The 57671-nt window shown below is 56.1% G+C and carries 54 protein-coding genes (2 of these 54 cut by a window edge); 29 read left to right on the top strand and 25 right to left on the bottom strand.

All coding sequences use genetic code 11. The annotated features are described in order from the left end of the window. Together IM303_RS19095 and IM303_RS19090 are read right to left on the bottom strand one after the other, a co-directional pair. Nucleotides 1-98, bottom strand: partial view of an ATP-binding protein gene (locus IM303_RS19095; RefSeq protein ID WP_193360170.1) — the 5' portion only. It extends 3235 nt beyond the left edge of the window; 98 of the gene's 3333 nt are visible here — the first part of the coding sequence; it begins with the start codon at nucleotides 96-98; its stop codon lies off the left edge, out of view. Nucleotides 99-100: 2 nt separating this feature from the next. Next, entirely contained in the window at nucleotides 101-697 is a 597-nt protein-coding gene (locus IM303_RS19090; RefSeq protein ID WP_048998758.1) for a response regulator transcription factor, read from the bottom strand. A gap of 536 nt (nucleotides 698-1233) precedes the next feature. On the opposite strand from IM303_RS19090, the gene IM303_RS19085 reads away from it, so the two are divergent. From IM303_RS19085 to IM303_RS19070, 4 genes are all read left to right on the top strand, one after another. Further along, nucleotides 1234-1974 carry a helix-turn-helix domain-containing protein gene (locus tag IM303_RS19085; RefSeq protein ID WP_028015618.1) on the top strand — a complete coding sequence of 247 codons (741 nt, stop codon included), beginning with the start codon at nucleotides 1234-1236 and terminating at the stop codon, nucleotides 1972-1974. Next, nucleotides 1944-2423 (top strand): hypothetical protein, encoded by a 480-nt coding sequence (locus IM303_RS19080; RefSeq protein ID WP_126296587.1) that lies wholly within the window; start codon nucleotides 1944-1946, stop codon nucleotides 2421-2423. Before IM303_RS19085 ends, IM303_RS19080 begins: the two co-directional genes overlap by 31 nt. Before the next feature lie 149 nt (nucleotides 2424-2572). After that, on the top strand, nucleotides 2573-4174 hold the full coding sequence (locus IM303_RS22345) for a glycosyl hydrolase family 18 protein (protein WP_053087956.1): 1602 nt from the start codon (nucleotides 2573-2575) through the stop codon (nucleotides 4172-4174). 63 nt (nucleotides 4175-4237) lie between these two features. Beyond that, nucleotides 4238-4765: a cytochrome b gene (locus IM303_RS19070; protein ID WP_028015621.1), complete on the top strand. Its 528-nt coding sequence runs from the start codon at nucleotides 4238-4240 to the stop codon at nucleotides 4763-4765. Here IM303_RS19070 and IM303_RS19065 read toward each other — a convergent pair. Then, complete coding sequence (locus IM303_RS19065) at nucleotides 4728-5924, bottom strand: hypothetical protein (protein WP_193360169.1); 1197 nt, start codon at nucleotides 5922-5924, stop codon at nucleotides 4728-4730. The genes IM303_RS19070 and IM303_RS19065 overlap by 38 nt on opposite strands. 167 nt (nucleotides 5925-6091) lie before the next feature. Here IM303_RS19065 and IM303_RS19060 point away from each other — a divergent pair, with 167 nt between their 5' ends. Together IM303_RS19060 and IM303_RS19055 are read left to right on the top strand one after the other, a co-directional pair. Next, entirely contained in the window at nucleotides 6092-6310 is a 219-nt protein-coding gene (locus IM303_RS19060; RefSeq protein WP_120279556.1) for an ANR family transcriptional regulator, read from the top strand. 45 nt (nucleotides 6311-6355) lie between these two features. Beyond that, a complete protein-coding gene (locus IM303_RS19055) occupies nucleotides 6356-7105 on the top strand; it encodes an A24 family peptidase (RefSeq protein WP_045261192.1) in 750 nt (249 codons plus the stop codon). A 117-nt stretch (nucleotides 7106-7222) separates the two neighbouring features. Here the strand turns inward: IM303_RS19055 and IM303_RS19050 are convergent, their stop codons facing one another. From IM303_RS19050 to IM303_RS19040, 3 genes are all read right to left on the bottom strand, one after another. After that, nucleotides 7223-8989, bottom strand: a complete 1767-nt coding sequence (locus IM303_RS19050; RefSeq protein ID WP_193360168.1) for a lytic polysaccharide monooxygenase — start codon at nucleotides 8987-8989, stop codon at nucleotides 7223-7225. Nucleotides 8990-9005: 16 nt separating this feature from the next. Next, complete coding sequence (locus tag IM303_RS19045) at nucleotides 9006-9443, bottom strand: hypothetical protein (RefSeq protein WP_041911163.1); 438 nt, start codon at nucleotides 9441-9443, stop codon at nucleotides 9006-9008. A 378-nt stretch (nucleotides 9444-9821) separates the two neighbouring features. Then, nucleotides 9822-11567: a S8 family serine peptidase gene (locus IM303_RS19040; RefSeq protein ID WP_226840262.1), complete on the bottom strand. Its 1746-nt coding sequence runs from the start codon at nucleotides 11565-11567 to the stop codon at nucleotides 9822-9824. A gap of 715 nt (nucleotides 11568-12282) precedes the next feature. Between IM303_RS19040 and IM303_RS19035 the strand changes: the two genes are divergently transcribed. Beyond that, nucleotides 12283-19005, top strand: coding sequence for an inverse autotransporter beta domain-containing protein (locus IM303_RS19035; RefSeq protein WP_193360167.1), 6723 nt, complete (start codon nucleotides 12283-12285; stop codon nucleotides 19003-19005). Nucleotides 19006-19103: 98 nt separating this feature from the next. Further along, a complete protein-coding gene (locus IM303_RS19030) occupies nucleotides 19104-19355 on the top strand; it encodes a hypothetical protein (protein ID WP_193360166.1) in 252 nt (83 codons plus the stop codon). A 29-nt stretch (nucleotides 19356-19384) separates the two neighbouring features. Here IM303_RS19030 and IM303_RS19025 read toward each other — a convergent pair whose 3' ends face one another. Further along, on the bottom strand, nucleotides 19385-19570 hold the full coding sequence (locus IM303_RS19025; RefSeq protein ID WP_045630703.1) for a hypothetical protein: 186 nt from the start codon (nucleotides 19568-19570) through the stop codon (nucleotides 19385-19387). A gap of 69 nt (nucleotides 19571-19639) precedes the next feature. After that, nucleotides 19640-20011: a hypothetical protein gene (locus tag IM303_RS19020; RefSeq protein WP_041911158.1), complete on the bottom strand. Its 372-nt coding sequence runs from the start codon at nucleotides 20009-20011 to the stop codon at nucleotides 19640-19642. 225 nt (nucleotides 20012-20236) lie between these two features. On the opposite strand from IM303_RS19020, the gene IM303_RS19015 reads away from it, so the two are divergent. Then, a complete protein-coding gene (locus IM303_RS19015; RefSeq protein ID WP_127334650.1) occupies nucleotides 20237-21196 on the top strand; it encodes a hypothetical protein in 960 nt (319 codons plus the stop codon). A 127-nt stretch (nucleotides 21197-21323) separates the two neighbouring features. On the opposite strand, the gene IM303_RS19010 is transcribed toward IM303_RS19015, so the two are convergent. From IM303_RS19010 to gspG, 12 genes are all read right to left on the bottom strand, one after another. Then, a complete protein-coding gene (locus IM303_RS19010; protein WP_045259774.1) occupies nucleotides 21324-21812 on the bottom strand; it encodes a type II secretion system protein in 489 nt (162 codons plus the stop codon). Then, nucleotides 21799-22161 (bottom strand): type II secretion system protein, encoded by a 363-nt coding sequence (locus IM303_RS19005; protein WP_080339181.1) that lies wholly within the window; start codon nucleotides 22159-22161, stop codon nucleotides 21799-21801. Before IM303_RS19005 ends, IM303_RS19010 begins: the two co-directional genes overlap by 14 nt. Continuing rightward, on the bottom strand, nucleotides 22148-22624 hold the full coding sequence (locus IM303_RS19000; protein ID WP_028012053.1) for a type II secretion system protein: 477 nt from the start codon (nucleotides 22622-22624) through the stop codon (nucleotides 22148-22150). Before IM303_RS19000 ends, IM303_RS19005 begins: the two co-directional genes overlap by 14 nt. Next, nucleotides 22624-24417 (bottom strand): secretin N-terminal domain-containing protein, encoded by a 1794-nt coding sequence (locus tag IM303_RS18995; protein WP_239663683.1) that lies wholly within the window; start codon nucleotides 24415-24417, stop codon nucleotides 22624-22626. Before IM303_RS18995 ends, IM303_RS19000 begins: the two co-directional genes overlap by 1 nt. A 92-nt stretch (nucleotides 24418-24509) precedes the next feature. Beyond that, the gene (locus tag IM303_RS18990) at nucleotides 24510-25022 is read right to left on the bottom strand and encodes a hypothetical protein (protein WP_028012055.1); all 513 of its coding nucleotides are present in this window, start codon (nucleotides 25020-25022) and stop codon (nucleotides 24510-24512) included. After that, on the bottom strand, nucleotides 25019-25537 hold the full coding sequence (locus IM303_RS18985) for a hypothetical protein (protein ID WP_182034038.1): 519 nt from the start codon (nucleotides 25535-25537) through the stop codon (nucleotides 25019-25021). Before IM303_RS18985 ends, IM303_RS18990 begins: the two co-directional genes overlap by 4 nt. Beyond that, the gene (locus tag IM303_RS18980; RefSeq protein WP_192986353.1) at nucleotides 25521-26036 is read right to left on the bottom strand and encodes a hypothetical protein; all 516 of its coding nucleotides are present in this window, start codon (nucleotides 26034-26036) and stop codon (nucleotides 25521-25523) included. Before IM303_RS18980 ends, IM303_RS18985 begins: the two co-directional genes overlap by 17 nt. Beyond that, complete coding sequence (locus tag IM303_RS18975; RefSeq protein ID WP_048999708.1) at nucleotides 26014-26730, bottom strand: hypothetical protein; 717 nt, start codon at nucleotides 26728-26730, stop codon at nucleotides 26014-26016. The genes IM303_RS18980 and IM303_RS18975 overlap by 23 nt, the downstream gene beginning before the upstream one ends. Then, entirely contained in the window at nucleotides 26714-28333 is a 1620-nt protein-coding gene (locus tag IM303_RS18970; RefSeq protein WP_116341751.1) for a GspE/PulE family protein, read from the bottom strand. Before IM303_RS18970 ends, IM303_RS18975 begins: the two co-directional genes overlap by 17 nt. Beyond that, entirely contained in the window at nucleotides 28333-29502 is a 1170-nt protein-coding gene (locus tag IM303_RS18965) for a type II secretion system F family protein (RefSeq protein WP_048999711.1), read from the bottom strand. The genes IM303_RS18970 and IM303_RS18965 overlap by 1 nt, the downstream gene beginning before the upstream one ends. Beyond that, the gene (locus IM303_RS18960; RefSeq protein ID WP_032644836.1) at nucleotides 29499-29963 is read right to left on the bottom strand and encodes a lytic transglycosylase domain-containing protein; all 465 of its coding nucleotides are present in this window, start codon (nucleotides 29961-29963) and stop codon (nucleotides 29499-29501) included. The genes IM303_RS18965 and IM303_RS18960 overlap by 4 nt, the downstream gene beginning before the upstream one ends. A 2-nt stretch (nucleotides 29964-29965) precedes the next feature. Next, on the bottom strand, nucleotides 29966-30385 hold the full coding sequence (gene gspG / locus IM303_RS18955) for a type II secretion system major pseudopilin GspG (RefSeq protein ID WP_045630682.1): 420 nt from the start codon (nucleotides 30383-30385) through the stop codon (nucleotides 29966-29968). A 316-nt stretch (nucleotides 30386-30701) separates the two neighbouring features. On the opposite strand from gspG, the gene IM303_RS18950 reads away from it, so the two are divergent. From IM303_RS18950 to IM303_RS18915, 8 genes are all read left to right on the top strand, one after another. Then, nucleotides 30702-32531, top strand: coding sequence for a glycosyl hydrolase family 18 protein (locus IM303_RS18950; protein WP_048999712.1), 1830 nt, complete (start codon nucleotides 30702-30704; stop codon nucleotides 32529-32531). Nucleotides 32532-32897: 366 nt separating this feature from the next. Further along, nucleotides 32898-33617, top strand: a complete 720-nt coding sequence (locus IM303_RS18945; RefSeq protein WP_028012064.1) for a FadR/GntR family transcriptional regulator — start codon at nucleotides 32898-32900, stop codon at nucleotides 33615-33617. After that, the gene (locus tag IM303_RS18940) at nucleotides 33614-34627 is read left to right on the top strand and encodes an ABC transporter ATP-binding protein (RefSeq protein WP_045630680.1); all 1014 of its coding nucleotides are present in this window, start codon (nucleotides 33614-33616) and stop codon (nucleotides 34625-34627) included. The genes IM303_RS18945 and IM303_RS18940 overlap by 4 nt, the downstream gene beginning before the upstream one ends. Continuing rightward, nucleotides 34624-35706 (top strand): ABC transporter ATP-binding protein, encoded by a 1083-nt coding sequence (locus tag IM303_RS18935; RefSeq protein WP_045259782.1) that lies wholly within the window; start codon nucleotides 34624-34626, stop codon nucleotides 35704-35706. The genes IM303_RS18940 and IM303_RS18935 overlap by 4 nt, the downstream gene beginning before the upstream one ends. A 2-nt stretch (nucleotides 35707-35708) precedes the next feature. Next, nucleotides 35709-37223: an ABC transporter substrate-binding protein gene (locus IM303_RS18930; RefSeq protein ID WP_075206585.1), complete on the top strand. Its 1515-nt coding sequence runs from the start codon at nucleotides 35709-35711 to the stop codon at nucleotides 37221-37223. 18 nt (nucleotides 37224-37241) lie between these two features. After that, the gene (locus IM303_RS18925) at nucleotides 37242-38183 is read left to right on the top strand and encodes an ABC transporter permease (RefSeq protein WP_028012068.1); all 942 of its coding nucleotides are present in this window, start codon (nucleotides 37242-37244) and stop codon (nucleotides 38181-38183) included. 2 nt (nucleotides 38184-38185) lie between these two features. Next, nucleotides 38186-39061 (top strand): ABC transporter permease, encoded by an 876-nt coding sequence (locus IM303_RS18920; protein WP_028012069.1) that lies wholly within the window; start codon nucleotides 38186-38188, stop codon nucleotides 39059-39061. Between the two features lie 9 nt (nucleotides 39062-39070). Continuing rightward, nucleotides 39071-40672, top strand: a complete 1602-nt coding sequence (locus tag IM303_RS18915; protein WP_048999719.1) for a gamma-glutamyltransferase family protein — start codon at nucleotides 39071-39073, stop codon at nucleotides 40670-40672. Nucleotides 40673-40728: 56 nt separating this feature from the next. Here IM303_RS18915 and IM303_RS18910 read toward each other — a convergent pair whose 3' ends face one another. Together IM303_RS18910 and fadE are read right to left on the bottom strand one after the other, a co-directional pair. Beyond that, complete coding sequence (locus IM303_RS18910; RefSeq protein WP_041911141.1) at nucleotides 40729-41499, bottom strand: amidohydrolase; 771 nt, start codon at nucleotides 41497-41499, stop codon at nucleotides 40729-40731. 108 nt (nucleotides 41500-41607) lie between these two features. Next, on the bottom strand, nucleotides 41608-44052 hold the full coding sequence (gene fadE, locus IM303_RS18905; protein ID WP_048999721.1) for an acyl-CoA dehydrogenase FadE: 2445 nt from the start codon (nucleotides 44050-44052) through the stop codon (nucleotides 41608-41610). 239 nt (nucleotides 44053-44291) lie between these two features. Between fadE and lpcA the strand changes: the two genes are divergently transcribed. Then, a complete protein-coding gene (lpcA, locus tag IM303_RS18900; RefSeq protein ID WP_003863232.1) occupies nucleotides 44292-44870 on the top strand; it encodes a D-sedoheptulose 7-phosphate isomerase in 579 nt (192 codons plus the stop codon). A 48-nt stretch (nucleotides 44871-44918) separates the two neighbouring features. Continuing rightward, nucleotides 44919-45686, top strand: a complete 768-nt coding sequence (locus tag IM303_RS18895; RefSeq protein ID WP_028012073.1) for a class II glutamine amidotransferase — start codon at nucleotides 44919-44921, stop codon at nucleotides 45684-45686. On the opposite strand, the gene dpaA is transcribed toward IM303_RS18895, so the two are convergent. Then, nucleotides 45657-46397 carry a peptidoglycan meso-diaminopimelic acid protein amidase gene (gene dpaA, locus IM303_RS18890; protein WP_041911140.1) on the bottom strand — a complete coding sequence of 247 codons (741 nt, stop codon included), beginning with the start codon at nucleotides 46395-46397 and terminating at the stop codon, nucleotides 45657-45659. The genes IM303_RS18895 and dpaA overlap by 30 nt on opposite strands. A 298-nt stretch (nucleotides 46398-46695) precedes the next feature. Here dpaA and IM303_RS18885 point away from each other — a divergent pair, with 298 nt between their 5' ends. The 7 genes from IM303_RS18885 to nqrM are packed head-to-tail and all read left to right on the top strand — an operon-like array spanning nucleotide 46696 to nucleotide 52735. Beyond that, nucleotides 46696-48039, top strand: coding sequence for a Na(+)-translocating NADH-quinone reductase subunit A (locus IM303_RS18885; RefSeq protein ID WP_193360165.1), 1344 nt, complete (start codon nucleotides 46696-46698; stop codon nucleotides 48037-48039). A gap of 2 nt (nucleotides 48040-48041) precedes the next feature. Continuing rightward, nucleotides 48042-49277, top strand: a complete 1236-nt coding sequence (locus IM303_RS18880; protein ID WP_028012076.1) for an NADH:ubiquinone reductase (Na(+)-transporting) subunit B — start codon at nucleotides 48042-48044, stop codon at nucleotides 49275-49277. Continuing rightward, nucleotides 49270-50064: a Na(+)-translocating NADH-quinone reductase subunit C gene (locus tag IM303_RS18875; RefSeq protein ID WP_041911137.1), complete on the top strand. Its 795-nt coding sequence runs from the start codon at nucleotides 49270-49272 to the stop codon at nucleotides 50062-50064. The genes IM303_RS18880 and IM303_RS18875 overlap by 8 nt, the downstream gene beginning before the upstream one ends. After that, nucleotides 50057-50695, top strand: a complete 639-nt coding sequence (locus IM303_RS18870) for an NADH:ubiquinone reductase (Na(+)-transporting) subunit D (protein WP_028012078.1) — start codon at nucleotides 50057-50059, stop codon at nucleotides 50693-50695. Before IM303_RS18875 ends, IM303_RS18870 begins: the two co-directional genes overlap by 8 nt. Nucleotides 50696-50701: 6 nt before the next feature. Next, nucleotides 50702-51298: an NADH:ubiquinone reductase (Na(+)-transporting) subunit E gene (nqrE, locus tag IM303_RS18865; RefSeq protein ID WP_003863217.1), complete on the top strand. Its 597-nt coding sequence runs from the start codon at nucleotides 50702-50704 to the stop codon at nucleotides 51296-51298. A gap of 10 nt (nucleotides 51299-51308) precedes the next feature. Continuing rightward, nucleotides 51309-52532 (top strand): NADH:ubiquinone reductase (Na(+)-transporting) subunit F, encoded by a 1224-nt coding sequence (gene nqrF, locus IM303_RS18860; RefSeq protein ID WP_048999727.1) that lies wholly within the window; start codon nucleotides 51309-51311, stop codon nucleotides 52530-52532. Nucleotides 52533-52534: 2 nt separating this feature from the next. Further along, on the top strand, nucleotides 52535-52735 hold the full coding sequence (gene nqrM / locus IM303_RS18855) for a (Na+)-NQR maturation NqrM (RefSeq protein ID WP_048999729.1): 201 nt from the start codon (nucleotides 52535-52537) through the stop codon (nucleotides 52733-52735). A 30-nt stretch (nucleotides 52736-52765) separates the two neighbouring features. Here the strand turns inward: nqrM and IM303_RS18850 are convergent, their stop codons facing one another. Continuing rightward, complete coding sequence (locus IM303_RS18850; protein WP_048999730.1) at nucleotides 52766-53629, bottom strand: glycerophosphodiester phosphodiesterase family protein; 864 nt, start codon at nucleotides 53627-53629, stop codon at nucleotides 52766-52768. Between the two features lie 158 nt (nucleotides 53630-53787). Between IM303_RS18850 and dinB the strand changes: the two genes are divergently transcribed. Next, nucleotides 53788-54846 carry a DNA polymerase IV gene (gene dinB / locus IM303_RS18845; protein WP_041911133.1) on the top strand — a complete coding sequence of 353 codons (1059 nt, stop codon included), beginning with the start codon at nucleotides 53788-53790 and terminating at the stop codon, nucleotides 54844-54846. A 55-nt stretch (nucleotides 54847-54901) separates the two neighbouring features. On the opposite strand, the gene pepD is transcribed toward dinB, so the two are convergent. Beyond that, nucleotides 54902-56359, bottom strand: a complete 1458-nt coding sequence (gene pepD, locus IM303_RS18840; protein ID WP_048999731.1) for a cytosol nonspecific dipeptidase — start codon at nucleotides 56357-56359, stop codon at nucleotides 54902-54904. Between the two features lie 260 nt (nucleotides 56360-56619). Between pepD and gpt the strand changes: the two genes are divergently transcribed. Both gpt and frsA read left to right on the top strand, forming a co-directional pair. Further along, the gene (gene gpt / locus IM303_RS18835) at nucleotides 56620-57078 is read left to right on the top strand and encodes a xanthine phosphoribosyltransferase (protein ID WP_003863205.1); all 459 of its coding nucleotides are present in this window, start codon (nucleotides 56620-56622) and stop codon (nucleotides 57076-57078) included. A 104-nt stretch (nucleotides 57079-57182) separates the two neighbouring features. Beyond that, on the top strand, nucleotides 57183-57671 hold the 5' end (the start) of the coding sequence (gene frsA / locus IM303_RS18830) for an esterase FrsA (protein WP_028012084.1). The gene runs 756 nt beyond the window's last position; the window shows 489 of its 1245 coding nt (coding positions 1-489); its start codon is at nucleotides 57183-57185; its stop codon lies off the right edge, out of view.

The following is a 57671-nucleotide window of genomic DNA, read 5'->3' as shown; positions in this document are numbered from 1 at the left end:
GGCGCGGCGCTCAGCAGGCCCACGCGCAGCGTGCCCGCCGCCGCGTGCCCGCTTATCAGCATGAGGATAAATAATGTCGCCAGCCAGCCTCTGCGCATGCTCAGCTAACCAGCCCCAGACTTTGCGCGCACTGGAGCAGCTCGAAATCATTCCTGGCGTTGAGTTTGCTCATGGCACTCTTTTTTTGCGTACTGATGGTCTGCTTCGTCCGGTTAAGCTGGGCGCTGATCTCGTTCACGGTGAAACCGCGCACCAGCAGGCGCAGCACTTCTGTTTCCCGTTCGGTCAACTGTGCGTGAGGCTTCACCGGTTCGATTTGCCCCCGCAGGGTGCTGCGCAGCGTCTGCAGCAGATTGCTGGACAAACTGGCTTTGTTGAGAACGGCATGCACCCCGCTGCGCCGCAGCGAGTCCAGAAGCTCAGGATTGGTGATCATGGTGACCACCACAATCATGCTCTGCGGATAATGGCGAATCAGCGAGCGGATCATGGTTAATCCGTCCGGGCTGCGCGTGCCGGGCATACTCAGGTCGGTGATGATGATATCGACAGGCTCGCTCGCCAGTTTATTCATGAGTTCATCAGCACTGAGCGCTTCGTGAACGACCCGATAAAGGTCCGGGCGCGTCTGCAGCAATGTGCGCAAGCCTAATAAATAGACAGGGTGGTCGTCGGCAATCAGAACTGTTTTTAGCATGACATCCGATCCGGCAAGGAAAAGACAGGTGTTCACCGCACATCTTAGCGAATGGCGCTTTAGCATCACTCTTACAGTGTAGAGCAGAGTGAGGTGAAAAAGAGTAGCTAAAAAGTGGTGGGCTGTATAGTTGCTGGGGGGCATCAGCCGATCCTGATGGAAAACCGAAAGGTAAAGTAACGATGTTTTCACATTCTATGATAGAGATTTTTTCCGGAGCAGCTGAATGGTTTGTTATTTATCGCGAAATAGCGGCATGGCGGACGATATTTCTCAGGTACGGAAAGGAATTCCTTATTGTTCAGGTTGAATATCAGGTATTACTCAGGCGTTACTCAGAATAAACTTTCTGAAATCATGAATTGGTTGTGGAAAAATCAGGACGGGAAATAGCGCAAAGAGCGAAGGTACTATCATTTATAAGGATATGTTGTTAATTTGTGCCTGAATTAGATAACAGACATGTAACTGTTAATCCCTGCGCTTTTTCGTCATAACAATGTAAACGCTGTAATTTTATTATCCAGGACCTACCCGTGAATAACGAAGAAATCTCTCTTTCAGCGTCAGTAACGTTCGTACCGGAAAAATCATCTCTGGCAACCGTGGATCATGGTGATATACATCTGACGCCCAACGAGCGTCGTTTGCTGGAGTTGATCCTCAGCGGCAAATGTAAAAAAGAGACCATATTTGAAGAGATCTGGCTTAACCAGGGCATGATTGTTAGTGAATCCAGCTATCACCAGCTTATAAAAATGCTCCGCCGCAAGCTGCAAAATGCCGGCCTGCCGGGCTCGATCATTAAAACCATTCCCCGTTATGGTGTAGTACTGGCACCCTGCGAAACGCAGGACAGTGAGGTCGCTTGCCCGCCGCCAGAAGAGCCTGATAACGCGTCTTGTCCCACTCCCGTCGATTGCCCGTCGTTGCCTGCTATCACGGCGGAGCCAATGAAAACTCCCCCACGTCAATACGGGGCTCTGCTGGCGGCGCTGTGCAGCTTGTTGATTATCCTTCCAACGCTGGTGGTGGTCTGCACGGCGGACACGCCGCAGGCGTTTCAGGAAAATATCTACGTAGATGGCGTCATGTTTCATCTCTCTTCGCTGCGCAGTGTCGATCGGCAGGCGCTGGCGAGAAAGCGGCATGCCCTGCCGGCGGGCATCAATAACGTGTACATCGCGTCGAACGGTCCAAAAGTGTTCGTTGCGCAATGTGAAGGCGAACTATCTCAGGAGGGAAAATGCGGTTACGAATACTATTCGTCATATTGATGGTTTGCATCAGCGTTTCGCTGGGTGGCGCGCTGGCTTACCTGACCAGCAACTACCTGGAGAGCAGAAAAGTGCCCGCCGAGCCCTGCAGCAGCGTCATACGTAATGGTAAATTTATTGATGAAAGCCTGCAGCATTACCAGTTTAATGGTGTGATCACCTGGTGGCCTAAACTCCACAGGCTAACGCTATTTGGTGTAAAAACCGATGAGGCCGGTAACCGGGTATTCAACCGAACCCTGCAGTTAAAATCGGTGACACAGAAGGGAAATGTCATCAATGGCCGGGTGGCAGAATTAAAAATTGCCGTTGGCGATCAGCTGCCGGAGAAGACCTTTCTGATAAGTGAAGATGGTCAGTATATTAACCTGTTATTCAAGCCGATTAATAAAGATAGCTGGCTGATGAAAATTAATGATAACTGGGTAGCAATGTGTGAGTATAAATAATCCCACGATAATTTTATTATAAGACATATCCAGGCTGACGAGTTTTTAAATCTGCTGCTGCAGTGAGCTGTTCTCCTGTTTTCAGGAAGATGAATATCCTATCTTGCGGGACAGGATTTCATTATTAAACCTGGAGCAGGATATCTCCCATGTTAAAGAAAAATAAAATATCTCTGAGCGCTATCGCCGCAGGCCTGGCGTTAAGCGGAATGCTGGTCAGCACGTTTAGCCATGCGGCCGCAACCGACGCCGCCTCACAGATGCCGGATATCAGTCAGAAAAAAATTCTCGTAGGTTATTGGCACAACTGGGGAATTAACCCGGAAGAGATAGACAAAGCGCGCGGCTATCAGGGAGGTTTACCTTCTGATATGTCGCTGCGTGAAGTGCCGAGAGGCTACAACGTCGTCAACGTCTCCTTCATGAAAGTTATGGACGGCCAGAGCGGGAATATTCCCACCTTCAAACCCTACAACGCGAGCGATGAGGAGTTCCGCGCTCAGGTTGCAGAGCTGAACGAGCAGGGGCGCGCGGTGTTGATTTCACTGGGCGGCGCTGACGCGCACATTGCACTGAACAAAGACCAGACTGAGGCGTTCGCGGCGGAGATTATTCGCCTGACCGATCGCTATGGTTTTGATGGTCTTGATATCGATCTGGAGCAGACGGCCATTACCGCTGCTGAAAACAGTACGGTGATCCCGGCGGCACTGAAAATGGTGCGCGACCATTATCAGCAGCAGGGCAAACACTTCATCATCAGCATGGCGCCAGAGTTCCCCTATCTCCAGGCCGATCGCGGGGTCAACTACAAAGCCTACCTGCAAAATCTTGAGGGCGTGTATGACTTTATCGCTCCACAGTATTACAACCAGGCGGGCGACGGCGTGAATATGATGACGCAGGAGGAGAAGGACGAAGTCGGTGAATGGTGGCTGCCGCAGGAATGGGGGAAGGGCTATAGCGACCGTCAAAAAGAGCTTTTCCTTTACTATCTCACCGACAGCCTGGCAAACGGGACGCGCGGTTATGTGAAGATCCCGGCGAACAAGCTGGTGATTGGTCTCCCGGCCAATGCGGATGCGGCAGGAACCGGCTATGTGCGAGACGCGCAGAGTGTCTTTAACGCACTTTCGCGACTGGAAGCAAAAAATGAAGCGGTAAAAGGGCTCATGACCTGGTCAGTGAACTGGGACAATGGCAACACTAAAAATGGTCAACATTACGGCTATGAATTTCTGAACCGCTACCAGAGCATCCTTGACGGCAGTCTGCCGGATGGGGGCGACGAAACGGATACTCAGGCGCCAACACAGGTGCAGGGCGTGCAGGCCACGCTGAAGGGGCAGGATGTTTCGCTCAGCTGGCTGCCAGCTAAGGATAATACGGGCGTGGCGGGGTATGCCATCTGGCGCGGTCTGGAAAAGATCGGTGATACCCATGAACTCAACTTTACCGACACCCAAACCCAGCCTGGCATGAGCTATCGCTATACGGTCATCGCCTATGATGCAGCCAACAACTTCGCTACGCCGAGCCAGCCGGTCAACGTTACCGTGCCCGATAATGACGATGGCGGAGGCGAAGAGGGCGGCCAGGGCGGCGACGTTACCCCATTCACGCCGGGCAAACTCTATGCCGTAGGGGATAAAGTGCTCTATGAGGGCAATGTTTACCGCTGTCAGATTGGCCATACAGGTGCCAGCCATTGGTCGCCGGATCGGGCCCGCAACTTGTGGGTAGCTGAATAACCTCTTTTTTAAACAGCATGGCTTCGCAGGGAGCCGTGCTTTTTGTTTTACAGGACAACGACTATGCAAACTTCTCTGGTTATTGCCAAACGTTACGATCGGTTTTCTCGCCTTCTGCACTGGGTGGTCGCAGCCGTCATTATCTACGCGATGTGCATGGGCTATATTCTGCACGCGCTGGAAGGAACCCGCTGGTTTACCTTTTTCTCCGTGCTGAATATGTCGCTGGGTACCATCGCCACGCCTATCATGATGGTGCGCTTCGTCTGGCGTTTCTTCCGCCCTTCGGTGCCCTATCCGGCAACGGTAGCCGGACGTAAAAAACAGCTGGTGGTATTTATTCATGAGCTGTTTTATCTGACCATTATGGTGGTGCTGGTTAGCGGTTTTCTGATGCTGCAAAAAGACTACAACCTGTTTGGTCTGGTGCCGGTTTCCCGCCCGATTGCCATCGCCGAAGTGAATGCGTTTTTCTTCCAGGTGCATCGCTATAGCTGCATTCTGCTGGGTGTGATTCTGCTTGGGCATGTCGCGGCGGTGTTGAAATACACCTTTAGCGGGCAGCGGGAGATTCTGCAGCGGATGCTGTGAGAAAGAGGCTCACTCCCCCCATCAGATGCGCGGTGTTGCCAATCCTGTGAAACAGCACCATCCCGCGCATCTGCCTTCCGTGCAGCGTTTGCAGAACAACTTCCCGGGCAAAGCTGCTTTCACGTTGCTGTGAGTACCAGGCGCGAAAACCGGGCAGGAACGGCGTATCGCAGTGTGCGTCCAGTAACGTCAGGGTGCTCAGCGTCTTTTCCTCATCAGGGAACAGCGCTTCCGTACTGCCTTGCCAGTGGATCTCCTCCTCTGGCATCGAGAGGCGAAACACGACGCAAGAACCCGTCTGCGACAGGCGAATAATGATGGCACTGGTGCTGGCCGCGAGCGCCTGCTGCTGTTGGATCCAGCGGCGGTACTGATATAAACAGTTGGCAAAAATCGCCGAAAATACCAGGTACCACTGCGCCTGCCAGATTGCGGGGATGAGATCGGGCGTTAGCGTGTAAAAAATCCCTTCCCGCTGCTGGGTCGCCAGCACCACAATCAGGTATTGAATGAGCAGCAGAGCGCCAACGCCGCGCCCGGAGAGCGCAAACACGCTCAGTAAAACCACCGTCGTTTGCACCAGCAGCAGGTTTAGCCCCTGCCAGAGCGGTGGCAGGAAAAAGTACCCCGTCATCAGCACAAGGGTATTCGCGGCAAGGAGCAGAGCTTCCCGCCCGTTAAACCGCGGGTGCGACGGCATTTTGCTCTCACGCAGCAGCGGCAGAATGGCGAGAATGCCGGTTAATGCCGCCAGCACCCATGAAAAAAAATGCAGAGGCGCAATCGGATACCCTGAGAGTAACAGCGCCAGATTAAGCAGCAGGCTGCCGCAAAAAATGCTGAAGATTAACTGCAGGGGGTAGATCAGTTCACCAATAATCGGCCTGCGCGCAAAACGCAGCGCAGGCAGTTGCGCATTCAGACGAAAGACGGCGACGCACAGTGGAAATATCGCGACGTCGAAGAGGGCGAACAGGCACGCCAGCGCGAGCGGGCGGCCTATCCAGACGCCAGCAAACACATGCAGCAAGCCCGCGGTAGCCAGCCACAGCGGCCACTCTCGCGGGGCCGTCAGCCATAACGCGGCGAAAAGCAGCGGCGCCGGGAGCCAGAGCGTGGTGGAGAGGCTCCAGCTATCCCGCGTATGAAAGCTCAGCAATGCCAGCAGGATATAGAGACCCGAAAAGGCCAGCCAGCGGATAATATTGGTAATCAGCGTTGTTCTCCCACTGAGGCATTCAGCGTTATTCAGGTATTTATCATTTTAAGCTCAATTATTTTATCGTCGCTATTGATACGCTGGGATTTTTTCTAAAGGGCTTAACGATGGACTGGCAAAGCGACAAACGCGACCCTGCTACCCTGTGGTTTTCACTTTCTTCACGAGCGGCAGAACATGAACAGGGAAAGGAGTGGCATATCGCGGCATTATTGTGGAAAGAAGCGGCACAGTATGCAAAAACGCATCTGAATATTGAATGGGCGAACTTGCGCGGAGACTTTTGTACTTTACGTGCAAACAGGCTGCCTAAATATAACGAGTAGTCTCTGCTATTATCGGAGATTGCATGTCCCTTAGAGTGTGGAACCATGGTTGAGAGTGTAATACTCGTTTTTAGCGTTTTTCTGGGTGCCATTATCGGCAGTTTTTGCAATGTCATCATTTATCGGCTCCCCTTGATTCTCCACGGTGAAGCACTCTCTTTATCGTGGCCTGCTTCCCACTGCCCACGCTGTAAACACCCCATTAAATTTCGCCACAATGTTCCTCTGATGGGCTGGCTGCTGCTGCGCGGGCGCTGCGCCAGCTGTGGTCAGGCGATATCGTGGCGCTATCCGCTGGTTGAAGGGCTTATGGCGCTGCTGTACGGGGTGATTATCTGGCAGCAGGGCGTCACGCCGCAGAGCCTGTTCGACCTGCTGGCGGTGACGTTTTTGCTGCCGCTGCTGTTTATTGACCTGCGCACCATGCTCCTGCCCGACCGTCTGACGCTCCCGCTGCTGGCGATGTCGCTGGCGTTTGCCGTCAGCGGCTATAGCCGGGTGGAGCCAACGCAGGCATTAATCGCCGCTCTGCTGGGATTTGGCGTGCCCTGGACGCTCTCTTTGCTGTTCCGTTTATTGCGCGGCCATGAAGGGATGGGGATGGGGGATATGAAACTGCTGGCGGCGATCGGGGCGTGGCTTGGCCCGCTGGCGCTGCTGGATGTTTTTGTTGCCTCGACCCTGCTGGCACTGATCGCGGCGCTGATTCTGTTGCGGATCAAGCCCGGTCAACCGTTTCCCTTCGGACCGTATCCGATTATCGCCGCGATAGGGTGGGTGATTTTATACCGATAAAAAAGCGCCGGAACGAAGGGGCGATTTCCGGCGCAAAAATGATAACGAAAGTGTAGGCAGGGAATGATAATGTGAGGCGCGGGTCAGTGAAGACCCGGCCAGAGTTAACTTACAGTATTATTTGCACTCTTTAGGCATGTTGGCAGCACCTTCTTTCTTCCAGACGCCCCACTCGCCATCGGAACCAGGCTTAACGCCTCGGGTTTCCCAGCTGTTCAGCCAGATGTTGCCCTCATAGCTCACTTTTTCACAAGGTGTCTTGTAAGTCTTGCTGTGATCCCAGGCTTTTACATCGGTTTGCGCCGGGCGCAGCTTGATCACCTTCGTTGCCGTAGAGACTTTACCGGTGTCAGGCGCCGTCACTTTCACCTGCAGCGTCACGTCCACATTGTCGGTATACGGATGTTTACCCTTGAGGTTGGTGCTGAAGTTATTTGGTGACGAGATCTGAATCTTATCGGCGTGATTCAGTGCGGACCATTCAATTTTTGCCCCTTTTAACGAGTCATTGTTTTTGGACACGACGGCGGCAGCAATAACGTCACTGCCAACGATGGTGTCCTGGTTGTTGCCCGTATTGATCTGTACATCAGAAGCCTGCTGCGCTTCCTTCACGGTCACGGTGATATCGTCGGTGCTGGTTTTGCCATTTTTGGCCGTCACCGTCAGGCGATAGGTCACTTTACCGATTTTGCCGGGTTTAATCAGCGCACGGGCTTTTGCCGCGTGGACGGTTGAAACCCATTCGCCACCGTTAGCAACCTGCAACGCACCAATGTCCTGCCCTGAAACGATAGTCCATTGGTATTTTTCAGCATTGACGCTTGCGGAACCGTTAAGGTCATAACCACGTGATTCACTGTTGCTGTGAACGGTGAAGTCACTGCCTGCCTTCGCCTCCGGTGCCGTGCTATCCGCTTCAGCTTTGGCATTCAGGGTGACGGTTTTTGAATCACTCATGTTTTTATCATTGGTGACGGTCAGCTTCACGTTGACGGTAAAATCGCTCTCCGGTTTAGCCTTCAGGCGAATGCTGGCTTTAGCACTGGTGCTGTTTTCCAGAATGACCTTATCGGCATTGCTGGTGACGGCCCAGCTGTACTTCAGCTCTTTCCCCGTTGAGGCGCTACCGTCCAGCGACAGCGTGCTGGTTGACAGGTTATGACTGGATGGCGTGACGTTGGCCACCGGTTTGGTAATGACTTCACCGCCAAAATCGACGTCAATCATCTGATAAAATGCGTTATCGGTATCGCGCACGCGCCAGACGGCATAAATTTTCTGCTTACCTTCACGCTCCGGTACGTCGCAGGTGTGGGTTTCGAAGCCTGTCGGGAGCGAAATATCGGCCGACGGGTTGCCTGGCGCATAGGTATAAACCTTATGGCAGAATGGCTTATCTTCAAACATCGCTCTGGTCAGGCGCGAATCCGCACCCGGAACAGACTGCCAGTCCGGCTTAGTGATGTAGTAGGTAAAATAGGTGGTGCGGTGCTTAGCCGGTAAATGCCATTTAAACTGGTGCGGACCCGCAGACATCGGGTTGTTGTAGGTATTCTGCTTTTCGTCATCAAGCTTGCTGAAGGCGGGAGTTGCCGTTGAACCACCGCTTGCCAGTTTTCCATCCGGCGGGAACTGGAATAGCTGTTCGTTGGCGATCGGGGTTGGGCTCATATCGTTGCCAGCCGGGAGCTTCGGCGCTTCCACGGCGTCAGCAGGCCAGACGTTACTATGCTCACCTTTATCGTTCATCGGCGGGAAATGAATCACCGAACGGGATTTTGGTTCAAAAACATAGCCGTGCGCCAGTGCGCCCGTGGAATACATACCAATCAATGCCACGGCTAACGCCGACGTAATATTATTCATCTTGAGTAGTTTCAAAATAATCTTCCCTGAATTAATTGAAGGACACTTCTACGTGACTGAGAGGGTTGTTCTGTTTGGCATACACCTTATTTGGCTCTGACTCATCGGGTGTAATCTCGCCGTTGCTGTGCCTGAAACCGGCACGCAGTTCGGGGTGCTGCTGATTGATAGCCTGGGCGAGGGCGTAGGACCAGTGGGCCTCTTCGCCAGCAAGAATGGTGACGCGCGTTTCCAGATTTGGCAGTTCGGTTCCGTCGTTAAAGAAGCGCGCACGAATCGTTTGCCCTTCAACGACCTTCACTTTCTCACCGTTGACGGCGCGTTCCAGCGTGCCTAGTTCTTTCATGCAGTTCTGGTGACCCTGTTCGCAGTTTGCCGATGGCGAGGTCGTGGCGGCGTTAGCTGAAACGCTGACGCCCGCCCCTGCCAGTAAAGCGGCAAGGACAAAAGCAGATCCTGTTAATTTCATAAGTTCCCTTATTTATTACTGAACAATAACGAAAAGTTAATCTCACCTGCGGCGCAGGTAAAAAGGCGTTATTACCGTGTGATAACAGGGACAAATAGTAACGGGAGGAGACAACCGGCTTGAATAAGAGACTTCTCTGAGCAATTAAGAGTCGGGGAGTTTCGGCAGAGAAGAGCGACCGTTCGTGCTGTAAAGAGGGCGGAGCGCGACAGAGTATGAAATAGTACTGCCAATTTCAGTCCTTGACGCGTATTAATAAAATCTGAGCGAGTACGGAGTTTAAGAAATGACGTTTTTACGCTTTTCCTGAGTGTTGAATTAATAAAGTAAAGCCTGGCTTATATCCAGGCTTTACTATTATGTTAACCAAAAGGGTTTTTAAGGGCAGCTATTATTAGCTGCATCCGACGTTCGCCATGCCCCCCACTCACCGCCGCTTCCTGGCTCTTCTTGTCCTGCGTTGACATACCACTGATTCAGCCAGATTTTGCCGTTATGCGATACGCGGGTACATTTCACCGGGTAGGCGATCCGCGGGTTATACGCTTCTGAGCTGTCATCAGGAATATCAGGTAACTGTGGTTTTTTCACCGTTACGGTGATCTTCTCAGCGCTCACGCTTCCGTCTTTGCCCGTGACGGTTAACCAGTAGGTTGCTTCTCCGTCTGTATTGGCAGGAATGAGTGCCCGGGCGGTAGGCCCTGAAACTTCACGTACCCAGCCTCCGGCATGTTTCTCCTGTAGCCAGAATGTGCCAGTACTGTTTTTGTCGATAGTCCATTTCCAGGAGACGGCATTCTTGCTGGCGCTCCCGTCTAACTGGTACGCACGGGAAGAATCGGTCGTGCCGGTAACGGTAAAGCTTTCTCCCGGCACTGCCTTTACCTCCTCCTGCTCTTCCTCTTTGAGTTCCAGAATCCTGGCTACCGCTTTTGCCATATTGGGGTGAGTACCTACTTTCGCTGAATCCCCCGCAGCTAAAGGTGTACCGGTTTCCTGGAGAATGGAGCGCATCTGTTGAGGCGTGACGGTGATATTGTGCGCTTTTGCAATGGCCGACAGGCTGGCGACCACGCCTGCGATAATCGGGTTCGCGGAGGACGTGCCGGAGAAACTTGAGGTGTATTCCGCATTTTTTATGCTATGCAAACCGCCGTAACCCGTAGTAACCACATCCCAGCAGCCCCAGCTGGCGCTGGTCACACGTGAGCCATAGGTGCTGAAAGAGGCTTTTTTGCCATTGTTTGCACAAAACGCGCCCGCAATGATCGCGCCGGAATCCCGCTTTTTAACGTCAAATTTTCCATTAAATCCGGCGTGATCGAGGTTGATATTGCCATTGCCTGCCGCCTGAATCACGTGCACGCCCTTATCCGTCAGCGCTTTTATCACGTCATAATAGGCTGGAGCGTTTTCCTGGGGAACATAGCAAGAGGAGGTGCAACCTGTCACATCTCCTCCGCCGGTCTGCATACCAATTTGCACTACATCTCCTGCCTGGAGTCTGGGGATCATATTGTAGAGATTATTGGCCTGCCATTTGACGTATCCCATACGGGCGTTCCACGTCAGGCCTTTGATGCCCGCATTGATATCTTTCGCCGCCATAATCCCGACGGAGCTGGTGTCGTGATCTTCGCCTGGCGTATAGCGCTTATCACCTTCATGGAAATCGATCGGCGGCAAATTCACATGGCTGGTATTCCATGCGTTGTTTTCCATCGAGACCAGCGAAATGCCGCTACCATCGTGCCCTGAATACTGACTTACGCTGTCGCGATTTACCCCACCCATATAGTAGCCGGGCCGTTTTTCATCTGGCGATTTGGTGTAATCCTGCAATCCACGAAAATCCGGGACGGTGGCCTGGCTGGTACTGTTCAGGGCATAGCTCAGCCCGGAATAGGGCGGCAGGTCGGGAACAGTGACCCCCTTTTCCAGCGACACCGGCATGGATTCCGGGTAAGCCAGCTCAATATCTTGTCGCGCCGCCAGTTCATTAATTACGTCATTGATATATGCCGCGTCATGTTGCTTATCGGCTGGCAGGGCTATACGTAAATAACGGTTAAAGCCGTAGCGTTCATTAAGCGCATCCATCTCGCTTAATTCACTGCTGCGCAAATGATTTGCCGTAAATAACGGACTCACGGCGAGGGTACTGTCGCGTAATGAAAAGGGTGAAGACTTATTAAGCGTTGTACCGGGTTTTAATTTCACGATAACGGAGAGATACGAAGTGCCTTCCCAGGCTTGCTCGTGCGTGACGGAATTTTGCGCAAAAGCGGGGGCACTCAATAGTGCACAAATAAGCAGGGCCAGTCCAGTTTTATTCATGTCAACGATCTTCCTTATTAAATGACATCCAGAGTATTGATGGGATCATCCTGCCATGAGGGGAAAACCTGCATAAGAAGACGGTCAGCAATAAAATTGCGAGGTGTCTGTTCCATGTTAAGAATTACCTGCTCCGGAAAATATACGGCTGAAGTTGGGCTGAGAAATTTATGAAGCAGGCTGAAAGAGTTGTTAAACATCAACGCCTAAGCATTGAATTTAATGAGGGACGGAAAATCTCATGATCATCTCCTGATTACTGTATGGAGTTTAGGAATTATCTGGATCTTAATATCGCTAACCAGGGAGTTTAATTAATTAGGGATGCGTCACAATGCCCAGTGTTTCGTACTGTTCTTTACGTCAAAAATTATCCGTGTGGATAATCCTTTTACATTATTTATTTTCCATCTTTTTGCTCACGGTTCCCCCCGTCGCGCGGGCGCAAACTGAAACTCACGCAACCATTGAAAGCGAAAGCAATCAGCCCCTGCGGGATAAAATGGCTGGCATGTGGGGAAGCGCCCAACAAAACGGCGCGGGTGATGCCCTGCGCGGTGCGGCAAATAGCGAGGTGAATGCCGCGTTAACCCAGGAAGTGGAAGCGTGGTTAAACAATATCGGCGGGAAAGCTCGCGTTAAGGCAGATGTCGGTATTGGCGGGAGCGATAGCCGCGATTTCGGGCTGGACTATCTGTGGCCGGTTAAAATCTGGCAACACGACATTCTGTTCACTCAGATGAGCGCACACCGCTGGAACGAGCGCGATATCCTTAACGTTGGCCTGGGCTGGCGGCATACCTTTAACCCGCATCTGATGGCGGGTGGAAACCTCTTTTTCGATCAGGATGTCACGCGCCACCATAACCGAATGGGGGCAGGCGCCGAGCTGTGGAGCGATGGGATTCGTGCGTCCGCGAACTACTACCTGCCCCTGAGCGGCTGGCGTCATTCTGACGACAGCATGTTTAATGACGATCCCGACCGCTATGAACTGTATGAACGTGCCGCCCGCGGCTGGGATCTCAATCTGGAGACGGCCCTTTCACAGCACGTCGCGCTTAAATTGGGCTGGTTCCAGTGGTATGGCGACAAAGTGGACGTTAACGGCAGCCGCAGCGAAGCCAGCCACAATCCTCACGGGCTTAACCTCGGGCTTAAGTGGCAACCTGTGCCGCTGGTAGGGGTCAGCGCGGAGCAGAGCATGATTAGTGGGCAGCGGGATAACTTCTCTGTGGGGCTGAATTTCCACTGGGAGTTTGGCCGAAAACTTTCCGAGATGCTGGCAAGTGAAAATGCGGCGGCTTTGCCATCGCTCATGCAGTCCCGCACGGAGTTCGTTACCCGTAATAACAACATCGTTCTCGCCTATAAGCAGGAAGAAAAAGACAGACGTCTCTATTTCAGCCCGACGGAAAAAACCACGCAGGCTGGCGTGCCTTTGCTGCACGCGGTGAAAGGTGGGCAGGGGGGCGTCATTCGCTACACCTCCTCCAGCACGGCGATCGCGACCGTGGAGCCGGGCAGCGGACTGGTGAATCCAACGCATCGGGGCGATGTCACCATCACAGCGACGGAAACGTCACCTGTCGATCCGGAGCACGTATTAAGTTCCGCCAGCTATCACCTGACCGTGACGCCGGGCGATTTTGCCCCTTCCGTCGAGGGCGTTGCCATTAAGGGGGACATGTCCCCGGGCCAGATCCTGGAGGGGAGTTATCTCTATAAAAGCAATGAAGGGGAGGATGAAGACCCTGAACAAACCCGGATGCGTTGGTATGACGCAGATTCAGGCGAACTGCTCAAGGAAGGGAGTGCTACGTATGAGGTGCAAACGCGTGATATGGCCCGAAGCGTGGTCTTTGAAGTCACACCGTTCAACAAAAAAGGGATACCAGGGGAGAGCGGAACGGCGAAAGTTACCGGGAGCGCAACGATAACCACCCTGCGTATCGATCATCTGCTTTCACCCGGTGAGATCCGCCGTGACGGCAGCGTGAAGTTCTTCGAAGAGAGTCACGGTGCGTTGCTGGTGTTAGCCGAGGTGAAAGACGGTCAGGGCTCCCCTCTGACCGATCAGATGGTGTACTGGCAGAGCAGGAACTCGCTTGGCTCGTTGTCGCAAAACAGCGTACGCACCGATGAGCACGGTCAGGCGCTGGTAAAAATAGAAAACATCATGGCGGATGGTGAAGATGAAATTACGGCCTCGCTGATCCCGCCAGGCGGGATCCAGACCCAGAGCACCGCCAATGATAACAATGTTCAGCAGGAGAAGATGGCGCTGGTGGTCGATTTTGCCCACCCGCTTGCCATCCGCTTCGTGGCCTCTCCCGAGCGCGCAGAAGTTGCCACGGAAAAGACGTTCACTATTGAAGTTACCGATCAGGATGGTAAGCCTCTGACGGTTGAGAAGAACGTCACGTGGAGCAGTAACGGTGAAACCCTGAGCGGCAAAACGGATAGCGAGGGAAGAGCATCCATCGCGCTTATCGCGCCGCAAAAAGCAGCAGAGAAGTGGGTGGTGAACGCCACGGTAGATACCGTGAGTAGCCCGTCAGCGCCCGTAAGCCTTGAGCCAGGGCCGGTGGAAAAAGTTGTGCTGGACGTCCCGGAAAACGCGGTCGCAGGCAGTCAGGATAAAACCGTCAGCGCGCAGCTGTATGACCGGTTTGATAACGCGGTTATCAGCCGTAAGCAGGCCATCACCTGGCGGATAGAAGGGAGTCAGTTCCGGGAAGCGCCTACCGGAGACAGCGATGAGCACGGTATTGCCAGTGCAACCGTAGTAGTACCTGAAAAAGCGCCAACGCAGGTGAAAGTCTCCGCCGGTGATGAGCAGAAGATCGTCAATGTGACTGTCGGGAAAGTGAATCATGTTGAGCTTAAAGGTACCCCAGATACGCTGAATGCCAATGGGAGCAGCACTTCGACGCTGACCGCCATCGCGCTGGATGAGCACAACAATAGCGTACCGGACGCACCCGTAACGTGGTCGTTAATCACGCAGCAGTTTGGCGCGCTAAGCAACGCGATCGAAAAAACCGATGCAGAAGGCAAAGCGACGGCCACGTTTACGACCGCATCCGCGGGGGGCAATGCGCAAATAGAGGTCGATATTGGCGGCAAAAAACAAGCGACGCAGCTGACGCTCAACGGTTACCCGATTATCCGCAGCATCACGCTGAACCAAACCGCCGGGCTGAAGGTGGGCGATACGGTAAGCGTGGAAAAGGTGGACGTGGAGCAGAACGGCGGCGGTGAGGTGACGCTGAGCTACCAGTGGCACCGTGACGGTGGCGCGATCGATGCCGCCACGTCAGACAGTTATCACCTGACGGAGCAGGATACGGGTGCGACTCTCTTTGTGGTGGTGACCGCGACCAACGAGGCCAAAAATGAAGGCGATAAGGCGTCGTTGAAAACGGAGCCGGTGGTCGGGAAGGCGTCAGATGTTACGGTAGCCGCCAGCGCGGACAGCGTGGATGCGAACGGGCTCAACACCATTACCTATACCGCCACGGCGAAGGATCGCTTCGGCCGTGCGGTGGTGGGCGAGGCGATTGTCTGGGACATCGACAAGCCGGAGCTGGTGAGCCGGGGAGAGGCCAGCGCCGTCACCGGTACAGGAGGCACGGGAACGATGATCGTCACCGCGAAAAATACCGGCGGAAACATCACGGTGAGCGCCACGGTCAACGGCAAGAAGGGCGAGTCCGGCGTGGCGCTGCAGGGGATTCCGACGATCAAAAGCATCACGCTGAACCAAACCGCCGGGCTGAAGGTGGGTGACACGGTAAGCGTTGAGAAGGTGGACGTGGAACAGAACGGCGGCGGTGAGGTGAAGCTGAGCTACCAGTGGCACCGTGACGGTGGCGCGATCGACGGCGCCACGTCGGAAAGTTATCACCTGACAGAGCAGGACACAGGGGCAACGCTGTTTGTCGCGGTAACCGCTACCAACGCGGCCAAAAATGAGGGCTATAAGGCGTCGTCAAAAACGGAGCCGGTCACCGGGAAAGCGTCAGCCGTGACGGTCACTGCCAGTGCGGCCAGCGTGGAAGCTAACGGGCTGAACACCATTACCTACACCGCCACGGTGAAGGACCGCTTTGGCCGTGCGGTAGTGGGCGAGGCGATTGTCTGGGATATCGACAAACCGGAACTGGTGGCTCGGGGGGAGACCAGCACCATCACCGGAACCGGAGGCGTGGGGACAATGACCGTCACCACGAAAAATACCGGTGGAACCATCACGGTGAGCGCCACGGTCAACGGCAAAAAAGGCGAATCCGGCGTGGAGATTTACGGCGCGCCGTTGGTGACAGACCTGCATATCTCCGGCACGCCGAAGGTGGGGCAGACCCTGAGTGCGGAATACACCTTCTCGGCAAACGGGAGCGGTGCGGATGCGTCCACCTACCAGTGGCAGTGGAAGGACGGAGAGACATGGAAGAATGCGGCAGCCGCTGGCAATACGGCACGAACGTTCACGCTGCCAGACAGCTATGCGGGCTACAGCGTGCGGGTGGTGGTGACGCCGAAGGGCAGCAGTCACCCGTCGCTGACCGGAACGTTACAGGAGAGCCAGGCGGTGACGGCTTACGGCACGCCAGCGGTGGAGGACGTGCGTACATCCGGCACGCCGGAGGTAGGACAGACCCTGAGGGCGGAATACACCTTCAAGGCGAACGGAACCGGTGCGGATGCTTCAACCTATATCTGGGCGAGGTATGAGAAAACCAGCTGGATGCCGATCGAGGGGGCCAACGGCCAGGAATACACCCTCCAGGCGGGAGACGCGGGTTACAGCATTAAAGTAACGATAATACCGGAGGGCAGCAGTCAGCCGTCTCTGGTCGGGGCGGTGCAGCACAGCCCGGCATTAGATGTTTACGGTGCGCCATCGGTGACAGATCTGCACATTTCCGGCACGCCGGAGGTGGGGCAGACCCTGAGGGCGGAATATACCTTCACGGCGAACGGAAGCGGTGCCGATGCCTCAACCTATATCTGGGCGAGATATGAGAAAAGCAGCTGGATGCCGATCGAGGGGGCCAACGGCCGGGAATACACCCTTCAGGCGGGAGACGCGGGTTACAGCATTAAGGCGGTGGTGACGCCGACGGGCAGCAGCCAGCCAGCACTGGCCGGAGCGGTACAGAGCAGCCCGTCGGTAGACGCTTATGGGGCGCCGTCGGTAACCAATCTGCACATCTCCGGCACGCCGAGGGTGGGGCAGACCCTGAGGGCGGAATACACCTTCTCGGCAAACGGGAGCGGTGCGGATGCGTCCACCTTCCAGTGGCAGTGGAAGGACGGTGAGACCTGGAAGAATGCGGCCGCCGCTGGCAATACGGCACGCACGTTCACGTTGCCGGACAGCTATGCGGGCTACAGCGTGCGGGTGGTGGTGACGCCGAAGGGCAGCAGTCACCCGGCTCTGGCCGGAGTGGCGCAGGAAAGTTCAGCGGTCGAAGTATATGGCGCGCCGTCGGTGTCGGGCCTGAAGATTTCCGGCACGCCGAAGGTAGGGCAGACCTTGAGGGCGGAATATACCTTCAAGGCGAACGGAACCGGTGCGGATGCTTCAACCTATATCTGGGCGAGATATGAGAAAACCAGCTGGATGCCGATCGAGGGGGCCAACGGCCGGGAATACACCCTCCAGGCGGGAGACGCGGGTTACAGCATTAAAGTAACGATAATACCGGAGGGCAGCAGTCAGCCGTCTCTGGTCGGGGCGGTGCAGCAAAGCCCGGCATTAGATGTTTACGGTGCGCCATCGGTGGCAGATCTGCACATTTCCGGCACGCCGGAGGTGGGGCAGACATTGAGGGCGGAATATACCTTCAAAGCGAACGGAACCGGTACGGATGCTTCAACCTATATCTGGGCGAGATATGAGAAAACCAGCTGGATGCCGATCGAGGGGGCCAACGGCCGGGAATACACTCTTCAGGCGGGAGACGCGGGTTACAGCATTAAGGCAGTGGTGACGCCGACGGGCAGCAGCCAGCCAGCACTGGCCGGAGCGGTACAGAGCAGCCCGTCAGTAGACGCTTATGGGGCGCCGTCGGTAACCAATCTGCACATCTCCGGCACGCCGAAGGTGGGGCAGACCCTGAGTGCGGAATACACCTTCACGGCAAACGGGTCCGGGACGGACGCCTCCAGCTTCCAGTGGCAATGGCAGGATGGTGCAACATGGAAGAATGCTGCAGGCGGCACGGCAAGAACGTTTACGCTGCCGGACAGCTATGCGGGCTACAGCGTGCGGGTGGTGGTAACGCCGAAAGGCAGCAGCCAGCCGTCGCTGACCGGTGTGGTACAGGATAGTCCGACGATGGCAGCCTATGACGCGCCGTCGGTAACGGGCCTGAGGATCTCCGGCACGCCGAAGGTGGGGCAGACCCTGAGGGCGGAATACACCTTCACGGCAAACGGGGCCGGTACGGACATCTCCAGCTTCCAGTGGCAGTGGCAGGATGGTGCAGCATGGAAGAATGCCGCAGGCGGCACGGCAAGCACGTTTACGCTGCCGGACAGCTATGCGGGTTACAACGTGCGGGTAATGGTAACGCCGAAGGGCAGCAGCCAGCCGTCGCTGACCGGTGCGGTAAAGAACAGCCCGGCGGTAGCGGTGTATGGTATGCCGTCTGTGACGGGGCTAAGGATCTCCGGCACGCCGGAGGTTGGGCAGACCCTGAGGGCGGAATACACCTTCACGGCAAACGGGGCCGGTACGGACGTCTCCAGCTTCCAGTGGCAGTGGAAGGATGGCCAGACGTGGAGGAATGTTGCAGGCGGAACGGCAAAAACGTTCACGCTGCCGGACAGCTATGCGGGCTATGACGTGCGGGTGGCCGTGACGCCTAAAGGTTCAGGGCAGCCGTTATCTGGCACTCAGGCCTTTAGTGGAGCTGTTACCATAAGATCTAAGCCTGCGCCTTTCGTTACAAACCTGGGTTACAGCGGCAGTACCGGAGCCTGTAACAGAATAACGGCAACCTACACCTACAACGCTAATGGCGGTGCATCTGAAGGCAACACGATATTTCAGTGGAAGTGGGGAAGCACCGTCGTTTCCAACATAAAAAGCGTTACTTTAGGCTATTGGGGGGAAGTCACGCTTTATGTGACGCCAGTTAATAAGGACGGTATCAGAGGAAAGACGGAATCAAAAACGTTTAAAAATACGGGCTTAAGTAGCTGTGATTGGTAAACACGTTAATTCATTCTGAGGTGTTTTTGTAAACAAGGGGGCATAAGCCCCCTGAACTCTACCTGTCGAATATTTTACAAAGTGCAGGGCTAAAATTCATGAATAATGTCTATCCTGAAAAGCAAGCATCAATACTCATTGGCGATGCCGCCACGCAATTATCCTTGCAGGGGATTAATATTGATCATGTTTCGCTTAGTTATTATCTGGGTAAAAAACTTGAGTATGCCCGGAGTATTAATGATTGCTTGTACGCTGAAGTCATATGTATTGCGCTATCAATGTTGAAGGAAAACACTAAGTCATCCGGGCAGTGCTGCTGTAAATATAAGGAATGGATTGAGGTATGACTTGATTAAGGGATGGGCTTATTACGTTTTCAGATCTGCCTTTTACTGTCTCGGGCGATTTTCACTTCTTCAGCAAAATCCAGTGCTTCTTTGTAATCAAAGCTACGCGTTTTGGCATTATGCCTGCCCGGTAACGGTGCCGGTATTTTCACCCCGAACAGCTCACCCGTCGTCATGAGCGCATACACTAATTCAGCCTCGGTGACATCGGCCATTTTCGCCAAAACATTCGTCCTGATACAAAAACTTAACTTCACGTCTAGTCCTCCGTTTGCAAAAGATTTTCAGTCATGTTGCCTTCTGTAAAAATCGATAACGCTGTCGAGATTGGGTCGCATAAAGTTCATGGCATCAATGGTTTCGCACCAGCCCGACAGGGATTCATTTGCTTTTACATACCATGCATGCTGCTCGCTTCGGGTGTGATGACCCGTGATCAAAACAAGCATGTCGGGTTTAATTCTTCTGATGAACTCCAGATACTTCACCAGATGCGTCTTCGTGCCAAACGTGTCAGCATCGATAATGCACAGTATTTTATCTCTGGCGATAAAATAAAATCGCGCTATTTCTTCAAGCCCTTTTTCGAATAAAAAAGAGTTTGTTCGCACGCAAACCCGAATTTTTTCATGAGTCTGTTTAATTGATGGTTCCATCTTATGTCTCGCTCGTCAGGGTATAATATATGAGATGGCTATTAAGCCTACTATTCCAGCCTGAATAGTAGCAAGGCATTATATTCATTCCTCAGAATAAAATAAGACGGTGCTGGTCTTCTGATTAATAAGAATCTTCTCTGTATCTATGAGTTAAAAATAAATAAACGATGATTTTATCTGGTGATATGTTTTACGGCCTGACGCATTAAGATATGGTCACTGTTGCGTAAACTTGTTGTTTTTATTTTTCTCAAAGAGGACATTTTCATGACAAAGACCGTCGTAGCATTAGCCATGCTTAGCGCTTTTTCAACGGCATCAGTATTTGCCAGTGATTATGCGCGTATGATTAATATTGAAAACCCTGACCATCTGAAAATCAGGGTTCAGAATGCTATTTATGAAGAGGGTTACGATAGCGATTTTATTCCTCATGTCTGGTTTGGTAACGAAGATAACGGCGTGATGAATATCATTGTCGATAATGGTGCGGTGCTGAACGAATCTATTGAAAACGGCCTTAACTGCAACTATGCCATGATTGTCAGTAAAGACAACGGCGTCAACTTACAGGCAAACGGGAAAAACTGTCGTTATAAGAAAAAGAGTTACCGTTCCATTAACTCTCCGGTGATCACCATTATTAATGATTCATCTTTAACGCTTCGGCCCTATTTTTCCGTTAACGGGAATGACTTTTTTGCTGCCGCCAGCACGATCATCCCCAACGGGATCCGCATGTTCACCGGGGACAGTGGCGACTGGAAAAAACAGGGCGTTCGCCACGGGGATAACCTGAAAGTGAAATTTAGCTACACGCTGGCAGAGTCGGGTTCGCAAAAAGAGGTCGTCTGCCCGTCTCTTGACACCTTAACGGAAAACCGACTTTATCGCCTTCAGGGCGGTGAGCAAAATGCGCTCTGCGTCCTTGAGAGTAATGAGATTCACATTAAAAACGATCGTATTGTTGCCGGATGGAACAAACCTCTGACCAAAGCAGAGCTGCTGCAACGGATCGAAGCCACCGCCGCAGACGATGACGTCATCATAGATATGCCAGATGACAAATACATGGCGCTCTTTACCCAGCCGGATGAATATAAAATCCCGCTGAAAGCAGGGGACGCAAAGGCGACCATTACCTTAGTGGTTAGCAAAGTGACTGTTCCCGTCGCGCAGTAAAAAGGCCGTCTATTAGCGAAGCGGGCAGGCAGCATCTCACAGAGCCTGTTGCCTGCCCTATTCGTGCCGTTACGCCGGGCAGATCAGACTACGTGACAGGGACATCAGGTCTCGCCACATCATTGCATTAGCGACCACAAGCCGCAGGCAGCGGGGCCTGCGGATCGCTCTCTACCTGAAATTTCCAGTCGTAATACGTTTTTGCTTTGGCAAACTGTTTTGGATCGTGACGAAAGCCGACTTTTTTCCGTGGCGTACCCTTTCCGAGACTGCGCACGCCAATCCAGCGTCCCTGAGGATCGAGGATCATCCCCCAGTTTTTACTCCCGGTTAGCGGGTCGGCGTAGTGCTGGCGCAGGTGATAAAGCGGTTTTCGCCCGCGTTTATCAATAAGCAGCTGTTCGAAACGCACGGGAAAACAGCCATCACCGTTGCCGCGGTAGGCCTGTATCGCCGCGCGGATTTGATCGCCGCGAAATAAAAGCTCAGCCTCCTGTTGCGCCTGATAACGCATCTGCACCTCATCGCGGCTTTTCAGCAGCGACAACGCCAGCGTGGAGAGCGCAATCAGCAGCAGCAGATAGGTAAAACCTCCCTGTTGTTTAATCGAACGCATCGCGATGATCCTGACCGGGTTTAGGTGGCGTCTCGACGTCAATAATTTGCCCTTCGTCATCGGTCTTCGCCTCCCAGATATCGCGGCGGTTGGTGATGGGATCCAGCGGCATCTGGCGCAGATAACCGGCCTCGATCAGATCCTCCAGGCTGTACGGCCCCGCCAGGCGATCGCGGCGGTAGTGATCGATCGCGCTGCGCAGCGCATGCAGGTTATGCTCGCGCACCACCTCTTTGGCTCTGTCCGCGTGCTGGAAAAAACGTGGAGCGACCAGGGTCATCAATGTCGCGATGATCGCCATCACCACCAGCAGCTCGATGAGCGTAAAACCTTTTTCACCATTGCGCATAGGGCACTCCATTCAGACCGCTGGCCGTACTGGTACTACTGACATCAAACACGTCTTTCCCGCCGCCGCTGAAATCGCCGGGTGGCTGCGTGGATGCGCGTAACCGCCAGGTCTCTTCATCATTTTTTCCCTCGCAATCGCACATCGGATCGCGCGGTATATGGCGCAGGAAGTAGATCATCGCACCAGTGGGCGATGTCTTATCCCGGACACCTTCCACCAGGCTTTTTAGTGTCGGCGGATATCCCGATTCGCTGGTTTTTTTCTCAATGATGCCGTCCACGCTTGCCTGGTGATAACGGTCAATGGCATCGCGTAGCGTGCGCAGCGACTCACGTAGCTGCGTCTCCTGCTGCCGCTGATGGTAGTTACGCATCAGCGGCGCAGCGGCAGCGGCAAGCGTGGCGAGTAGCGCCAGCGTGACGATCATCTCAATCAAGGTAAAACCGCGCTGGCGCTGCATTACGATGCTCCGTTTTCCGTCTCTGACTCATCGAGGATCGGTGGCGGCAGCGTGGCCGCCCGGTCAGGGAAATGGGCCGGCGGCGCTAGCGCCGGTGCGGTAAACCCGCTGCCCGGCTCGTCGTGCTGCAGGTCGCGCAGTTGAATGCTGTCGCCCGTTAAATCGTCGCTGCCCATCTCAATGGTACTGACGTGGCTTCCCGGTAAATCGAGGTTGCGCTCAATGGTCGGCGTAATTAACAGCACCACCTCCGTGCGCTCTTTGTTGTCGGAATTGCTGCTAAACAGGCGGCCCAGCCCCGGAATGTCACTTAATAACGGCGTTCCTTTTTGGATCGTGGTTTCATCCTGCTTGATCAGCCCTGCCAGCATCTGGGTCTCGCCGTTCATACTGCTGAGCGTGGTATTGGCTTCGCGTTTCGTGGTGCGGTAATACTTTGCTCCGTTCTCACCGGGTTCTTCGGCGCCCAGGGCACTGAGCGTGAACTTCACCTCCATTGAGATATTGTCATCCATACTGACTTCCGGGGTGACTTCCAGCTTCAGGCCAACGTCCTGATAATCCACTTTCTGTTGCGAAATCCCGTCATTGACGGTTGTGGTCAGTACCGGGATCGTTTGACCAATATCAACCAGCGCTTTTTTATTGTTTTTCACCCGGATCCGCGGGTTGGCCAGCACTCTGGCGTTGCTCAACACCTTTTTCATATCAATGGTCATATTGTCGATATCGACCATGATATTTTTGGCGCTCAGGTCGCCCAGCGGGATCCCGCTTCCCTTTAAATCACCTTCTTTACTTTTCGCAAAACCCGCACTGATGGTTTGCGGCAGCTTCACGCCAAGCGCTTCGAGATCGTTGGTATTTACTTCCAGCACCTCAACGGCCAGCGTGACCTCCGCTTCAGGCCGGTCGAGCGTCACTAACAGGCGTTCCGCTTTTTCCACGTTCTCTTTTGGCCCGCGCAGGGTGACGGAATTGGTTCGCTCATCAACGTGCACATCCTTCAGCTTGACCATATTGCGCAGGGCGACGTTGACCTCTTTTGCTTTCGCATAACCCAGGAAGATGGTTTTGACGACCACGTCGCGGTAGATCTTCTCTTTTTGCGCGGTGGCGGGGTAGATCAGCAACGTATTGCTGTTCAGCACCTTCTTCCGCAGGTTATTCGACAACAGCAGCACGTTGATAGCATCTTCCGCAGTGGTGCGTTTGGCTATCAGGCTGCCGGTAGTGCTGGAGGAAATATCTTTGTCAAAAATGATATTGACCCCGGTCATCTGGCTGATGGTGTTAAAGATGGCCATCAGGCTGTGCTCGCGAAAATTAAGCGCTATCGTTTTTTGCAGTTCCCGGTTCAGACGCTGCTCCGGCTGGTTGATCCGCGACACCTCACGCATCAGGTGATCGCGCAGCGCGCGCGCCTGGGGCCAGTTGGGATCTTCTTCCAGTACCTGCTGGATTTTGTGCAGCGCGCGTGCCGGGTCGCGGGTGCTGTTAGCCACCGCCTCCTTATACAATGCGTCCAGCGCTCTACGGGCATCGAGTTTGCGTAAGCCTTGCAGGGCGCGCAGGTTGCCGGGCTCATAGGTAAGCGCATCGCGCCACATTTGCGTCGCCAGGGTGTAATTGTTCTGACGCACCGCGAGATCGGCGTTTTTCAGGTAGTCATTGACCAGCTTTTTGCTGATGTCAGCCTGCTCGGCGCGAAGCGCAATATCCTGTGGGCTGGCGATGCGCTGTTGGTCTATCTCCTTAAGCCGCTTAACCAGCACCTGCGGCGAGGCGGTCACTGATTCCCGGACCGGAGGCGCCGCACGTTGTGCACAGCCGCTCAGTAGCGCGCATGACAACAAAAAAGTGAGAGCAATTGTTTTTTTCATGATTAATGTGTCGGTTCCGATTGCAGCTCATCCAGTTCCAGCCGCTGCTGGCTATGGGTGGGCTGCCATTCAAACAGGAGGTGGTCGTTCGCCACCGCTTTTAAAATCCAGTTGTTAACCGGCGAACTGCCGATCCAGATCCTGCCGTCCGCCCTGCAGCGCTCGCAGACCGGCCAGGTCTCTTTGCCATCCGTCAGCACAACGATCCTCTGACGGTTTTCCCACCAGGCACCGAGGAGCTGAAGCGGTAGCGGCGGTGCGGTTGGTGTCGCCTCTTCAGGCCGATCGTTTTCCGGCGGCTTTTCTGCTGCGTCTTGCGCCCTGCTATGTGGCGTTGAAAAGAGATCGATGCGCGTTGCGTGAGCCGTCTCCGGCTTTGCTGGCGCGGGGCGCGGGCGTGAGACCGGCTGCGCCTCAAGCGGCGCTTGCGATATCTCGTCATCGGCAAACTGGCTCCAGAAAACAGCACCGGCGGTCAGCACCAGCGCTAGCTGTAAATAGCGCGGCAGTTTCATGGCGACTCCTTCAACAGGCGAAGCTGCACGGTGGCGCTGAGCTGGCTTTCCGATGGCCCGGCGCGCCGCAGGCTTAGCTGCTCAATGCGTAACGGCAAAGTGCGGCTTAGCGTTTCCAGGGCGTCCATCAGCGGCAGATATTCACCGCGCAGCGGAATATCCAGCCGTAGCGCGGTTTTGCCGTCGTCGTTTTCCAGCTGATAGCGGCTGGCGTCGACCTTCATCCCTCGGCTCCTGAACTGCTCAAAAATGAGCCTGACCTGCTGATATTCTCCGAGGCTGATGCGGCTTTGCAGTTCCGGCTGCTGTTTATCCAGCGGCAGCGTGGTTTGTAGCTGCGCCTGGATCCGGGCAAGGTTCTCCTGCAAATGGATGGTGTGCGGCCGCACGCCGCCAAGCCATAACAGCAGCAGTCCTGCGGGCAGCCCGGCGAGCACGAGCGGAACCGTTCCGATGCGCCCGGCAAATAACGCCGCCTGCCAGCGCAGCACGGCGGGTTTATTCTGAAGCCGCATGGTGCGCCTCCGTCGTCACCTTGACGTCGAGTACCGCGTTAATCGGCCAGGCAGGATCGCCCTGCGCCGACTGGCGATGGTTCTCAAGCACCACATGCGCCGGCAACTGCTGTAGCCGCTCGCTAAAGGCGAGCAGGGCGTCAAGATTGCCTGCATTCACCGTAAGCCGCGCATCGCCTTTACTGGCAATGACGTCAATACTCAGGAGCGCAATATCAGGCGTCAGTACGCTGCCGATGTTGTCCAGCAGCTTGATGGCCGGTGGGACGGCCTGCAGTTGCTTAGCCTGGCGCAACCGGCGCTGCTCCGCTTCACGCAGCTGGCGCAGCACCTGCTGCCGTTGGGCGAGCTGCTGCTGTATCTGCGACGTCTCCAGCTCAAGGCGCTGGTGCTCAAACAGGCCATACATCACGGCACCGGTGAGCGGTAAACAGAGGAGTCCGGTTAACAGCAGCGTGCGTACGGCCCACGGGGAACTACGCGTAAACAGCGGCGTCATGAGGACTCTCCTGTAGCGCGACTTCCTGGTGATGCTCACCGTCGGTATGAATGACGTAGCCAGGACAGTCCTGCATTCCGCTTAGCCGGGCGATAACCCGCAGCTGGGCGTCCATCTCCTGCTGTGGCAGGGTGAGTGTCCAGACGTCGCGCCAGCTGTGGTGCTGACGGCTGGCAATCCGGCTATGGTGGGGGCTCATCGCCACAAACAGGCCGTTTTCCGGCAGTGCGGCGGCGAAGTGGCTAAACAGCTTTTGAAACGGCGTGACAACACCGCGAAAACGCAGCCGCTCCCGACGCGCCAGCGCGACAAGCAGGTGCCAGCAAGGTTGCTTCAGGCACGCGGCCAGCGCTGACTGCTGCCAGTTAAGGGTCTCGAAGCGCACCTGCCAGTCAATGGGCGGACTCGCGCGAAGAACCGCCTGCTGTCGGGCGAGCCGGAGCAGTTCCTGCGGTGTGGTCACGCCGTCATGCCAGGGCTGAATTAAAAACGTCAGATCGTCGGTATCGAGGTGAAACTCCACCGCGTCACGCCACGGTAAGACGGAAGGGCGCTGGCGCAGCAGCGTTTCGAGCGCGGCTTCAAGAGGCTCATCTGGCCGGCGTTCATGGGTGGCGAGAACCACGTTGTTGCGGCGCAACCGCACGGCATGAGGCCAGATATCGCACTGCCAGGTGTTAGTGAGTGATAACACGGTTCACCTCCTCCCAGGTGGTTTTGCCTTCGACCACGGCGCGCAGCGCGATGGTCGAGAGCGGAACAAAACCGTCATTCAGCGCCACTTCCTTTAGCTTGCGCCGGGGCGATCGCGCCAGCATTGCCTCTTTCATCGCATCGCTGAAATGCAGCACTTCCGCCAGCGCCAGCCTGCCGCGAAAACCGCTGTCGCGGCAGGTATCGCAGCCTCGCCCTCGACGCCAGCGGGGCGTGAGCTGCTGCAGCGGTCCGGATTGCCACGCCGCGAGAAGGTCATCTGTGGGCGTGGTGTCATCAATACAGTCCGGGCAAATCTGGCGCACCAGCCGTTGCGCCACGACGCCGTTAAGGGCGGTGATCAGGCTGGCGGGCTCCACCTGCATATATAAAAAACGTTCCAGTACGCTAAAGACGTCATTGGCGTGAACCGAGGAGAGCACCACGTGGCCGGTGAGCGCCGCCTGCACGGCAATGCCAGCGGTTTCACCGTCGCGGATCTCACCCACCAGGATGATGTCCGGGTCGTGACGCAAAATGGCGCGCAGGCCGCGGGCGAAGGTGAGCCCTTTTTTATCGTTGACCGGAATTTGCAGCACGCTGTTGAGCTGGTACTCCACGGGATCTTCAATGGTGATAATTTTGCATTCACCACTGTTGAGTTCGCTGAGTGCTGAATAGAGGGTGGTGGATTTCCCGCTCCCCGTTGGCCCGGTGACGAGCACCATACCGTGGGGCAGATGGGTTAACTGGCGAATCGCGCCCAGCGTGTGCTCATCAAAGCCGAGCGTCTCCAGGCGCAGGTTTTGATCGTGAGATTTATCCAGCACGCGCAGTACGGCATCCTCGCCATAGACGCCCGGCATAATGGACACGCGAAAATCGACGGGACGCTGGAGAATCAACGCCTTAAAGCGCCCGTCCTGAGGCGTGCGTCGTTCGGAAATGTCCATGCAGCTTAATACCTTGAGACGGGAGATCACCTGTTCCGCCTGCTGAAGTCCGGCGCAGTGGCGAATGCTGTGCAGGACGCCATCAATGCGGTACTTCACCATCAACCCATCCGCGACGGCACAAAGATGAATATCGCTGGCGCGGCTCTGCAGGGCATCAAACAGCGTGGCGTTAACCAGCTTAATGACGGCATGGGGTTCACTGGCGATGGCTGCTGGGGTGATCTCCAGCCACCGGGCCTCTTTATTCTCTTCACTCTGCTGCTGCTCCAGCTGATCGAGCGTGCGCTGCTGTTTTGCCAGTTCATCAAGGCGGGCATTAAGCTGAGAGAGCGGGGCGAGCGCGGGGAGCGCATTCACGTTATAAGCCCACTGGCGCAGTGCCAGTGAAAACGGATCGCCCAGCGCAACGTGGAGCTGACCGTTAACGCGCAGCGGCAATGCTCGCTGGCTGAGCGATTCGGTCAGCGGCACGGCTTCGAAATCCTCTTCGCTGTCGGCGAGCTGTGTGGGTGAGAGCGGCGTGAGCCCCAGGGAACCGGCGGCTTCTTCTAACGCGCCGGGGAAACTGTCCAGCAGTTCCGCCAGCGCCTGACAGCGCTGCTCGTCTGGCAGGTCGAAAAGGGGGTCTACAGACGGTGAGTGAGACATTATTGCAATCCTCCTGCCAGTTCAAAAATGGGCATGTACAGTAAAAACACGACGAGCCCAACGATGCCGCCAACGACCATCATCAGAATCGGTTCAAAAATTTTGCTAAAGGTTTCAATCGCGCGTTCCAGCGATTCGTCATAAAAAGCGGCGATCCGCTCGCACATGGCAGGCAGTTCGCCACTGCGCTCGCCGACCTGCAGCAGGCGGCTGGCGACAGGAGTCGTCATCTGCTGGGCTTCCAGCATGCGGGAGAGCGACTCGCCGGCGGCGACGTACCGGATAACCTGTTCAACCTGCTGACGATGCGTGGCGGGCAGGATCTCCCGGCTCAGCATTAACGCATCTGGCGCGGGAAGGCCGCCCTGTAACAGCAGGCCCAGCGTGCGGTAGAAACGCACCAGCACAGAAAGCTGATGCTGCTGGCGTAAGGCGGGAATGCGCAGCAACAAACCGAGCGCGCGCTGGCGCAGGCGCGGGCTGCGCACCGCCATCACGATGCCTGCGACCGCTGCCGCGCAACCGGCCAGCAGCAGCGAGCCATGGGTTTGCGTCAGGCGTCCCCACCAGAGGATAAGCTGTGCGCTGGCGGACGGGTTCTTCATCCCGTCAAACACCACGGAAAAACGCGGAATAATAAAGCCGAGCAGAAAGAACAGAATTATCCCGCCGGCGGCAATGACAATCGTCGGATAGAGCAGGGTTGATTTAATCCGCTTGCGCAGAATTTCCATTCTTGATTCGTAAAACTGAAAACGCTTTAGCGCCTCGGGTAAGTGTCCGGTTTGCTCAGAAGAGGCAACGGTGTTGATCAGCAGAGGCGGAAACAGTGCTGGTAGCGCCATCATCGCCTGGGAGAGTTGCGCTCCTTCGTAGAGCCTTTTAACCAGCGTATCCAGAACCAGCGAGGTGCCACCATCGCGGCTGCTTTCGCGCAGCGCTTCGACGGCCTCGACCACGACCAGCCCGGCTTCCAGCAGAGCGATAAGCTCCTGCAAGAACAGATTCAGTGGAAAGCGTTTCTCCTTGCGGGCGGGGCGTTCCTGTACCTGCAAAACGATGCCGCCGCCCGCAATAATGCGGGCGCTGGCATCATCAGGCGACGCGGCAAGTACGGTCTGATTGACGCGTTTCCCCCCCTGGAGGATGGTGACGGTATATGGTTTCATTTTGGCGACAGTGTATGGCTCTGCCTTTTAAGGCGGGCATAATGCGGAGCCACTTTTTTTATGTATTGTTGACGAAGCGCGCGGCGCTGGGGGGTATTTGCCGTTCCGGCGTTATACGCCCCCACCGCGTCCCAGGTATAACCAAAGCGCTGGATTTGACCTGCCAGGATCCAGGCGCCGGTCATGACACTTTGGCAAGGGTCGGTTAGCAGATCTTTTTGACTAATACGAAATTTACGCAGCGCATCGAAGTGAATGCTATTGATCTGCATCAGACCGACATCCATTGAGCCATCACGATTTTTGTTGATGGCCCGGGTATTACCGTTGGATTCCACTATCGCTATCGCCTGTAATAGCTCTGGCTCAATGCCGTAACGTTCTCCCGCCAGCTGCCAGCAATCGGCCCGGCAGGAAAATACGCTGAAGATAAACAGCGAATATATGGACAGGCGCAACATATTCAGAACCCGTAAGTGACAGGCTTACCGTCTTTACCGCCGGAGGTTATTTCGACTTCATTAATGGCGTCTTTTGTCCGGGCGGGGTTATGCCACTGGTACGGATTGCCCCACGGGTCTAACGGCACATGCTGGCTAAGATAAGGGCCATTCCAGTTTTGCGCGTTGGAAGGCTTTTCAGTCAGCGCTTTCAGACCTTGTGTTTCAGTTGGATAACTGCCGGTGTCGAGGCGATATTGCCCGAGTGCCTCAGCAAGCGAGCGCATCTGGCGCATGGCGGTTTTCTCCTTAGCCGAGTCGACATTTGAGAAGACTTTTGGCCCGACAAATCCTGCCAGCAGCGCAATAATCATCAGCACGACCAGCAGTTCAAGCAGGGTGAAACCACCCTGTTTTCGCATCACGTTTGTTGCATATTTCATTGAGAGCGTCCCTAGTTGGATAATAGTTGTGATTAATTCCTGAATTTTCCCTGATAAAAGAGCGGGAACACAGGTATGCCATCTTTTTTAATTGGTGAAGATGGGAAAATTAAATAAAGAAGCGTCTTACAGGATGCGAGAATTCTCCCGCGCTGTCGTTGAAGTATTTATTATAAATGCGAGAGATATTTCTTATTTAACGCGGAGGGTTTCCTGATTCACCACTCTATTATCCCCAACGATCTCGGCGCTAAAAAAAAAGACAATTTGCGAGGTAATCCACAGGACTATCATCACAAAGCAATAAGGAACTTTGATGAAAAAACTTACATTATCTCTGTTAATTGGTAGCGCACTAATGGCGCAGTCGGCTTTCGCGGCGCAGGCACCGCGAGCGGTCACCTATCTGACCTCCTGGGGCGTTCCGGTCGAGTCCGTTGAGGATATGAAAGAGGTGAAAGCGGATACGTTCCTGCTTTCATTTGGTGGCTGGGATGCTAGCGGTAAGCTGTCCAGTTCCGATAATATTGTTGCAGTACCACAATATGATCCCTGGTACATTAATGCGCCAGCCTATGTCGTGTGGAGTCAGCTGAAGCTGGCGCACCCGGAGAAAAAAATGATGCTGGCGCTCGGCGGCGAGACGTATTCCGCGATGTGGTCTTATCTGAATAACGCGCAAACGCGAGAAACGCTGGCGCAGAATCTGGTGAATCTGCTGAATACCAACTTCCCGGTATATAAAAAGAACCTGAAGCCGGAAGAGATGGTTGGGGAATGCCTGAGCGCCGACTGGCAAGGCAAATGTAATATGGCGAACTACCAAAAGGCGGGTACCGTTCAGCTTGACGGCATCGATTTTGACTTTGAAAAGCCCGATCGCGTCACGCCAGAGGAAAACGCAAACCTGCTGGATCTGGCTGAACGGGTTCGTAGCAAGCTCAATGCGTCCGGCAGCAAAAAGCTGCTGAGCCTGACCACCTATCACGTTGGTGCTGACCCGGAGAACTGCACCAACAGCGCGGTAACCGAGAATTGTTCCTTCGTTGAGGCGGCTCGCTCTTCACACCATGGCGAAGTTCTGCCGCTGCTGACGCAGGGGAAAAACGTTTTCGATTTCTTCAACGTCATGGCCTATGACGCCGGCCCACGCTTTAAGTATGACGTGGCGATGGCTAACTACGCCCGGGCGGTGGGTGATAAGAGCAAAATCGTTCTCGGTCAGACCATCAACTCCCAGTGGGGGCCAGAAGGTCGCTTTGTTGAGAACCGACAGAACAACGTAAACCGTGCGGGCTGGCAGGCGGAAAACGGCTATGGTGGGTTCTTTATCTGGACGTTGGGTTCAAACGATCAGCAGCTGTCCATCCCGCAGCAGGTTGACTATTTCAATGAAATGAAAGAGCGCGCGGACCTGATGTCGCCTGAACGCCCGCAGGATACCGTCGCGCCAACTGCGCCAGCAGGACTGAAGGTGCTGAACAATGGCTTGACTATCACCCTTGCCTGGCAGCCCTCCACCGATGACCGTGGCGTAGTGGGATATGACATCTACCGTAATGACATCAAAGTCGGGTCTTCAACGGACACCCAGTGGACCGATAATGCAGTAGAGACCGGCGGTGTGGTGTACCACTACAGCGTGAAAGCACGTGATGCAGCGAACAATATCTCTGAAAGCAGCAACGTGGTTAAGGTAGAAACCGTACAGGTCGAAGAGGGACGTCCTGACGCGCCAGGCGGCCTGGCCCTGGTTTCTTCGACGGAAAACAGCCTGACGGTGAAATGGAATGCGGTAGACAACGCGGTGAAATACCACGTACTACGCGATGGGGCGGAGTTACTCACCGTAAGCGGAACGCAGATCTTCGACAGCGGCCTGCGCGCGGGAACAACCTACAGCTACCAGGTGATCGCCGAAAATGCCAAAGGTCATCAGTCTCTCGCCAGTACACCGCTTAAAGCCACGACGAAAGAGGGGTCTGTGACGCCTGAGCCGGAAGGCGAGTGGAAAGTCGGTACGCGCTATAAGACTGGAGAAATTGTCACGTATCACGGCACACAGTATCGCTGCGTGCAGGGGCATACGTCTCAGTCCGACTGGGCGCCGACTGCGGCTGCGACGCTTTGGCAGCCTGTTCCTTAATCTTTCGCGGCCCTCGCAAGGGGGCCACTTTCAGCCGTAAGCACGCCTTATTTATTACTTTTTTGTTAACTTATTGTTATCATTTACAGTGCAAAAAATTAACAATAGCACTATTGTAGTGCGATATTTGCACTGTTTTTGTGCGTTTCATGTTCTTTTCTGGCCTTTGTCGTCTCAGGATGCCGCCTGCATCTGTAACAATAGGTTGCTGTAACCCCTTCATTTACTACCGCTTTTTTAAATCTCTTTTGAACCATTAAAAAATTGGTTCGTTTATTGCTTAATCATTAGCACGATAAGTAGCACGCCATATCAATAACTTATCGTTCATAAAAAGAAAATAACGATGATAGTGAGCGAACCAATATGGAAAAACCGTCACGGTTTCTGGCCAATTCCAGCACCGCGCTTGAGCAACTGCGCGGGCTAATCAACCAGCATGAGTCAACACCAGGCACTCCGCTGCCCACGGAACGTGAGCTGTCGGAAACACTCGGCGTAGGACGACGCGAAGTGCGTCGCGCGCTGGACGTGCTGGAAGAAGAAGGGCGGATCTGGCGTAAACAGGGCAAAGGCACCTTTATTGGTCCGGCTGCCCCTGTTGAACCGCTGGCCCTTCAGGGATTGGTTCAGCAGACCAATCTGCTGGAAGTGATGGAAGCTCGTATACAGATCGAACCCGGCTTAGCCCGGCTTGCGGCACTGCGTGCCACCAGGGAAAACCTCGCGCTCATGCAGCGCATGCTGGAACGCATCGACAAGGTCAGCCCGGATGACCGCGATCTCAATGAACTCTGGGATAGCGCCTTTCACCGCGCCATTGCCGAGGCGGCGGGCAATCGCCTGATGCTCGGCCTGTTTGACGCCATTGACGCCGTGCGGCGCGAACCCGGCTGGCAGCATCTGCGTGAATTAGCCCGCACGCCCGAACGTGTCGACAGCTACAACGACCACCATCACAAGATCATGTCCGCGATTATCCATCGCCAGCCTAATGAGGCAGCGGCCGCCATGCGCGAACACCTGCTCAGCCTGCAAAACGCCCTGATTCAGGCGATCCACCTTGAGGACGATTTCACGCTATGACGACGATCCCGTTTAAGGACTCCACGCCTGTACTCCGGCTGAATAATCTCAACGTTAAGTTTTCCGGCTCGCCGGTCAGCGTCCTGGACGGCATTTCCCTGACGGTCAAAGCGGGCGAAACGCTGGCGCTGGTGGGGGAGTCCGGCTGCGGGAAAAGTATCACCTCACTGGCGCTGATGGGTTTACTGCCCGCCAGCGCGCAGATTGTCAGCGGCGAGATGCAGTTTCGCCGCCACGACCTGCGCAAGCTCTCGCCGCGGGAGTATGCCGATCTGCGCGGGAGCGAGCTGGCGATGATTTTCCAGGAGCCGATGACCTCGCTTAATCCGGCCTTCACGTTAGGCGATCAGCTCAGTGAAGCGGTCATGCGTCATCAGAACGTTACGCGCCCGGAGGCGATGAAGGTCGCGCTGCAGATCCTTGAAAAGGTGCAGATCCCGGCGGCGGAGATGCGCCTCAAGGCGTATCCGCACCAGCTTTCCGGCGGCATGCGCCAGCGCGTGATGATTGCCATGGCGCTGATCAACCACCCTAAACTGCTGATTGCCGACGAACCCACCACCGCGCTCGACGTCACCATCCAGGCGCAAATCCTGACCCTGCTGAACACCCTAAAAGAGGAAACCGGCACGGCGGTGCTGATGATCACCCACGATTTGGGCGTGGTGGCCGAAGTCGCCCAGCAGGTGGCGGTGATGTACGCCGGACAGGTGGTGGAGCAGGGGAGCGTTGAGGCAATATTCGCTGACCCGCAGCACCCGTACACCATCGGCCTGATGGGCTCGATCCCTTCGCTGGGCGCACGCAAAGGCCAGCTCTCTACCATTCCCGGAACGGTCCCGCTCCCGGAATCCATGCCGCAAGGCTGCCGTTTCGCGACGCGCTGCCCGTTTGCGCAGTCGCGCTGTCATGATGAAAAACCGCAGCTCACCACGCTCGGCGCGGGCCATCAGGTCGCCTGCTTCCGCGTGCCGCTCGAACACCACATTGCCCTGGGAGAGACCGCATGACCACGCCCATTCTTGAAGCCCGGGACCTCAGCAAGCTTTTCCCCGGCCCGAAAAAACTCTTTTCCCCGGCCCGGTTTGTCACAGCGGTCGATCGCGTTTCGCTTGCCGTGATGCCGGGCGAAACGCTGGCGATTGTCGGCGAGTCCGGTTCCGGGAAATCCACCCTTGGCCGTCTGCTGCTGCGTCTGCTGGCCGCCAGCGAAGGACGCGTGTTTTATCAGGGGGAGGAGATTACCCACGCCACAGGCGCCCGTCTGAACCAGCTCCGGCGCGAGCTGCAGATTATTTTTCAGGATCCTTTTGCCTCGCTGAACCCGCGCATGACGGTGGAGCAGATCGTCGGTGAGCCGCTGTGGCTGCACCAGAACATGAAGAAAGCGGATCGTCAGTACCGCGTCGCGGAGCTGCTCAAGACCGTTGGCCTGCCTGCCGCCTGGGCCGGGCGCTATCCGCATGAGTTCTCCGGCGGGCAGCGCCAGCGTATCGGCATTGCGCGCGCGCTGGCTTCGGGGCCAAAGCTGCTGCTGGGCGACGAGCCGGTTTCCGCGCTGGATGTGTCGGTGCAGGCGCAGGTGGTTAATCTGCTGGAGAGCCTGAAGCACCAGCTGGGGCTGACGATGGTGATCGTCGCCCACGGTCTGGCGGTGATCCGCCACATGAGCGACCGCGTGGCGGTGATGTACCTTGGGCAAATCGTTGAGCTTGCCACCGTCGACGAGATCTTTGACGCACCGCTGCACCCTTACACCCAGGCGCTGATCGCCTCGGCGCCGCAGATGCAGCCGGGTATTGAGCGCGACGCGCCGCTGCTGCAGGGGGATCTGCCGAACCCGGCGAACCCGCCGTCGGGCTGTCGCTTCCACACCCGCTGCCCGTACGTCACTGACGAATGCCGCCAGGTCGAGCCGATTAATCAGGTGCTCGACGGCGGGCGTCAGGTTGCCTGCCACCGCTGGCAGGAAATTAACCGCGATCGCAGCGTTATCCAGATCGCACCGCCATCCGCAGCCTTTCTGCGCCGCCGCGCGCTGTTTGAACACGCGGCCACTCACTCCTCCCTTCCTTCAAGGAACTCATGATAATGACAATGCGTAATTCTCTTTTGACCGTACTGGGAAGTGTTATGTTGCTTGGCGCGGCGCTGCCCGCCCATTCTGAAAGCGTGCTGCGAATCGGCCTGGGGGCAGACCCGGACATGCTCGACCCGCACCTGGCGCGCACCTACTATGGCCGCTTCGTGTTTGCCTCCCTGTGCGACAGGCTGGTGGACGTCGACGAGCATCTGAAGGTCGTGCCAGGCCTCGCGAAATCGTGGGCCTGGAGCGCCGACGGCAAAACGCTGACCATGGATCTGCGCGAAGGCGTGACCTTCCATGACGGAGAGAAATTCGATGCCGCCGCCGCGAAATACAACCTGGACCGCGCCCTGACCCTCAAAGGCTCCCTGCGGAAAAGCGAGATCTCCTCCGTGGAATCGGTAGAGGTCACCGGCCCGATGCAGATAGCGCTGCACCTGAAAACGCCGGACGCCGCGCTGCTGATGCAGCTTACCGACCGCGCGGGCGCGATGATGGCACCCGAGGCCGCGAAAAAGCCTGACTTTGCCGCCCATCCGGTCTGTTCCGGCCCGTACAAGTTCGACAGCCGCGTGTCGCAGGACCGCATCGTTCTGACCCGCTTCGACAACTACTGGAACAAAGGCGCCTACCACTTCGACAAAATTATCTATCTGCCGATCCCGGATGCCTCCGTGCGTCTGGCGAACCTGCGCGCGGGCGATCTGGATCTGACCGAAGGCATCGCCGCCAGCGACGTCAAAACCGTCGAAGCCGACAGCAAGCTGGCGCTGGCGAAGGTCACCGGCCTGGGCTATCAGGGGATCACCTTCAATATTAACAACGGCAAGGTCCCGGCGAACGATCCGTTCAAAGATGCCCGCGTGCGCGAGGCGTTTTCTCAGGCCATCGACCGTGATGCGTTAAACCAGGTGGTCTTTGAAGGGCTGTATACGCCAGCCAACCAGGCGTTTTCGACGGTCAGCCCGTATCACGTCAACCTGCCGGTTCCGCCGCGCGACGTTGATAAAGCCAAAGCGCTGCTCAAAGCGGCAGGCGTCACCACGCCGCTGACCGTCAACCTGCTGGTGCCGAACAACCCAACCTCGCAGCAGGTGGGTCAGGTATTGCAGGCGATGGTCGCCGAGGCCGGCTTCACGCTGAACCTGCAGATGACCGAATTTGCCACGCTGCTGGATCGCCAGCAGAGCGGTGATTATCAGCTGAGCTTCTCCGGCTGGTCGGGTCGCCCGGATCCGGACGGCAGCATCTACGGCTTTATCCACAGCAACGGCACGCTTAACGATGGCCGTTACAGCAACGCGCAGGTCGATGAGTGGCTGACGCAGGCGCGCCAGAGCACCGACCAGGCCGCCCGCCAGCCGCTGTATGACAAGGTGGTGAAGCAGCTGCAAACCGATATGCCGATTGCCTACCTCTACTTCGAGCCGCGCATTTTTGGCCTGAACAAGCGCGTGCAGGGCTTTAAGCCTTACCCGGACGGCATCGTGCGTCTGGCGGGTTTGACGCTGGCGAAATAAACGTCCTGAGGAGAACCCATGCTGGAACTGATTTGCAAACGTCTGCTGCTGGCCGTCCCGACGCTATTGCTGGTAAGCATGATGGTGTTCGGGCTGCAAAAGCTGCTGCCCGGCGACCCACTGATTGCGATGGCCGGTGAGGAACGCGATCCGGCGGTGATCGCCCAGCTGCGCGCGGAGCTGAACCTGGATGCGCCGATCCCGGTTCAGTATTTCCACTGGCTGACGCGGGCGCTTCAGGGCGATCTGGGCGTCTCCTTACGCACGCACGAGCCGGTGACCGAGCTTATCGCCAGCAAGCTGCCGGTTACGCTGGAGCTGTCGCTGCTGGCGATGATTATTGCGCTGGTGTTTGGCATCAGCATGGGGATCCTTGCGGCGGTGAACAAAAACAGCTGGGTCGATCACGGGGCGAACTTCGTGGCGATCTCGGGGATCTCTATTCCCCACTTCTGGCTGGGGATCCTGCTGATTCTGGTCTTCTCGGTGAACCTGCAGTGGCTGCCCGCGTCCGGCTACGTGCCGTTCAGTGAAGATCCGCTTCAGAACCTGCGCACGCTGCTGCTGCCCGCGTCCGTGCTAGGAACCGGGCTGGCGGCGACGCTGATGCGCCATACCCGCGCGTCGATGATTGCGGTGCTGAAAGCGGATTATATCCGTACCGCACGCGCCAAGGGGCTGCTGCCGAAGGCGGTCATTCTAAAGCACGCGTTTCGCAACGCGCTGGTACCGGTGATCACCCTCACCACGCTGCTGTTCGGCGAGCTGCTGGGCGGCGCGGTGCTGACCGAGCAGGTGTTCACCATTCCGGGCTTTGGCAAGATGATCGTCGACTCGGTGTTCAACCGTGACTACGCGGTGGTGCAGGGCGTGGTGCTGATCGTGGCGATCGGCTTCCTGCTGCTCAACCTGCTGGCCGACGTGCTTTATGTCCTTATCAACCCGAAAATGCGAGGTTAATGATGGCGGAACTGACGACGCAAACCGTAGCCCCCGCGCTGCCGCGCGCGCAGAACCGGGTGCTGAAGAAATTCCTCGCCAATAAAAGCGCGGTGATTGGCGCGCTTGTGGTGGGTTTCTTTGTGCTGGTGGCGCTGCTGGCGCCGTGGATCGCCCCGTTTGACCCGGTTAAAGCCAACTTCCTCGCGGTGCGCAAAGCGCCGTCGGCGATGTACTGGTTCGGCACCGACGAGCTGGGGCGCGACATTTTGTCCCGCATTATCTGGGGAGCGCGAACCTCGCTGATGGCGGGCTGTATGTCGGTGGTTATCGCGGTGGTCATCGGCGTGCCGCTGGGGCTGGTGGCGGGCTACTTCCAGAAGATGTGGGACGGCGTCATCTCGCGCTTTATCGAGGCGCTGCTGGCCTGTCCGTTCCTGATCATGGCGATCGCGCTGGGGGCATTTTTAGGCCCGAGCCTGACCAACGCGATGATCGCCATCGGTCTTTCGGCGATGCCGATCTTCGCCCGCCTGACGCGCGGGCAGGTGATCGCCATTCGCAACGAAGAGTACATCGACGGCGCGCGGGCGATAGGCCTGCCGGATCGCTGGATCATCATTAAATACGTTCTGCCAAACGTGATGTCGCCGATCCTGGTTCAGGCCACGCTGGCCATTGCCTCGGCGATTATTGCCGAAGCCAGCCTGTCGTTTTTAGGGCTGGGGCAGCAGCCGCCCAATCCGTCCTGGGGGTCCATGCTCAATACCGCGAAAGGTTTCCTTGAGCAGGCGCCGTGGATGTCCGTTTTCCCCGGCGTGGCGATTTTCCTTGCCGTGCAGGGCTTTAATTTACTTGGCGACGGGCTGCGCGATGCGCTCGATCCGCGCCACGACTAAGGAGTCATGATGACCAAAGCGCTTGATTTTACGTCCGGTTACGCTTCACGCCGCCCGCCGATGATCGGCCACAACGCCGTTGCCACTTCGCAGCCGCTGGCGGCGCAGGCGGGAATGAAAATGCTGCAGCTGGGTGGTAATGCCGTCGATGCGGCCATTGCCACCGCCATGGCGCTGACCGTTGTCGAGCCGACCGGCAACGGCATCGGCAGCGACGCCTTTGCCATCGTCTGGGACGGTGAAAAACTTCACGGCCTGAACGCGTCCGGGCGCTCGCCGGCCAGCTGGCATGCGGATCTGTTTGTCGGTAAAAGCGCAGTGCCGGAAATCGGCTGGGACGCGGTGACGGTGCCGGGTGCGGTGTCGGGCTGGGTGGCCCTGGCAGAACGCTTCGGCACGCTACCGCTGACCACGCTGGCGCAGCCTGCGATTGACTACGCGCGCAACGGCTTCCCGGTCTCGCCGCTGATTGGTCATCTCTGGCAGCGCGGCTATAACAAGCTGAAAGATCAGCCGGGCTTTAGCGCCTGCTTTGCGCCGGAAGGCCGCGCCCCGCGCGTGGGGGAGATCTTCCGTAATCCGGCGCAGGCTCATTCGCTGGAGCTGATTGCCAAAACCAACGGTGAAGCCTTTTACCGCGGCGAGCTGGCGCAGAAAATTGCCGCCTTCGCCCAGGAGCACGGCGCGCACCTGTCAGCGGAAGATCTGGCAAACCATCGCGTGGACTGGGTTGACCTGCTGTCGCGCGACTTCGCGGGCGGCTCGGTACAGGAGCTGCCGCCAAACGGGCAGGGGATCGCCACGCTGATTGCGCTCGGTATTCTGGAGCAGTGCGGCATTGAGAAACATCATCCGGACTCCGTGCAGTCTCTGCACTTATCCATTGAAGCCATGAAGCTGGCGCTGGCGGATCTCGACCGCTACGTGGCGGATGAAGAACATATGGAGTTCGCAGCAAAAGAGCTGCTGAGCGACCACTATCTGAAGTCGCGTGCGGCGCTTATCGATCGCGATAACGCCTCTGACTTTGTGTACGGTTCACCGACGCAGAGCGGCACGGTCTACATCAGCACCGCGGACGCCAGCGGGATGATGGTTTCGTTTATCCAGTCCAACTTTATGGGCTTCGGTTCAGGCATTGTGGTGCCGGATACCGGAATCAGCCTGCAAAACCGCGGCTGCGGCTTTGTGCTCGATCCCAAACACCCGAACGCGCTGGCGGGCAGCAAGCGTCCTTTCCACACCATCATTCCGGGCTTTGCGATGGACGGCAACGGCCAGCCGCTGATGTCCTTCGGCGTGATGGGCGGCCCGATGCAGGCGCAGGGGCATATGCAGATGGCGCTGCGCATCATGCTGCACGGGCAAAACCCGCAGGCGGCCATCGACGCGCCGCGCTGGCGCGTGGTGCAGGGCAGGGAAGTGATTGTTGAATCGACGTTTGATCGCAACACCATTGCCGCGCTGCGCGAGCGCGGGCATCAGATCGTGGTGGAAGATCCGCTCCAGGATTACAACTTCGGCGGTGCGCAGGTGATCTATCGTATGCCGGAGGGGCACTACGTGGCCGCGACGGAGAGCCGCAAAGACGGGCAGGCGTTAGTGAGTTAAAAGAAGCGAGCAACATTGGTAGGCCGGGTAAGGCGTAGCCGCCACCCGGCATTCTTTCACCCAATGCTAAACGGATCCGCATCCTGCCAGGCCGGAAACTTCTCCCGATACTCCTTCAGCGCCGTTAACGATAATTCAGCATCAATGCGCGTCGCCTGATGCGGTTCGGCGGTGGCAATAATCTCGCCCTGAGGGTTCACCACCCGGCTGTCGCCGCGGTAGTGGTGGCCGTTGCCGTCCGTCCCCACGCGGTTACAGCCCACCACGTACGCCTGGTTTTCAATCGCGCGAGCCACCAGCAGCGCCTGCCAGTGCAGCGAGCGCGGCGCGGGCCAGTTGGCGACGTACAGCGCCAGGTCGTAATCGTTGCGGTTGCGCGACCACACCGGGAAGCGCAGGTCGTAGCAGACCAGCGGCAGGATGCGCCAGCCGCGCCACTCGAACACCACGCGTTCGTTACCGGCTTCATAATGATGATGTTCATCGGCCATGCGGAACAGGTGGCGTTTATCGTAAAAATGCACCTTCCCTTCCGGCTCAACCAGCAGGAAGCGGTTCACCGGGCCGCGTTCCGTCTGCAGTGCGGCGCTCCCGGCGATCAGCGCGTTGGTTTGCTGCGCTTTGGCATGCATCCAGGCGACCACCTCTTCCTGGGGCATCGACTGTTTCGCCGCTTCCATCGCAAAGCCAGTGGTAAACATCTCCGGCAGGACAATCACATCTCGCCCGGTAATCTCTTCCAGTTGACGATCAAAGTGGCGCAGGTTGGCAGGGCCATCCATCCACACTAAAGGCTGCTGCAAAATCGAAATCTTCAAACCAGGCACGATACAGACTCCTCAAACGACCCCTTTTTGACACTGTAGCACGTCATTACGAGAAAATGTGGCAATAAAAAACCCCGCACCGGGCGGGGTTTGTCAGAGCGAAGCGGGTTATGCCGCTTCAGGTTTGCGGTGCTTCTCCGGCAGCTTTACCGGCTGCGTCGCCAGCTCTTCCGGTTCGAAATCATCCACGTTAATACTGCGCAGACGGCTCTCTTCAGCTTTCACCAGCAGCGCAGCTTCGTCGTTATTGATAATGCCACCGGCCAGCGCCTGTTTCGCCAGTTCGTCCAGACGAGTAAACGGCAGGTTTTTACCCAGCTGTTTGCAGATTTTCTGGTGAATCGGGTCGGCGGCCATCACGTCCAGCAGCGCCTCTTCCAGCAGGCCCACCGGGTTATGCGGCGTTGGCGCCAGATACTGACCGCGGCCAATGCGGGAGCGGGTTGCGCTCGGAACCTGCAGGATCTTCGCCACCTTGTGGTCCAGCTTGTCGGACGGCGCCAGGTGATGACGACCGGTCGGGAAGATCACCATGCGCAGAGCGCCAGCCACGAAGCGGTTCGGGAAGTTCGCCAGCAGGTCGTCAATCGCCTGTTCCGCCTGATACATCGCATCCTGCACGCCCCAGTGCACCAGCGGCAGATCCGCTTCCTGACGGCCTTCGTCGTCGTAGCGTTTCAGCACCGCAGAGGCCAGGAAGATCTGGCTCAGCACGTCGCCCAGACGGGCGGAGATACGCTCGCGACGCTTCAGGCTACCGCCCAGCACCGCCATGGAAACGTCGGACAGCAGAGCCAGGTTGGCGCTCAGACGGTTCAGATGCTGGTAGTAACGTTTGGTCGCATCGCCGGTTGGCGTCGCGCTGGTCAGGCCGCGCGTCAGGCCCAGCCAGAAGCTCCGCACCTTGTTGCTGCCCACGTGACCGATATGTTTGAACAGCAGTTTGTCGAAGGCGTCCACGTCGTTATTCTGCGCAGCGGCCATCTCTTCCAGCACGTACGGATGGCAGCGAATCGCACCCTGGCCGAAGATCATCATGCTGCGGGTCAGGATGTTGGCCCCTTCCACGGTGATGGCAATCGGTGCGCCCTGATAGCCGCGCGCCAGGAAGTTGCCTTCGCCGAGCATAATGCCTTTACCGCCCGCGATATCCATCGCGTCAATAATCGACTGCTGCGCGCGATGGGTACAGTGGTACTTCACAATCGCGGACAGCACGGCCGGTTTTTCGCCCAGCATGATGCCGTAGGTAATCAGGGATGCAGCGGCGTCCATTACGTAAGCGTTGCCCGCGATGCGCGCCAGCGGCTCTTCGATACCTTCCATCTTGCCGATGGAGATTTTGAACTGACGGCGAATGTGGGCATAAGCGCCAATTCCCATCGCGACGGACTTCAGGCCGCCGGTTGAGTTCGACGGCAGGGTAATACCGCGACCCACCGACAGACATTCCACCAGCATGCGCCAGCCCTGACCGGCCATTTTCGGGCCGCCGATGATGTAGTCAATCGGCACGAAGATATCCTGGCCGCGGGTCGGACCGTTCTGGAACGGCACGTTCAGCGGGAAGTGACGACGACCAATTTCAACGCCCGGCGTCGAGGTTGGGATCAGCGCACAGGTAATGCCCAGATCCTCTTCACCGCCCAGCAGTTTTTCCGGGTCGGAGAGCTTAAAGGCCAGGCCGAGCACGGTGGCGATAGGCGCCAGGGTGATATAGCGTTTGTTCCAGGTCAGGCGCATGCCCAGCACCTGCTGGCCCTGCCACTCTCCCATACAGACCACGCCGGTATCCGGGATTGCGCCTGCATCGGAGCCTGCTTCCGGGCTGGTCAGCGCGAAGCACGGGATTTCCTGACCGCGCGCCAGTCGCGGCAGATAGTGATCTTTCTGCTCTTCCGTACCATAGTGCTGCAGCAGTTCGCCCGGGCCTAAGGAGTTCGGTACGCCGACGGTAATCGCCAGGATCCCGGAGACGCCTGCCAGCTTTTGCAGCACGCGAGCCTGCGCGTAAGCGGAGAACTCAAGACCGCCGTACTCTTTTTTGATGATCATCGCGAAGAAGCGATGCTCTTTCAGGTACGCCCACAGCTCCGGCGGCAGGTCGGCCATTTCGTGGGTAATAGCAAAGTCGTTCGCCATGCGGCACGCTTCTTCCACCGGGCCGTCAATAAAGGCCTGTTCTTCGGCGGTCAGGCGCGGCTGCGGATAGTTGTGCAGCTTTTTCCAGTCCGGGTTGCCCTGGAACAGATCGCCTTCCCACCAGGTGGTGCCCGCATCAATCGCTTCTTTCTCGGTGCGCGACATCGGCGGCATCACTTTGCGGAAGCCTTTAAATACCGGCGCGGAGATCATCGACTTACGCATCGGGGCCAGGTTAAACGGCAGCAGAATGATGGCAAGAGGGACCAAAATCCAGATATTCCAGAGACCTGCGACGCCAAGCGCAGCCGTCCAGGCCAGAAGAATCAGGCTGCTCAGGAATAAACTGACGCGGTGATAGAACAACACACCGAGCAGTACAACGGTTGCGAGAATGCTCAAAATCATCATAAAGAAAAGCTCCCTTGCTTGTAGGAGGTCTGACCACTTGTGATGATATGGTTGTAGTTGATGTGAATTCCTTTAGCAATGTGTTTACAAAATAATTACAACCTGGTTCACATTGTTCGCGTTTTCGCCGGCACAAAAAATCAAAACGCCGGACGATTCGCATGGCTTTAGCTTCTCGCTTTTCCCGCTATCCGGTACACTCCACTGTGTTATTTCATCAATACTGAAGGATTATCCTCATGTACCAGGATCTTATTCGTAACGAACTGAACGAAGCGGCGGAAACGCTGGCGAACTTTCTGAAAGATGATGCCAATATTCACGCTATTCAGCGCGCGGCGGTCCTGCTGGCCGACAGTTTTAAGGCCGGTGGCAAAGTGCTCTCCTGCGGTAACGGCGGTTCCCACTGTGACGCCATGCACTTCGCCGAAGAGCTGACCGGACGCTATCGCGAAAACCGTCCGGGCTACCCGGCGATTGCGATTTCCGACGTGAGCCACATCTCCTGCGTAGGCAACGACTTCGGTTACGACCACATCTTTTCCCGCTACGTTGAGGCAGTAGGCCGTGAAGGCGACGTGCTGCTGGGTATCTCTACCTCCGGTAACTCCGCGAACGTGATCAAAGCGATCGCCGCCGCGCGTGAAAAAGGGATGAAGGTCATCACCCTGACCGGGAAAGATGGCGGTAAGATGGACGGTACGGCGGATATCGAAATTCGCGTTCCGCACTTCGGCTATGCAGATCGCGTTCAGGAAATTCACATCAAAGTGATCCACATCCTGATCCAGCTGATCGAAAAAGAGATGGTTAAGTAAGACTTCGCTGGGGGGCGCCGGTGCCCCCCGCTGTTGTGGAGGTGATGTATGTGCGAACTGCTCGGGATGAGCGCCAATGTGCCAACCGATATCTGCTTTAGCTTCACCGGGCTGGTTCAGCGCGGTGGGGGAACCGGGCCGCATAAAGACGGCTGGGGCATCACCTTCTATGAAGGCAAAGGGTGTCGCACGTTCAAAGATCCACAGCCCAGCTTTAACTCACCGATTGCCAAACTGGTGCAGGACTATCCCATTAAATCCTGTTCGGTGATCGCGCATATTCGCCAGGCAAACCGCGGCGAAGTTGCGCTGGAAAATACCCATCCCTTTACCCGCGAGCTGTGGGGCCGTAACTGGACCTATGCGCACAACGGGCAGCTTACGGGCTATAAATCTCTGGAAACGGGCAACTTCCGTCCGGTGGGAGAAACGGACAGCGAGAAGGCCTTCTGCTGGCTGCTGCATAAACTGACAGAACGTTATCCGCGCACGCCCGGCAATATGGCCGCCGTATTCAAATACATCGCGACGCTGGCAGCCGAATTGCGTGAAAAAGGCGTGTTTAACATGCTGTTGTCTGACGGGCGCTACGTGATGGCGTTCTGCTCGACGAATCTCTTCTGGATCACGCGCCGCGCGCCGTTTGGCGTTGCTACGCTGCTCGATCAGGATGTGGAGATAGACTTTCAGAAGGAGACCACACCGAACGATGTGGTCACCGTTATTGCAACGCAGCCGCTGACGGGCAACGAAACCTGGCAAAAGATTATGCCAGGCGAGTGGGTGCTATTTTGTCTCGGGGACCGTGTAATTTGACGCCAGCTGCGGGTGGACGACTTCGTGGCTCAGCGGTTTGCTGACCACGTAACGGCCATCGACGATAGAAACTACCGGCGGCTTGTGGGTCTGCTCAAAGTAGTCATAACCCGGCTTCAGCTGTTTCCAGAAATCGGCGTAGTAAGAGTACTTATGGCGCGCCATATTGGCATCGGTCATGCGGAACGGATAGATGCTGACCTGAACGTTAGGCTGCCCAAAGACCAGTGCGCCGGTTACGAACTGGAAAATCTCATCAATGCCGGAGTCGGTCATCGCGTAGCAGCCGACAGACACGCAGGCACCGTGGATCATCAGGTATTTCCCTTCATAACCGTGAGCACGGTCATAGGCGTTCGGGAAACCGATGTTGATGGCTTTATAGAAGCGGCTATCCGGCTTTAGCTGGTTACGCTGAACGTTGTAAAAACCTTCCGGGCTTTTGAAATCGCCCTGACGCTGTTTCGGGCCCAGCCCGCCGGAATAGTTACAAATTTTGTAGCTATCAAGCAGCTGATATGTTTCGCCCATTTTTACAAACAGATCGAGCGTGCGCTCTTCCTTGAAGATTTGAATATAAACCGGGGATCCCATTAACTGCTGTTTATATTCTTTGCTGATCGGCGTGGTGGAGCTGTTGCTGCTGAGCAGCCCGGCAAACGACATGCACGGAATCAGAAGCATCGCAATGAACAATGCGATTTTACGCATACTACAAATTCCTTGATAAAACCTGGACTAACTTGCCAGGACGGCAAAAGAGACCCGAAATCAGATTATTCTGTTAGGTGCGCTCACATTAGCACCGCTATAGATTTTCGCAAGAGCCGGGCGGTGAGTTTACAAATTAGTTTTACTTTATAAACCATCAAAAATGCGCTGGCTCCAGGAACTTTGCGTAATAGCTCGCATTTTGGCGCGCCCGACCGTGGATCCCCTGCCCGAGAGTAGGGGAAAATGTTACACTTTGCGCCCACTGGATTGTTGTTTATGGAAACCTGCTAACCACATGTTTAAAATAAAAAAAGGACTTAATTTGCCGATTGCAGGCGTGCCTGAGCAGCACGTCTCGTGTGGCGCAAGCGTCTGTCATGTCGCAATTTTAGGTGACGATTATCTGGGAATGCGTCCTTCAATGCTGGTGCAGGAGGGCGATCGCGTGATCAAAGGGCAGGCGCTCTTTGGAGACAAAAAAAATCCCGGTGTCATGTTCACGGCCCCCGCCAGCGGCACCGTGGTAGCGATCAACCGCGGCGAGCGTCGCGTGCTGCAGTCGGTGGTAATCCGCATTGAAGGCGATGAACAGCGTGAGTTTGCTCGTTATGATGCGGCAGACCTCGCGACGCTTAGCCGCGAAGATGTGCAGGCTCAGCTGCTCGCGTCCGGCCTGTGGACGGCGCTGCGTACGCGTCCTTTCAGCAAATCACCCGTTCCTGATACCGCCCCGGCTGCCGTTTTCGTGACGGCCATCGACACCAACCCGCTCAGCGCAGACCCGCAGCCCATTATCCTGGCGCAGCGTAAAGCCTTTGATGCCGGGCTGACCGTTCTGACTCGCCTGACGCCCGGAAAAGTGCACGTTTGCCAGGCCAGCGGCGGCAAGCTTGGCGGCCATCCGCAGGGGCAGGTTACGTTTAATGAATTTTCCGGCCCGCATCCGGCGGGTCTGGTCGGGACCCATATCCACTTCCTTGAGCCGGTGAGCCTTAAAAAACAGGTCTGGCACCTTAATTATCAGGATGTCATTGCCATCGGTAAGCTCTTTATTACGGGTGAACTCTGCGCTGAACGGATTATCGCCATCGGCGGGCCGCAGGCCGCAAACCCGCGTCTGGTTAAGACGCTTCTGGGAGCAGACATTAATGAACTGCTGGCAGGGGAAACGAAAGAGGGTGAAAACCGCCTCATTTCCGGTTCGGTACTCAGCGGCCGCCGCGCTGTCAATGCGCACGCGTACCTGGGACGTTTCCATCTTCAGGTGAGCGTCGTTCTGGAAGGGCGTGAGAAAGAGCTGTTCGGCTGGGTTCTGCCTGGCGCAGAAAAATACTCCGTCACCCGCACCACGCTTGGCCACTTTCTGCGTCATAAGCTCTTTAACTTCTCTACCAGCACAAACGGCGGCGAGCGCGCGATGGTTCCGATTGGCAACTACGAACGTGTAATGCCGCTGGATATTCTGCCTACCGTGCTGCTGCGCGATCTTCTGGCAGGCGATACCGACGGCGCGCAGGCGCTCGGTTGTCTGGAACTGGATGAAGAAGATCTGGCGCTCTGTACCTATGTGTGTCCGGGTAAATACGAATATGGACCCGTATTGCGCGAGGTGTTAACCCGCATTGAGCAGGAAGGATAACCATGGGATTAAAGCACCTCTTTGAAAAAATTGAGCCGCACTTTACCGAAGGGAAGCTCAAAAAGTACTACCCGCTGTATGAAGCGACGACGACTATTTTCTACACTCCGGGTCTGGTGACGAAAGGGGCAGCGCACGTTCGCGATGCCATCGACCTGAAACGCATGATGATCCTGGTGTGGTTTGCGGTCTTCCCGGCCATGTTCTGGGGCATGTACAACGTTGGTCTGCAAACCATTCCGGCGCTGCATCATATGTACGACGCTCAGCAGCTGGCGCAGGTGATCCAGTCTGACTGGCACTATCGTCTGGCGCAGTCGCTGGGCGTGAGCTTTGCGGCTGATGCAGGCTGGGTCAGCATGATGACGCTGGGGGCCGTCTTCTTCCTGCCGATCTACATGACCGTCTTTATCGTGGGCGGCTTCTGGGAAGTGCTGTTCGCCATCATCCGCAAACACGAGATCAACGAAGGCTTCTTCGTGACCTCCATTCTGTTTGCGCTGATTGTTCCGCCGACTCTGCCGCTCTGGCAGGCGGCGATGGGGATCAGCTTTGGCGTGGTGATTGCCAAAGAGATTTTCGGCGGCACCGGACGTAACTTCCTCAACCCGGCGCTGGCGGGGCGTGCGTTCCTGTTCTTTGCTTACCCGGCGCAGATTTCGGGCGACCTGGTGTGGACGGCTGCGGACGGTTTCTCCGGCGCGACGCCGCTTTCTCAGTGGGCGGCAGGTGGCGGCGAAACGCTGGTCAACAATGCTACCGGCCAGCCCGTAACCTGGTTCGACGCGTTTCTTGGCAACATTCCGGGCTCCATTGGCGAAGTATCAACCCTGATGATTTTAATCGGCGGGGCCATCATCCTCTTTGGCCGCGTGGCGTCCTGGCGCATCGTCGCGGGCGTTATGCTCGGCATGGTGCTTACCGCCACGCTGTTCAACCTCATTGGTTCAGACACGAACCCGATGTTCTCCATGCCGTGGTACTGGCACCTGGTGCTGGGAGGCTTTGCGTTTGGCATGATGTTCATGGCCACCGATCCCGTCTCGGCTTCCTTTACCGACAGGGGGAAATGGTGTTACGGCGCGCTCATTGGCGTGATGTGTGTACTTATTCGCGTGGTCAACCCGGCCTATCCGGAAGGGATGATGTTGGCCATTCTGTTTGCCAACCTGTTTGCGCCGCTGTTCGACTACCTGGTCGTGCGCGCCAACATTAAGCGGAGGAAGGCGCGTGGCTGAGGTTAAAAATAACGACAGCATCAGCAAAACGCTGCTGGTGGTTTTGGTACTGTGTCTGGTCTGTTCCATCGTGGTTGCCGGTTCCGCCGTAGGGTTAAAGCCGCTGCAGCAGGAACAGCGCGCGCTGGATAAACAGCGCAACATCCTGGCCGTGGCCGGGCTGATGCAGGAAGGCATGACGAAGGACGACGTCGCGGCCGTGTTTGCTGAACGCATTACCGCACGGCTGGTGGATTTAAAAACCGGCGAGCTGATGGATAAAGACCCGGCGAAATATAACCAGGCGCTGGCATTAAAGGATCCGCAGATGAGCACCGTGCTTGACGCCTCGCAGGATCCGGCTGGCATTAAGCGCCGCAGCAATGTCGCGGAGATTTACCTCGTTCGTGACGAGCAGAAGCGCATACAGGAAATCGTGTTGCCCATCTACGGCAACGGCTTATGGTCAATGATGTATGCGTTTGTGGCACTGGATACCGATGGCCGCACGGTCAAAGGTATTACTTATTACGATCAGGGCGAAACGCCGGGGCTGGGTGGCGAAGTGGAAAACCCTAACTGGCGTGCGCAGTTTATCGGTAAAAAAGTGCTCAATGATAACGGTCAGCCTGCGCTGAAGGTGGTGAAAGGAGGCGCGCGTCCTGGGGATGAATTCGCCGTTGACGGTCTTTCCGGCGCCACACTCACCTCTAACGGGGTGCAGCACAGTTTTGATTTCTGGATGGGTGAACTGGGCTTTGGTCCCTTCCTGAAGAACGTACGTGAAGGAGCGCTGAACAATGGCTGATACGGGTGAACTGAAAGAAGTTAAAAAGGTGCTGATTGGCCCACTTTTAGCCAATAACCCGATAACCCTGCAGGTGCTGGGTGTGTGCTCGGCTCTGGCGGTAACGACCAAGCTGGAAACGGCGGTGGTGATGACGCTGGCGGTAACGCTGGTGACGGCGTTTTCCAGCATGTTTATCTCGATGATCCGCCACCACATCCCCAACAGCGTGAGGATCATCGTGCAGATGGCGATCATCGCCTCGCTGGTGATCGTGGTCGATCAGCTGCTGCGCGCGTTCGCCTATGAAACCTCCAAACAGCTTTCGGTGTTTGTCGGGCTGATTATCACCAACTGCATCGTGATGGGGCGCGCTGAAGCCTACGCCATGAAAATGCCGCCGCTGGCGAGCTTTATGGACGGTATCGGCAACGGCCTGGGCTACGGCGTGATCCTTCTGACGGTCGGTTTCCTGCGCGAGCTGATTGGCAGCGGCAAGCTGTTTGGCGTTCAGGTGCTGGATACGGTACAGAACGGCGGCTGGTATCTGCCGAACGGCCTGTTCCTGCTGGCCCCAAGCGCGTTTTTCATTATCGGTTTGCTGATCTGGCTGATTCGTACGTTGAAGCCTGAGCAGCAGGAAAAGGAGTAACCGACAATGGCTCATTACCTGAGTTTATTTGTGCGCGCGGTGTTTGTTGAAAACATGGCGCTCGCCTTCTTCCTGGGCATGTGTACGTTCCTTGCCGTCTCTAAAAAGGTCTCGACGGCATTTGGCCTGGGCGTGGCGGTCACCGTTGTGCTGGGGCTTTCGGTTCCGATTAACAACCTGGTGTTCAACTTCGTGCTGCGGGACGGCGCGCTGGTGGAAGGCGTCGATCTTAGCTTCCTGAACTTCATCACCTTCATCGGGGTGATTGCGGCGCTGGTACAAATCCTGGAGATGATCCTCGATAAGTATTTCCCGTCGCTGTACAACGCTCTGGGGATCTTCCTGCCGCTGATCGCGGTGAACTGCGCCATCTTCGGTGGCGTCTCGTTTATGGTTCAGCGCGATTACAACTTCAGTGAATCGGTGGTGTACGGCTTCGGTTCCGGTATCGGCTGGATGCTGGCGATTGTCACTATGGCGGGGATCCGTGAAAAAATGAAATATGCCAACGTGCCTGCGGGGCTGCGCGGCTTAGGGATCACCTTTATCACCACCGGCCTGATGGCGTTGGGCTTTATGTCCTTCTCCGGTGTGCAGCTATAAGGGCTAACAGATGGAAATTATTCTTGGCGTGGTGATGTTCACGCTGATAGTACTGGTGCTGTCAGGGCTGATTCTGGCGGCGCGCGCAAAGCTGGTTAATTCCGGGGATGTGATCATTGATATCAATGACGATCCGCAGAACCAGATCCGCACTCCGGCAGGGGACAAGCTGCTTAATACGCTCTCGGGCAACGGGATTTTTGTCTCGTCAGCCTGCGGTGGAGGCGGCTCATGCGGGCAGTGCCGTGTGACGGTGAAAGAGGGGGGCGGTGATATTCTGCCTACTGAACTGTCGCATATTACGAAGCGTGAAGCGAAAGAGGGGTGCCGCCTGGCGTGCCAGGTCGCGGTGCGTCAGAACATGAAGATTGAGCTGCCGGAAGAGATTTTCGGCGTGAAAAAATGGGAGTGCGAGGTTATCTCGAACGATAACAAAGCCACGTTCATTAAAGAGCTCAAGCTGCGTGTCCCTGAAGGGGAGAGCGTCCCGTTCCGTGCAGGTGGGTATATCCAGATTGATTGTCCGGCGCACACCGTGGCGTATGCGGACTTCGACGTGCCCGATGAGTACCGGGCCGACTGGGATAAATTTAATCTCTTCCGCTTTGTTTCCGAGGTAAAAGAGCCCGCGCTGCGCGCCTATTCCATGGCTAACTACCCGGAAGAGAAGGGCATTATCATGCTCAACGTGCGTATCGCCACGCCGCCGCCAAACGTGCCTGACGCGCCGCCTGGCGTGATGTCGTCGTATATCTGGTCCCTTAAGCCAGGCGACAAGGTGACGATCTCCGGTCCGTTCGGCGAGTTTTTTGCTAAAGATACCGACGCGGAAATGGTCTTTATCGGCGGCGGTGCGGGTATGGCCCCTATGCGCTCGCACATCTTTGACCAGCTCAAGCGTCTCGGCAGCAAGCGTAAAATCAGCTTCTGGTACGGTGCGCGCTCGCTGCGCGAAATGTTCTACGACGATGAGTTTGAACAGCTGGCGCGTGAGAATCCGAACTTTACCTTCCATGTGGCGCTCTCCGATCCGCAGCCGGAAGATAACTGGACGGGCTATACGGGCTTCATCCACAACGTGCTGTATGAAAACTACCTCAAACAGCACCCGGTACCGGAAGACTGCGAGTTCTATATGTGTGGTCCGCCAATGATGAACGCCGCCGTGATCAAGATGCTCAAAGATCTCGGCGTGGAAGATGAAAACATCCTCCTTGATGATTTCGGAGGCTGATTATGTTGACCTTTCTGGCAACCTTTGCGGTGTTTTTGCTGGTGGTGTTCGGTATGTCTTTAGGCTGGATCATCAAGCGTAAAAGCATTCAGGGCAGCTGTGGAGGTATCTCTACCATCGGAATGGAAAAGGTGTGCGACTGCCCCAAACCGTGCGATGCACGTAAAAAGCGCATGGCCCGGGACCAGCAGAGGATCATCTAGGAAAAGGCCGCTTCGTGCGGCCTTTATCATTTATTTTGCCCAGCTTTTGGCTTTGGCTGGTGAGTCCACAAGAACCCCTTCGGCACCCAGTGTTTTCGCCTTCTGGTAATCCTCTTCAGAGTTCACGCCGATAAAAATCAGATGGGCATTGCCCTGAGAGCGGAAGCAGTCAACGGCCTCTTTGTCCCACGTTAATGTTGCAGGAGAGACACCTTCGCCTAAGGTGAATTTCTCGACCACTTCTACTTTTCGTTTTAACTCAAGCCCATACCAGTAATCGTCCATTTTTTGTGAAGGAGGCAGACATTCATGGCTCAACGAAATCGTGGCCAGACGCGTGCGGGTTTCGCTGCGCGTGACAAAGCGGGGGATTTCGACAGGCAATGCTTCCATATAGCGATCTTCGGTTGAATAAACGCGAACGCGATTAAGGCTGTTGGTCTCTTTCAGTACGTTAAGCAGCGCGTTGCCCATGGTCGCCGGATCGGCATCCGGAGATTTGATATCAATAAAAAACCGCGTATCTGGCCAGGTGCTCAGCACCGACTTCAGCGTCGGTATCGGGGAATTAAGCAGGTTTTCCGGCAGGCCCTTATCTTTCCACTTCACGCTGGCATCCGCTTTTGCCAGTTCTTCAGCGGTATACTGTGACACCTTTCCCTGCAGATTGGTTAACGCTTTCAGATCGGCAGGTCGATAGAGAACCGGTACGCCATCCCGACTGAGCTGCACGGTTATCCAGACGATATCTGCTTTGTTTTCGAGGGCGAGCTTAATGGCTGGCAGGGTATTTTCAGGTGCATCCGCAGTCCCGCCCCGGTGGGCAACGATCGCAGGGCTAGCAGATGCAGCACTCGCCAGAAACAGTAACGAAATCGGGAGAATTTTCTTCATGAATAATTACGCTCCATTGATTTTCTAAATGTATGTATATAAAGGTTTTATTAAGAATGTTTGTAACACGTTTATATGACAACCGTGAGTAAGGAAAATAGCTGACGCATTTTTTGCCTTTTGTTATACTGTATATAAATACATGTGTGGTATGACCGATGCGCAAAATAATCCATGTCGATATGGACTGCTTTTTTGCCGCAGTGGAGATGCGTGACAACCCGGCGCTGCGGGATATTCCCATCGCCATTGGCGGCAGCCGCGTTCAGCGCGGTGTGATCAGCACCGCCAACTATCCTGCACGCAAATTTGGCGTGCGCAGCGCCATGCCGACGGCGATGGCGCTGAAACTGTGTCCGCACCTTACTCTTTTGCCAGGGCGCTTTGACGCCTATAAAGAAGCCTCAAACCATATACGCGAAATCTTCTCCCGCTACACCTCACTGATTGAACCGCTTTCGCTGGACGAAGCCTATCTGGACGTCACCGACAGCCTGCACTGTCACGGCTCCGCTACCCTGATGGCGCAGGAGATCCGCCAGACCATTTTCAACGAGCTGAATCTCACCGCGTCGGCAGGCGTCGCGCCGGTAAAATTTCTCGCCAAAATTGCTTCCGATTTAAATAAACCCAACGGCCAGTACGTCATCACCCCTGAAGAGGTTCCGGCGTTTTTAAAAACGCTGCCGCTTGGCAAAATCCCCGGCGTAGGCAAAGTCTCCGCCGCGAAGCTGGAAAGTATGGGGTTACGCACCTGCGAAGACGTGCAGCGAAGCGACCTGGCTATGCTGCTCAAGCGCTTTGGGAAGTTTGGCCGCGTGCTGTGGGAGCGCAGTCAGGGCATTGACGACCGCGATGTAAACAACGAACGGCTTCGTAAATCGGTCGGGGTTGAGCGCACGCTGAGCGAAGACATCCATGACTGGTCAGAATGCGAAACCATTATTACGGAACAGCTCTATCCGGAGCTGGAGCGACGCCTGATCAAAGTAAAGCCTGATTTACTGATTGCCCGACAGGGCATCAAGCTGAAATTTAACGATTTTCAGCAGACGACGCAGGAGCACGTCTGGCCGCGCCTGAATAAAGAAGATCTTATCGCAACGGCGAAAAAGGCGTGGGAAGAACGACGAGGCGGACGAGGGGTGAGGCTGGTGGGACTGCACGTCACGCTGCTGGATCCGCAGCTGGAGCGTCAGCTGGTTTTGGGATTGTAGATTGCACTCATCATAGGCCCGGCAAGCGTAGCGCCGCCGGGCAACAGACGACAAATTACTTCGCAGGGATCGCCTTCAGCAGTTCCGTCAACAGCGTCCAGTAATGGCCGACGCTTTCAATATGAACCTGCTCATCCGGCGAGTGTGGACCGGTAATGGTTGGCCCGATGGAAACCATGTCCATGTCCGGATACGGCTTCTTAAACAGACCACATTCCAGACCCGCGTGGATCACCTGGATGTTCGGGGTGCTGTTGAACAGACGCTGATAAGTTTCACGCACCAGCGCCATCACCGGAGAGCTTGCATCCGGCTGCCAGCCAGGGTAGCTGCCTTTGGCGGAGGTTTTCGCGCCCGCCAGCGCACCCAGAGATTCCAGCATGCTTACTACATACTCTTTACCGCTGTCGATCAGGGAGCGGATCAGGCAGATAATTTCCGCGCTGTCGTCGCTCATGGTCACCACGCCCACGTTCAGAGAGGTTTCCACCACGCCTTTCGCCACGTCAGAATTGCGAATCACGCCGTTTGGCGTCGCGTTCAGCAGCTGAACGAAGCTGTTGCGAGACTGCGCGGTCAGGGCGGCTTTATCCGTAGACACGGATTCCAGCACCACGGTCAGGTTCTTCTCTTTCGCCGACAGTTCGTTTTTCAGGATATCCAGGTAGACGCTGGAGAGTTTTTTCAGCTCGTCCGCTTTCGCCGCTGGCACCGCCACGGTGGCAAAGGCTTCGCGTGGGATCGCGTTGCGCAGGGTGCCGCCGTTGAAGTCCACCAGACGCAGGTCCAGCTCGGCCGCGTGGCCCGCCAGGAAGCGTGCCAGCAGTTTGTTGGCGTTACCCAGGCCCAGGTGAATATCACCGCCGGAGTGACCGCCTTTCAGCCCTTTCAGCGTCAGCTTGAAGGTCTGGAAGCCCGCAGGGATCGCTTCGCGTGACAGCGGCAGGGTAGAGATGAAATCAATCCCGCCCGCGCAGCCCATGTAGATCTCACCTTCTTCTTCGGAGTCGGTATTGATCAGGATATCCGCCTGCAGCCAGTTCGCCTGCAGACCGAACGCGCCGTCCATGCCCGCTTCTTCGGTCATGGTCAGCAGCACTTCCAGCGGACCGTGTTCAACGCTGTCGTCAGCCAGCACCGCCAGCGCAGAGGCCATACCGATGCCGTTGTCCGCGCCCAGGGTGGTGCCGCGCGCTTTTACCCAGTCGCCATCGATGTACGGCTGGATTGGGTCTTTAGTGAAGTCGTGAACGGTGTCGTTGTTTTTCTGTGGCACCATGTCCAGGTGCGCCTGCAGTACAACCGGTTTACGGTTTTCCATGCCTGCGGTAGCCGGTTTGCGGATCAGAATGTTGCCAACCTGGTCGCGCTCTGCGTGCAGACCTTTTTCCTTCGCCCAACCCATAATATGTTCGGCAAGCTGTTCTTCATGGTAGGAAGGGTGTGGAATGGAGCAAATTTTGGCAAAAATATCCCACAGCGGCTGCGGAGATAATTGAGACAGTTCAGACACGATAAGTCTCCTTGTCGAGGCGCTGCAAACAGGGTTGCAGGCCACAGGGTTAGCAGGTTAATAGTTACCACAAGTCAGGCTTGCGAGATGCACCTGAGAATACCACTTTCTCTGCTGGCTGGTAGCATAAAGCATGTAAAAACTCAGGCAGGGAGCGCTAAACACTGGTTTTTAGTGCGCCAGATCTCTATAATCTCGCGCAACCTATTTCCCCCTCGAACACTTTTTAAGCCGTATAAAAACAGGCTGGGACACTTCACATGAGCGAAAAATACGTCGTCACCTGGGACATGTTGCAGATTCACGCACGCAAACTGGCTGCGCGTCTGATGCCTTCCGAACAGTGGAAAGGCATTATTGCCGTCAGCCGTGGCGGTCTGGTACCGGGGGCGCTGCTGGCACGTGAGCTGGGTATTCGTCATGTCGATACCGTCTGCATCTCCAGCTATGACCATGATAACCAGCGTGAGCTGAAAGTGCTGAAACGCGCTGAAGGCGACGGTGAAGGCTTCATCGTTATCGACGATCTGGTGGATACCGGCGGTACTGCGGTCGCTATTCGCGAAATGTATCCAAAAGCGCACTTCGTGACGATCTTCGCTAAGCCAGCGGGTCGCCCACTGGTTGACGATTACGTCATTGATATCCCGCAGGATACCTGGATTGAACAGCCATGGGATATGGGCGTGGTCTTCGTGCCGCCTATCTCAGGCCGTTAATACCAGTACGTAACTTTACACGCCCGGCTATGCCGGGCGTTGTTCTTTTTGGCCTGCCACGCGTTACAATGGGCACTATATGACGTATCCATGGAGGCAACGCAATGACGCAGGCGAATCTCACCGAGACTCTCTTCAAACCCCGTTTCAAACACCCTGAAACGTCGACGCTGGTCCGTCGGTTTAATCCGGGAACCATGCCTGCCGTCCAGTCCGCGTTAGACGGTAAAAACGTGCCCCACTGGTATCGCATGATTAACCGCCTGATGTGGATCTGGCGCGGTATCGATCCCCGTGAAATCCTCGACGTGCAGGCGCGTATCGTAATGAGCGAGTCGGAGCGTACCGACAGCGAGCTCTACGACACGGTGGTGGGCTACCGGGGCGGGAACTGGATCTACGAATGGTCTAAACAGGCGATGCTCTGGCAGCAAAAAGCCAGCCAGGAAGAGGATGCTACGCGAAGCGGCAAGCACTGGCTGCATGCGGCCAACCTCTACGCCATCGCCGCCTATCCGCATTTGAAAGGAGATGAGCTGGCCGAGCAGGCTCAGGCGCTGGCGAATCGTGCCTATGAGGAAGCTGCTCAACGC

Origin of the sequence: Enterobacter cloacae complex sp. P38RS (assembly GCF_014930775.1) — a bacterium.
Classification (GTDB): Bacteria; Pseudomonadota; Gammaproteobacteria; order Enterobacterales; family Enterobacteriaceae; genus Enterobacter; species Enterobacter bugandensis.
Note: the sequence above shows the minus strand (reverse complement) of the source record. Positions and strands in the feature narration are given on the sequence as shown.

Excerpts from the sequence above, each read along its gene's own strand:
- IM303_RS18870 (WP_028012078.1), top strand. The coding sequence starts at position 50,057 with ATGGCTGATACGGGTGAACTGAAAGAAGTTAAAAAGGTGCTGATTGGC.
- IM303_RS18920 (WP_028012069.1), top strand. The coding sequence starts at position 38,186 with ATGGCGGAACTGACGACGCAAACCGTAGCCCCCGCGCTGCCGCGCGCG.
- IM303_RS22345 (WP_053087956.1), top strand. The coding sequence starts at position 2,573 with ATGTTAAAGAAAAATAAAATATCTCTGAGCGCTATCGCCGCAGGCCTG.
- lpcA (WP_003863232.1), top strand. The coding sequence starts at position 44,292 with ATGTACCAGGATCTTATTCGTAACGAACTGAACGAAGCGGCGGAAACG.
- IM303_RS18935 (WP_045259782.1), top strand. The coding sequence starts at position 34,624 with ATGACCACGCCCATTCTTGAAGCCCGGGACCTCAGCAAGCTTTTCCCC.
- gpt (WP_003863205.1), top strand. The coding sequence starts at position 56,620 with ATGAGCGAAAAATACGTCGTCACCTGGGACATGTTGCAGATTCACGCA.
- IM303_RS18940 (WP_045630680.1), top strand. The coding sequence starts at position 33,614 with ATGACGACGATCCCGTTTAAGGACTCCACGCCTGTACTCCGGCTGAAT.
- IM303_RS18915 (WP_048999719.1), top strand. The coding sequence starts at position 39,071 with ATGACCAAAGCGCTTGATTTTACGTCCGGTTACGCTTCACGCCGCCCG.
- IM303_RS19005 (WP_080339181.1), bottom strand. The coding sequence starts at position 22,161 with ATGCGCAATGGTGAAAAAGGTTTTACGCTCATCGAGCTGCTGGTGGTG.
- IM303_RS18960 (WP_032644836.1), bottom strand. The coding sequence starts at position 29,963 with ATGTTGCGCCTGTCCATATATTCGCTGTTTATCTTCAGCGTATTTTCC.
- IM303_RS19090 (WP_048998758.1), bottom strand. The coding sequence starts at position 697 with ATGCTAAAAACAGTTCTGATTGCCGACGACCACCCTGTCTATTTATTA.
- IM303_RS19070 (WP_028015621.1), top strand. The coding sequence starts at position 4,238 with ATGCAAACTTCTCTGGTTATTGCCAAACGTTACGATCGGTTTTCTCGC.
- IM303_RS19025 (WP_045630703.1), bottom strand. The coding sequence starts at position 19,570 with ATGGCCGATGTCACCGAGGCTGAATTAGTGTATGCGCTCATGACGACG.
- IM303_RS18965 (WP_048999711.1), bottom strand. The coding sequence starts at position 29,502 with ATGAAACCATATACCGTCACCATCCTCCAGGGGGGGAAACGCGTCAAT.
- gspG (WP_045630682.1), bottom strand. The coding sequence starts at position 30,385 with ATGAAATATGCAACAAACGTGATGCGAAAACAGGGTGGTTTCACCCTG.
- IM303_RS18945 (WP_028012064.1), top strand. The coding sequence starts at position 32,898 with ATGGAAAAACCGTCACGGTTTCTGGCCAATTCCAGCACCGCGCTTGAG.
- IM303_RS19060 (WP_120279556.1), top strand. The coding sequence starts at position 6,092 with ATGGACTGGCAAAGCGACAAACGCGACCCTGCTACCCTGTGGTTTTCA.
- IM303_RS19010 (WP_045259774.1), bottom strand. The coding sequence starts at position 21,812 with ATGCGTTCGATTAAACAACAGGGAGGTTTTACCTATCTGCTGCTGCTG.
- IM303_RS19000 (WP_028012053.1), bottom strand. The coding sequence starts at position 22,624 with ATGCAGCGCCAGCGCGGTTTTACCTTGATTGAGATGATCGTCACGCTG.
- IM303_RS18980 (WP_192986353.1), bottom strand. The coding sequence starts at position 26,036 with ATGACGCCGCTGTTTACGCGTAGTTCCCCGTGGGCCGTACGCACGCTG.
- IM303_RS19035 (WP_193360167.1), top strand. The coding sequence starts at position 12,283 with ATGGCTGGCATGTGGGGAAGCGCCCAACAAAACGGCGCGGGTGATGCC.
- IM303_RS18925 (WP_028012068.1), top strand. The coding sequence starts at position 37,242 with ATGCTGGAACTGATTTGCAAACGTCTGCTGCTGGCCGTCCCGACGCTA.
- dpaA (WP_041911140.1), bottom strand. The coding sequence starts at position 46,397 with ATGCGTAAAATCGCATTGTTCATTGCGATGCTTCTGATTCCGTGCATG.
- nqrM (WP_048999729.1), top strand. The coding sequence starts at position 52,535 with ATGTTGACCTTTCTGGCAACCTTTGCGGTGTTTTTGCTGGTGGTGTTC.
- IM303_RS18950 (WP_048999712.1), top strand. The coding sequence starts at position 30,702 with ATGAAAAAACTTACATTATCTCTGTTAATTGGTAGCGCACTAATGGCG.
- IM303_RS19030 (WP_193360166.1), top strand. The coding sequence starts at position 19,104 with ATGAATAATGTCTATCCTGAAAAGCAAGCATCAATACTCATTGGCGAT.
- IM303_RS18970 (WP_116341751.1), bottom strand. The coding sequence starts at position 28,333 with ATGTCTCACTCACCGTCTGTAGACCCCCTTTTCGACCTGCCAGACGAG.
- IM303_RS18990 (WP_028012055.1), bottom strand. The coding sequence starts at position 25,022 with ATGAAACTGCCGCGCTATTTACAGCTAGCGCTGGTGCTGACCGCCGGT.
- IM303_RS18985 (WP_182034038.1), bottom strand. The coding sequence starts at position 25,537 with ATGCGGCTTCAGAATAAACCCGCCGTGCTGCGCTGGCAGGCGGCGTTA.
- IM303_RS19055 (WP_045261192.1), top strand. The coding sequence starts at position 6,356 with ATGGTTGAGAGTGTAATACTCGTTTTTAGCGTTTTTCTGGGTGCCATT.
- dinB (WP_041911133.1), top strand. The coding sequence starts at position 53,788 with ATGCGCAAAATAATCCATGTCGATATGGACTGCTTTTTTGCCGCAGTG.
- IM303_RS19020 (WP_041911158.1), bottom strand. The coding sequence starts at position 20,011 with ATGGAACCATCAATTAAACAGACTCATGAAAAAATTCGGGTTTGCGTG.
- IM303_RS19080 (WP_126296587.1), top strand. The coding sequence starts at position 1,944 with ATGCGGTTACGAATACTATTCGTCATATTGATGGTTTGCATCAGCGTT.
- fadE (WP_048999721.1), bottom strand. The coding sequence starts at position 44,052 with ATGATGATTTTGAGCATTCTCGCAACCGTTGTACTGCTCGGTGTGTTG.
- nqrF (WP_048999727.1), top strand. The coding sequence starts at position 51,309 with ATGGAAATTATTCTTGGCGTGGTGATGTTCACGCTGATAGTACTGGTG.
- nqrE (WP_003863217.1), top strand. The coding sequence starts at position 50,702 with ATGGCTCATTACCTGAGTTTATTTGTGCGCGCGGTGTTTGTTGAAAAC.
- IM303_RS18880 (WP_028012076.1), top strand. The coding sequence starts at position 48,042 with ATGGGATTAAAGCACCTCTTTGAAAAAATTGAGCCGCACTTTACCGAA.
- IM303_RS18885 (WP_193360165.1), top strand. The coding sequence starts at position 46,696 with ATGTTTAAAATAAAAAAAGGACTTAATTTGCCGATTGCAGGCGTGCCT.
- IM303_RS18895 (WP_028012073.1), top strand. The coding sequence starts at position 44,919 with ATGTGCGAACTGCTCGGGATGAGCGCCAATGTGCCAACCGATATCTGC.
- IM303_RS19045 (WP_041911163.1), bottom strand. The coding sequence starts at position 9,443 with ATGAAATTAACAGGATCTGCTTTTGTCCTTGCCGCTTTACTGGCAGGG.
- IM303_RS18850 (WP_048999730.1), bottom strand. The coding sequence starts at position 53,629 with ATGAAGAAAATTCTCCCGATTTCGTTACTGTTTCTGGCGAGTGCTGCA.
- IM303_RS18930 (WP_075206585.1), top strand. The coding sequence starts at position 35,709 with ATGACAATGCGTAATTCTCTTTTGACCGTACTGGGAAGTGTTATGTTG.